The sequence below is a fragment of the Defluviimonas sp. D31 genome (assembly GCF_033436765.1).
Lineage (GTDB): Bacteria > Pseudomonadota > Alphaproteobacteria > Rhodobacterales > Rhodobacteraceae > Albidovulum.
On record NZ_JAWQFN010000013.1, the window covers coordinates 1 to 57,671 of the forward strand.

The 57,671-nt window shown below is 63.3% G+C and carries 50 protein-coding genes and 4 pseudogenes (1 of these 54 running past the window's edge); 26 read left to right on the forward strand and 28 right to left on the reverse strand.

The window, feature by feature from the left end; all coding sequences use genetic code 11:
• The 3 genes and pseudogenes from R5H32_RS17780 to R5H32_RS17790 all read right to left on the reverse strand — a co-directional run.
• Positions 1-261 (reverse strand): annotated as a pseudogene (locus tag R5H32_RS17780) (adenylyltransferase); the annotation flags it as partial.
• Positions 258-1,013 carry a sulfotransferase family protein gene (locus R5H32_RS17785; RefSeq protein WP_318340037.1) on the reverse strand — a complete coding sequence of 252 codons (756 nt, stop codon included), beginning with the start codon at positions 1,011-1,013 and terminating at the stop codon, positions 258-260. The pseudogene R5H32_RS17780 and the gene R5H32_RS17785, both read right to left, overlap by 4 nt.
• A 4-nt stretch (positions 1,014-1,017) precedes the next feature.
• Positions 1,018-1,854, reverse strand: a complete 837-nt coding sequence (locus R5H32_RS17790; RefSeq protein ID WP_318340038.1) for a hypothetical protein — start codon at positions 1,852-1,854, stop codon at positions 1,018-1,020.
• Between the two features lie 144 nt (positions 1,855-1,998).
• Here R5H32_RS17790 and R5H32_RS17795 point away from each other — a divergent pair, with 144 nt between their 5' ends.
• Positions 1,999-2,877, forward strand: coding sequence for a LysR family transcriptional regulator (locus tag R5H32_RS17795; RefSeq protein WP_318340039.1), 879 nt, complete (start codon positions 1,999-2,001; stop codon positions 2,875-2,877).
• A gap of 134 nt (positions 2,878-3,011) precedes the next feature.
• Here R5H32_RS17795 and R5H32_RS17800 read toward each other — a convergent pair whose 3' ends face one another.
• Entirely contained in the window at positions 3,012-3,212 is a 201-nt protein-coding gene (locus tag R5H32_RS17800) for a hypothetical protein (protein ID WP_318340040.1), read from the reverse strand.
• 112 nt (positions 3,213-3,324) lie between these two features.
• Between R5H32_RS17800 and R5H32_RS17805 the strand changes: the two genes are divergently transcribed.
• Positions 3,325-5,133, forward strand: a complete 1,809-nt coding sequence (locus R5H32_RS17805) for a glycerophosphodiester phosphodiesterase family protein (protein ID WP_318340041.1) — start codon at positions 3,325-3,327, stop codon at positions 5,131-5,133.
• Between the two features lie 180 nt (positions 5,134-5,313).
• Here R5H32_RS17805 and R5H32_RS17810 read toward each other — a convergent pair.
• Positions 5,314-5,692 (reverse strand): annotated as a pseudogene (locus tag R5H32_RS17810) (hypothetical protein); the annotation flags it as partial.
• A 138-nt stretch (positions 5,693-5,830) separates the two neighbouring features.
• The gene (locus R5H32_RS17815) at positions 5,831-6,190 is read right to left on the reverse strand and encodes a hypothetical protein (protein WP_318340042.1); all 360 of its coding nucleotides are present in this window, start codon (positions 6,188-6,190) and stop codon (positions 5,831-5,833) included.
• 314 nt (positions 6,191-6,504) lie between these two features.
• Between R5H32_RS17815 and R5H32_RS17820 the strand changes: the two genes are divergently transcribed.
• From R5H32_RS17820 to R5H32_RS17845, 6 genes and pseudogenes are all read left to right on the forward strand, one after another.
• Entirely contained in the window at positions 6,505-7,218 is a 714-nt protein-coding gene (locus R5H32_RS17820; RefSeq protein ID WP_318340043.1) for a Crp/Fnr family transcriptional regulator, read from the forward strand.
• A gap of 46 nt (positions 7,219-7,264) precedes the next feature.
• A complete protein-coding gene (locus R5H32_RS17825) occupies positions 7,265-9,442 on the forward strand; it encodes an SLC26A/SulP transporter family protein (RefSeq protein ID WP_318340044.1) in 2,178 nt (725 codons plus the stop codon).
• A 223-nt stretch (positions 9,443-9,665) separates the two neighbouring features.
• On the forward strand, positions 9,666-11,936 hold the full coding sequence (locus tag R5H32_RS17830) for a pyridoxal phosphate-dependent decarboxylase family protein (RefSeq protein WP_318340045.1): 2,271 nt from the start codon (positions 9,666-9,668) through the stop codon (positions 11,934-11,936).
• Between the two features lie 53 nt (positions 11,937-11,989).
• Positions 11,990-12,982 (forward strand): hypothetical protein, encoded by a 993-nt coding sequence (locus R5H32_RS17835; protein ID WP_318340046.1) that lies wholly within the window; start codon positions 11,990-11,992, stop codon positions 12,980-12,982.
• Between the two features lie 30 nt (positions 12,983-13,012).
• The gene (locus tag R5H32_RS17840) at positions 13,013-13,852 is read left to right on the forward strand and encodes an adenylate/guanylate cyclase domain-containing protein (protein ID WP_318340047.1); all 840 of its coding nucleotides are present in this window, start codon (positions 13,013-13,015) and stop codon (positions 13,850-13,852) included.
• A 113-nt stretch (positions 13,853-13,965) separates the two neighbouring features.
• Positions 13,966-14,130: pseudogene (locus R5H32_RS17845) on the forward strand (IS6 family transposase); the annotation flags it as partial.
• 345 nt (positions 14,131-14,475) lie between these two features.
• Here the strand turns inward: R5H32_RS17845 and R5H32_RS17850 are convergent.
• The 5 genes from R5H32_RS17850 to R5H32_RS17870 all read right to left on the reverse strand — a co-directional run bounded on the left by R5H32_RS17850 (position 14,476) and on the right by R5H32_RS17870 (position 20,219).
• Complete coding sequence (locus R5H32_RS17850; RefSeq protein WP_318340048.1) at positions 14,476-15,609, reverse strand: aromatic ring-hydroxylating dioxygenase subunit alpha; 1,134 nt, start codon at positions 15,607-15,609, stop codon at positions 14,476-14,478.
• A 77-nt stretch (positions 15,610-15,686) separates the two neighbouring features.
• A complete protein-coding gene (locus R5H32_RS17855; protein WP_318340049.1) occupies positions 15,687-16,724 on the reverse strand; it encodes a succinylglutamate desuccinylase/aspartoacylase family protein in 1,038 nt (345 codons plus the stop codon).
• 30 nt (positions 16,725-16,754) lie between these two features.
• Positions 16,755-18,404, reverse strand: coding sequence for an ABC transporter ATP-binding protein (locus R5H32_RS17860; protein ID WP_318340050.1), 1,650 nt, complete (start codon positions 18,402-18,404; stop codon positions 16,755-16,757).
• A gap of 1 nt (position 18,405) precedes the next feature.
• Positions 18,406-19,269, reverse strand: coding sequence for an ABC transporter permease (locus R5H32_RS17865; RefSeq protein ID WP_318340051.1), 864 nt, complete (start codon positions 19,267-19,269; stop codon positions 18,406-18,408).
• Positions 19,266-20,219 carry an ABC transporter permease gene (locus R5H32_RS17870; protein ID WP_318340052.1) on the reverse strand — a complete coding sequence of 318 codons (954 nt, stop codon included), beginning with the start codon at positions 20,217-20,219 and terminating at the stop codon, positions 19,266-19,268. The genes R5H32_RS17865 and R5H32_RS17870 overlap by 4 nt, the downstream gene beginning before the upstream one ends.
• Before the next feature lie 100 nt (positions 20,220-20,319).
• Here R5H32_RS17870 and R5H32_RS17875 point away from each other — a divergent pair, with 100 nt between their 5' ends.
• From R5H32_RS17875 to R5H32_RS17885, 3 genes and pseudogenes are all read left to right on the forward strand, one after another.
• Complete coding sequence (locus R5H32_RS17875) at positions 20,320-22,170, forward strand: ABC transporter substrate-binding protein (RefSeq protein ID WP_318340053.1); 1,851 nt, start codon at positions 20,320-20,322, stop codon at positions 22,168-22,170.
• Between the two features lie 71 nt (positions 22,171-22,241).
• Positions 22,242-23,654, forward strand: a pseudogene (locus tag R5H32_RS17880) (trimethylamine methyltransferase family protein).
• Between the two features lies 1 nt (position 23,655).
• Entirely contained in the window at positions 23,656-24,318 is a 663-nt protein-coding gene (locus R5H32_RS17885) for a glutathione S-transferase family protein (RefSeq protein ID WP_318340054.1), read from the forward strand.
• Here the strand turns inward: R5H32_RS17885 and R5H32_RS17890 are convergent.
• The 3 genes from R5H32_RS17890 to R5H32_RS17900 form a co-directional block, all read right to left on the reverse strand.
• Entirely contained in the window at positions 24,297-24,422 is a 126-nt protein-coding gene (locus R5H32_RS17890) for a hypothetical protein (RefSeq protein ID WP_318340055.1), read from the reverse strand. The two genes, R5H32_RS17885 and R5H32_RS17890, sit on opposite strands and share 22 nt — an antisense overlap.
• Positions 24,423-24,575: 153 nt before the next feature.
• Positions 24,576-25,217 carry a hypothetical protein gene (locus R5H32_RS17895; protein ID WP_318340056.1) on the reverse strand — a complete coding sequence of 214 codons (642 nt, stop codon included), beginning with the start codon at positions 25,215-25,217 and terminating at the stop codon, positions 24,576-24,578.
• Positions 25,218-25,221: 4 nt separating this feature from the next.
• Entirely contained in the window at positions 25,222-26,304 is a 1,083-nt protein-coding gene (locus R5H32_RS17900; RefSeq protein WP_318340057.1) for a hypothetical protein, read from the reverse strand.
• A 243-nt stretch (positions 26,305-26,547) separates the two neighbouring features.
• Here R5H32_RS17900 and R5H32_RS17905 point away from each other — a divergent pair, with 243 nt between their 5' ends.
• Genes R5H32_RS17905 through R5H32_RS17925 form a run of 5 tightly spaced genes read left to right on the forward strand, consistent with a single transcriptional unit; the run spans position 26,548 to position 32,449 of the window.
• On the forward strand, positions 26,548-27,699 hold the full coding sequence (locus R5H32_RS17905; RefSeq protein ID WP_318340058.1) for an FAD-dependent oxidoreductase: 1,152 nt from the start codon (positions 26,548-26,550) through the stop codon (positions 27,697-27,699).
• 14 nt (positions 27,700-27,713) lie between these two features.
• Positions 27,714-27,986: a sarcosine oxidase subunit delta gene (locus tag R5H32_RS17910; protein ID WP_318340059.1), complete on the forward strand. Its 273-nt coding sequence runs from the start codon at positions 27,714-27,716 to the stop codon at positions 27,984-27,986.
• Positions 27,983-30,862, forward strand: a complete 2,880-nt coding sequence (locus R5H32_RS17915) for a 2Fe-2S iron-sulfur cluster-binding protein (RefSeq protein WP_318340060.1) — start codon at positions 27,983-27,985, stop codon at positions 30,860-30,862. The genes R5H32_RS17910 and R5H32_RS17915 overlap by 4 nt, the downstream gene beginning before the upstream one ends.
• Positions 30,855-31,406: a hypothetical protein gene (locus tag R5H32_RS17920; RefSeq protein WP_318340061.1), complete on the forward strand. Its 552-nt coding sequence runs from the start codon at positions 30,855-30,857 to the stop codon at positions 31,404-31,406. The genes R5H32_RS17915 and R5H32_RS17920 overlap by 8 nt, the downstream gene beginning before the upstream one ends.
• 2 nt (positions 31,407-31,408) lie before the next feature.
• A complete protein-coding gene (locus R5H32_RS17925; RefSeq protein ID WP_318340062.1) occupies positions 31,409-32,449 on the forward strand; it encodes an aromatic ring-hydroxylating dioxygenase subunit alpha in 1,041 nt (346 codons plus the stop codon).
• Positions 32,450-32,562: 113 nt separating this feature from the next.
• Here R5H32_RS17925 and R5H32_RS17930 read toward each other — a convergent pair whose 3' ends face one another.
• From R5H32_RS17930 to R5H32_RS17950, 5 genes are all read right to left on the reverse strand, one after another.
• On the reverse strand, positions 32,563-34,086 hold the full coding sequence (locus R5H32_RS17930) for a trimethylamine methyltransferase family protein (protein ID WP_318340063.1): 1,524 nt from the start codon (positions 34,084-34,086) through the stop codon (positions 32,563-32,565).
• Positions 34,087-34,219: 133 nt separating this feature from the next.
• A complete protein-coding gene (locus R5H32_RS17935) occupies positions 34,220-34,849 on the reverse strand; it encodes an aspartate/glutamate racemase family protein (protein WP_318340064.1) in 630 nt (209 codons plus the stop codon).
• A 138-nt stretch (positions 34,850-34,987) separates the two neighbouring features.
• Positions 34,988-37,396, reverse strand: coding sequence for an FAD-dependent oxidoreductase (locus tag R5H32_RS17940; protein ID WP_318340065.1), 2,409 nt, complete (start codon positions 37,394-37,396; stop codon positions 34,988-34,990).
• A gap of 185 nt (positions 37,397-37,581) precedes the next feature.
• The gene (locus R5H32_RS17945) at positions 37,582-38,355 is read right to left on the reverse strand and encodes a GntR family transcriptional regulator (protein ID WP_318340066.1); all 774 of its coding nucleotides are present in this window, start codon (positions 38,353-38,355) and stop codon (positions 37,582-37,584) included.
• A 282-nt stretch (positions 38,356-38,637) separates the two neighbouring features.
• The gene (locus tag R5H32_RS17950; protein ID WP_318340067.1) at positions 38,638-40,164 is read right to left on the reverse strand and encodes a winged helix-turn-helix domain-containing tetratricopeptide repeat protein; all 1,527 of its coding nucleotides are present in this window, start codon (positions 40,162-40,164) and stop codon (positions 38,638-38,640) included.
• Between the two features lie 136 nt (positions 40,165-40,300).
• Between R5H32_RS17950 and R5H32_RS17955 the strand changes: the two genes are divergently transcribed.
• The 6 genes from R5H32_RS17955 (at position 40,301) to R5H32_RS17975 (ending at position 42,430) form a co-directional block, all read left to right on the forward strand.
• Positions 40,301-40,519, forward strand: a complete 219-nt coding sequence (locus tag R5H32_RS17955; RefSeq protein ID WP_318340068.1) for a hypothetical protein — start codon at positions 40,301-40,303, stop codon at positions 40,517-40,519.
• Positions 40,520-40,592: 73 nt separating this feature from the next.
• On the forward strand, positions 40,593-40,985 hold the full coding sequence (locus R5H32_RS17960; RefSeq protein WP_318340069.1) for a hypothetical protein: 393 nt from the start codon (positions 40,593-40,595) through the stop codon (positions 40,983-40,985).
• Positions 40,986-40,997: 12 nt separating this feature from the next.
• On the forward strand, positions 40,998-41,129 hold the full coding sequence (locus tag R5H32_RS20995) for a GNAT family N-acetyltransferase (protein ID WP_412099042.1): 132 nt from the start codon (positions 40,998-41,000) through the stop codon (positions 41,127-41,129).
• A 140-nt stretch (positions 41,130-41,269) separates the two neighbouring features.
• Positions 41,270-41,764 carry a peptide-methionine (S)-S-oxide reductase gene (locus tag R5H32_RS17965; protein ID WP_318340070.1) on the forward strand — a complete coding sequence of 165 codons (495 nt, stop codon included), beginning with the start codon at positions 41,270-41,272 and terminating at the stop codon, positions 41,762-41,764.
• A gap of 267 nt (positions 41,765-42,031) precedes the next feature.
• Positions 42,032-42,181, forward strand: a complete 150-nt coding sequence (locus R5H32_RS21000) for a hypothetical protein (RefSeq protein WP_412099041.1) — start codon at positions 42,032-42,034, stop codon at positions 42,179-42,181.
• 21 nt (positions 42,182-42,202) lie between these two features.
• On the forward strand, positions 42,203-42,430 hold the full coding sequence (locus R5H32_RS17975) for a hypothetical protein (protein WP_318340072.1): 228 nt from the start codon (positions 42,203-42,205) through the stop codon (positions 42,428-42,430).
• A 52-nt stretch (positions 42,431-42,482) separates the two neighbouring features.
• On the opposite strand, the gene R5H32_RS17980 is transcribed toward R5H32_RS17975, so the two are convergent.
• From R5H32_RS17980 to R5H32_RS18020, 9 genes are all read right to left on the reverse strand, one after another.
• The gene (locus tag R5H32_RS17980; protein WP_318340073.1) at positions 42,483-43,310 is read right to left on the reverse strand and encodes an alpha/beta hydrolase; all 828 of its coding nucleotides are present in this window, start codon (positions 43,308-43,310) and stop codon (positions 42,483-42,485) included.
• Between the two features lie 377 nt (positions 43,311-43,687).
• On the reverse strand, positions 43,688-44,698 hold the full coding sequence (locus R5H32_RS17985; RefSeq protein ID WP_318340074.1) for a CaiB/BaiF CoA-transferase family protein: 1,011 nt from the start codon (positions 44,696-44,698) through the stop codon (positions 43,688-43,690).
• On the reverse strand, positions 44,698-45,813 hold the full coding sequence (locus R5H32_RS17990; protein WP_318340075.1) for a mandelate racemase/muconate lactonizing enzyme family protein: 1,116 nt from the start codon (positions 45,811-45,813) through the stop codon (positions 44,698-44,700). Before R5H32_RS17990 ends, R5H32_RS17985 begins: the two co-directional genes overlap by 1 nt.
• 2 nt (positions 45,814-45,815) lie before the next feature.
• Positions 45,816-46,340: a thioesterase family protein gene (locus R5H32_RS17995; RefSeq protein ID WP_318340076.1), complete on the reverse strand. Its 525-nt coding sequence runs from the start codon at positions 46,338-46,340 to the stop codon at positions 45,816-45,818.
• A gap of 4 nt (positions 46,341-46,344) precedes the next feature.
• Positions 46,345-47,586 carry a Coenzyme F420 hydrogenase/dehydrogenase, beta subunit C-terminal domain gene (locus R5H32_RS18000; protein ID WP_318340077.1) on the reverse strand — a complete coding sequence of 414 codons (1,242 nt, stop codon included), beginning with the start codon at positions 47,584-47,586 and terminating at the stop codon, positions 46,345-46,347.
• Positions 47,586-48,368 (reverse strand): enoyl-CoA hydratase-related protein, encoded by a 783-nt coding sequence (locus tag R5H32_RS18005; protein WP_318340078.1) that lies wholly within the window; start codon positions 48,366-48,368, stop codon positions 47,586-47,588. Before R5H32_RS18005 ends, R5H32_RS18000 begins: the two co-directional genes overlap by 1 nt.
• A 2-nt stretch (positions 48,369-48,370) precedes the next feature.
• Positions 48,371-49,534: an acyl-CoA dehydrogenase family protein gene (locus tag R5H32_RS18010; protein ID WP_318340079.1), complete on the reverse strand. Its 1,164-nt coding sequence runs from the start codon at positions 49,532-49,534 to the stop codon at positions 48,371-48,373.
• Positions 49,534-50,376 carry an enoyl-CoA hydratase/isomerase family protein gene (locus R5H32_RS18015; protein ID WP_318340080.1) on the reverse strand — a complete coding sequence of 281 codons (843 nt, stop codon included), beginning with the start codon at positions 50,374-50,376 and terminating at the stop codon, positions 49,534-49,536. Before R5H32_RS18015 ends, R5H32_RS18010 begins: the two co-directional genes overlap by 1 nt.
• A gap of 19 nt (positions 50,377-50,395) precedes the next feature.
• Positions 50,396-52,489: an acetate--CoA ligase family protein gene (locus R5H32_RS18020; RefSeq protein ID WP_318340081.1), complete on the reverse strand. Its 2,094-nt coding sequence runs from the start codon at positions 52,487-52,489 to the stop codon at positions 50,396-50,398.
• 94 nt (positions 52,490-52,583) lie between these two features.
• On the opposite strand from R5H32_RS18020, the gene R5H32_RS18025 reads away from it, so the two are divergent.
• The 4 genes from R5H32_RS18025 to R5H32_RS18040 form a co-directional block, all read left to right on the forward strand.
• Positions 52,584-53,516: a GlxA family transcriptional regulator gene (locus tag R5H32_RS18025; RefSeq protein WP_318340082.1), complete on the forward strand. Its 933-nt coding sequence runs from the start codon at positions 52,584-52,586 to the stop codon at positions 53,514-53,516.
• Positions 53,517-54,204: 688 nt separating this feature from the next.
• Complete coding sequence (locus tag R5H32_RS18030; RefSeq protein ID WP_318340083.1) at positions 54,205-55,002, forward strand: hypothetical protein; 798 nt, start codon at positions 54,205-54,207, stop codon at positions 55,000-55,002.
• Positions 55,003-55,064: 62 nt separating this feature from the next.
• Positions 55,065-56,969, forward strand: coding sequence for an MFS transporter (locus tag R5H32_RS18035; RefSeq protein WP_318340084.1), 1,905 nt, complete (start codon positions 55,065-55,067; stop codon positions 56,967-56,969).
• A gap of 59 nt (positions 56,970-57,028) precedes the next feature.
• On the forward strand, positions 57,029-57,671 hold the 5' portion of the coding sequence (locus R5H32_RS18040) for an ABC transporter substrate-binding protein (protein WP_318340085.1). It continues 347 nt past the right edge of the window; only the first 643 of its 990 coding nucleotides appear in the window; its start codon is at positions 57,029-57,031; the stop codon falls past the right edge of the window.

Sequence of the window (57,671 nt, forward strand, 5' to 3'; positions counted from 1 at the left end):
ACCGTCGGCGAGCCGCATGTCGGCGACCACGCCGTCATAGTCGGCCTCGGTCATGAAGCCCTTCAAGGGATGGAAGCCGCCGTTCATCAGAAGCTCCAGGTCGCAGATCTGGCGCTGGGACAGATCCCAGGACGGCAGCGCGCCCGCCTCGTGCTTCAGCTTCTGGGCGGAGTCGTACGAAACATAAAGCTCCGGGATCGGAGCGTGCCGGGCAACGAACCCTGCCGGCTTCCTTTGCGCAACCTCCTGCCTGTCCTTCATTCTGCGAACGCTCCGAGCCGGATCCGATGTTCATGAAGCCGATCGTAATGCGGTTTCATACGGCGATGCACCTGCTTCACGCGGGACGGCGTGTTCTCGAGCGTGACGTACTTGCGCTTCTGCGGCTTGAGCCCGGTCGAGTTCTTGAGGTTCTCGTGGAACGACCCGCCGTCCCACCAGCTGTACTGACCGGTGTCGGCGCCGGGCGCCCAGGTCAGCGCCTCTGGGATGAAGGGGATGCCGACCGCCGCGCAGAAGGCCTCGGTCATCTCGTACGGGTTTTCCAGCAGGTCGTCGCTGTCCACGACCGGCGGCGGCGTGCCGTTCAGCGCGGTGAGAAGATCGAAGAGCGCGCGCTGCTCGGGAAAGCCGACCTCGCCTTCGTCGAAGTCCGGCCACTTGTCGTACATCGACGTGATGGTCTTGGCCGGGTCGCGGATAAGGAAGGCATGAGTGAAGTTCGACAGGAACTCTGCATCCCACATGTGGTTGATGTAATGCGGAAAGTCCTTGATGAAGACGGGCCTTTCCTTCGCGGCCGCCTTCAGGGTGTCCCAGACGCTTTCGAGCGTCAGGCCCGGTGTCGTCCGGTCGCCTTCCTTCCAGCGCTGCCAGAGCGGCGCTTCGCCCTGGTACCAGGCCTCGCCGAACGGCTCGTGGAAGCAGGCGAGGTCGCCGCGCTGGCGCATCATCCATTCGAAGGCGGTGGAGGTGGACCTCGGCACGGCCCAGAGAGCTACGATCTTGTGCATGAGGTCATCCTTTCAGCGAGGAGAGAAGCTTGCCCTGCCGCGTCGTGGGCGCGAGGCCGAGGGTCTTGAAGATCCGCCAGTAGAGGGCCGTGTCGTGGCCGATGACGGGCTTGCCGAGCATCTCCTCCAACTCGACCTCGAGATGCACCGGGCGTTGCGCGAGGCCGTCGCCCGCGCGCCGGAAGTTGCACATGCCGTTGATCAGATAGGCATCCGCATCGGGTGCCTTGTCGGCGACGTATTCGAAGCTCTTGCGCGCCAGATCACCGTCGAAACACCAGATGCAGTCGTTCACCTCCTCCTGCGTCTCGAACCAGCCCTGGTCGACGAAGTTGCCAGCCCAGATCACGTCGAAACCGGCCTCCTTCCAGAACGCCACCGTGCCCTGCCACCAGCCCGGCCAATGATAGGCGCCGTTGAGCGCGACCTTCTCGACATTCAACGCGCGGAGCGCCTCGACCATCGCGTAGCCCGCCATGTGGAAGGGGGTCTGGTACTTCTCGCTGAGCATCTCGCAATGCTGGCGGACACCCTCGACGCCCAGCCCCGAGGCATGCACCCAGTTCGAGCCAACCTGGCCGCAGACATCGGCGCCATTGTTGGCCATGCAGTGGACGAAGTCCTCAAGCATGTCGAACTTCTGCTTACGCTGGTCGAGCTGGTGCCGATATTCGGGCACATGCAGCATCCAGCCATGGACACCCACGGTCTCGGGCGCCATGCGGAGGAAATCGGACGGCGCCGCATCCCAGTCCTGGGGCGGACAGGTGAAGCCCACCTGGTGGGGAAAGAGCTTGTTCTTCGGATCGGCCCAGTGGGCGGGTTTGACATAGTCCGGCATCGCGCGTCCTGCCTCTCGGTTGGAATGCGCCAAGGTTCGCCTCGGACCCGTCCGATTTCCATTGCTTTGTATGCGCCAATCCATATCAATTACGATATGGGACAACGGCGATACCGGATACCTTCAACGAGCGCTCTCGTCGCTTTGGAAAGCGTCGCCCGCCTTGGCGGAATCGGTCGCGCGGCGGAGGAGCTCAACACTTCGCAATCCGCTATCAGCCGGCACATCAAGCATATCGAGGATGAGTTCGGCACGCGTTTGACGGAAAAATCAGGCCGGGGAATCGTTCTCACTTCGGCTGGCGAGGCGTACTTGCGCGCGGTGACCGCGGCTCTTGAAGGACTGAACGCTGCGGGGAACGTACTTCGCGCGATGGATGAAGACGTGACGATCGCCTGTACGCACGAGGTGTCGCACCTTCTGCTCATGCCGCATTTCGCACGTCTCAGGGAGGCGCTGGGTCCGGGCGCGCGTATCCGCATCCTGACCTGCGAGTATGAGACGGTGCCGATGATGGTGAATGCCGGCGCGGACTTGATATTTGAATATGTCGAGGACATTCCGGAGAAGGGCTGTCTCGAGATTTTCCAAGAAGAGATCATTCCGGTCGCGTCGCCGTCCTTGGTCGAAACGCATGCCGTGGCGTTGGCGGGATCCGGAATTTCTTTGAGCGGAATTCCCCGCCTCGCGTTGACGAAGGCCAATTTCGGCTGGGCGACCTGGGAAGACTGGTTTTCCGCCGTCGGTGCGCCTGCGCCGGCGTCGGGTGTCGAGACATACGACAACTACGTCTATTTGCTTGAGGCTGCGGCGGCCGGCGCTGGCGTGGCCTTGGGCTGGCGGGGATTTGTCGACCGGTATCTGAAATCCGGCGCCCTGATAACTGTGACGGACCAGTGGATCACCCGACCGCCGATGCTTGTGGCGCGGCTGACCCCGAAGGGAGAAGGGAACCGGAACGCGGCAAGATTCCTGCCGCGGCTGGCAAAACTGCTGGGCAAGGGCGATCTCGATAGGCGTTGATGGAGGTACGGGCGACCGACGAACCCGGCACTGACCCGGCCGGGGGCCTGCGCCAAGGGTACGCCTGGCGCGACGGAAGGGTAGATGCCGAAATCAGAGTCGTCTTGGCTGGCCTGCGGGGCGAGGAGAGCATTTCAGCTGCCGACCGCTCCACCGAGGCGACGAGGCTGATCCCAGACATGGCGTATCACGGTCATGATCTGCGCATCGTCGAAACGGCTCTTCTTGATCGGTGTCACCTCGTCAATCTTTTCAGAAAACTCTAATTCCGCATCTCCGCAACCATGGGAAGGATTGCCAGCCGTTTCCAGTAACCAACTCAATTCCGGGCACATTCCGAATGACGAAAGGTGTTCTTGACGGCTATCATTGATGGAGATTTGAAAGAAAGGGCACGGTGTGATAGGGCGTGTGGCCGAAAGCTATCGCAAGGCACTCGGGTTTCTTGTGCCATTTCTTTTAACGCATATCGTATTGCGCCTTGTGTCGGTGGCGATTGTCCTGCCGCTCATCGGGATGCTTTTGGCGCTCATGCTGAACTTCTCGGATCAGACGGCGCTGACCGACCAGGACATTGCCAGGTTTCTCGCAACTCCAGCCGGAGCGATTGGGGCGCTCCTGATCGGAAGCGCCGTGATCGCCGCGATGACACTCGACGTTGCCGTGATGATGGCCACGATCCGAAGCGGCGAGCGCCGGCCGATGGCGGCGCTGAGCGCGGGGGTCGGTTTCGCGATCCGCTCGGCACCTGCCCTGCTGACCGTAGCCGCCGGGCTCTTGCTTCGGATCGTCGCGATGGCCATGCCGTTTCTCGCAGTATGCGGTATTCTCTACATTACTTCGCTTTCCACTTACGACATCAATTACTACCTGACCTACCGGCCGCCCGAGTTCCTGACGGCAGTAGTGCTCATTGCGGTGGTTTTGGCGGCAATGGCGTTCTTGCTGCTCGATCGCCTGACCGGATGGACGCTCGTGTTACAGAAGGTGCTTTTGGAAGGGCGCGGAACGAACGAGGCGTTCCGCGAAAGCCGCGCCCTGATGAAGGGGCGACGGGTCGAACTGGTCAAGGTACTCGCGCTTTGGCTTGCCGTGCGTTTGGCTGTGGGAACGGTGATATCGGCCGCGACGGCATTCGCCCTCGCTTACGCGCCGGCCCTCGGCCGAGAGAGCCTGGCCTCGGCGGCCACCGCCGTCCTGATAGTTCTTGCGCTTTCGCTTGCCGCGACCACCCTCCTGAACGCCTGGTCGAACGGGGCGCTGGCCCAGCTTCTGTCCGATCTCCACGACCGCGTGAGCGGAGGTAGGGCTGTTCCGCAAGATGCGAGCCGCGTCCAGAGCGGTACCGGCCGAGCGACGGCATTTGTTCTTGTCGGCGCCGCGGTGATCGGCGTCCTTTCCGTCGGAAGCATCGGCACCGTCCTGGCATTGGCCGAGCGCATCCGTGCGGATGCCGACGTCGCGGTCATTGGCCATCGAGGGGCGGCAGCTGCACGGCCGGAAAACAGCATGGCCTCGGTTCTGAAAGCGATCGAGGATGGCGCGGATTGGGTCGAGATTGACGTTCAGGAAAGCGCCGACGGCGAGGTCATCGTCGCCCATGACAGCGATTTCATGAAATCCGCGGGCAATCCGCTAAAGGTCTGGGACGCGACAACGGACGATCTCGGCCAGATCGACATTGGCAGCTGGTTTGACCCGGCCTATTCCGGCGAGCGCACCCCCCTGCTGCGCGATGTCCTTCTCGCGGCGAAGGGACGCTCGCGCGTCATCATCGAGCTCAAGTACTACGGTCACGACGTCGACCTCGAGAACCGCGTGATCGCGATCGTCGAGGAAACCGGCATGGCCGACAGTATCGCTACCATGTCGCTAAAGTACCCTGCCGTGCAAAAGATGCGCGCCCAGCGCCCGGAGTGGCGGACGGGCGTTCTCGCGGCCACCGCCGTCGGCGACCTTACCGGTCTCGAAGGCGATTTTCTGGCCGTGAGCCTGACCATGGTCTCACCAATGCTGATCAGGCGGGCTGAAAGCGCAGGCAAGGACGTATATGTGTGGACCGTCAACGATGCCGCCACGATGTCGCGCATGATCTCGATGGGTGTCGGCGGGCTCATCACGGATGAGCCGAAACTTGCGCGGCGCGTAATCGTCGAACGGAACGCGCTGCCAACCATTTCAAGGCTGGCGCTGTGGATCAGCGACAGCTTCGGCGTGACTTTCGACCGCCTCTCCGGCGAGGTCGTGGAGCAGTGAGACCTGCTGCCGCGGTCATCACGTTCTTGCTTGCTCTGCCGTTTGTGGCGGCGACACGTTCCCGCCATCAGTTCTGCGCTGGAGTGCCCCCAACGAAGCGGCCCGCCAACTGGGAAGGATTTGTCCGACGTTGTTGCGAAAGTCGCGGTCTGGGCGTGATGCCCCCTTTGCCGGTTGAGCTCAGATGACGCGCTCGATCTCGGCTTGGCCGAGTGCGTTGAAGCGGTTCACGAGGACAATGCGGATGTGGATGTCGGCGGTCTGGCGGTCGGGGTCTCGCGATGCGATACTTTCGCTGACGGATTTGAGGCCGCGCAGGTTCAGCGCCACAGGGTCGAGCGAACCCGCGAGGGCATCTTCGCCTCGATCCGACAGCGGAGTGATAGCCAGGCCAATGCTTCCAGGTCGCCCGCCCGAAGCGTCTGGCCGCCCGGGGGATTTCGTTGCGCGCCGTTGCGGCAGGGCAGTCCTCCTTCCAAAAGCGCCCGTTCTTGCGGATGAGTACAAAAGCGGTGCCGCCACGCGCGAGGATCGCGGAGTGGCCGCGGCGGGTGTCGAAANACCTCGGGGCTCCGGTGGAAACACTTGAAGGGGTCGCGTTTCGTCATGCCCCGAGGCTGAGAGACCGTCCCGCCCGTCTCAACCGGATACCTTCTGACAGCTTCCCGTCGGCAGTCACCAGTATGCGGCCTTACCTTCAGGCTTTCTGCGCCGATGCGGGGAATTCGTTCATCCGGCTGGAAAACTCTCTGAACTTGTCTTTGACAAGGGCCGCCCGGAGGTTAACAGGCGTGAAGACATGATCTGTCAGGCTAACCTGCGGCTCGTCGATCACTTCCTCGACTCCGATATCGTCCAGCAGATGCGGGCTCAGTTCCTTGAGCCGGCGGCAGTGCGCCAAGAATTCCCGCTCGCACATCTTGTCGGCCCAGACTTTCCTCACGCTCGCGGGGACGAGCGCCGCTGTCGCTTCGCTTATGCGCTTCAGGGCAGGCTTGCGTGACATTGCGGCCATCCTTTTCGCCTCGGCGCGAAACAGCCTGTCCTCCAATTCCATTTCCGTCTCAGGGCCACGATCCGGTTGGTGAAGAATCTGGCAAACTGCAGTTGCATAACCCATCGCAAACATTGTGGCCTCCATCCTTTCCCGTGCCGCCCAACCAGCGGGTGGCCTGAAAGAAAGGATGCCGGATTCGCGAGAGCCAGGCTGTTACCCTGGGAACAGGCGCAAACAGATGGTTGGGAGAACGCGGACATTCTGATGCCGGGAGGCGAACGTAGGCGCTTTGGAAAATTTTCTTGCTCTTGGAGGCGTCGGCCGGTCCTATAAAGCGCGGAAAGCGGGAGCGGCGAATTGGTTGGGGTGCTCACATGCGCGACCGGGTTCGAATAGCCAGTCATGACTCGGAGATCCTGCGCTCCGTTCACATCTTCTGCGACCTCGATGAACCGGTGCTTGCCGAAATCGCGCAGCACATCCACAGGCGCAGTTGGGTCGCGGGTCAAGCGCTCTTTTCCAAGGGCGACGAAGGCTCGTATATGCTGATCGTTGCAGACGGACGAATAAGAATCTCCATGGTTTCGGCGGCTGGCCGCGAATTGCTGGTCCGCATTGCCTCTCGGGGCGACATGGTGGGCGAAATCGCCTGCTTCGATGGCGGCGTCCGCACCGCGGATGCCGCCGCCGTCGGCGCCGTGCAGGCATTGGTGCTGAGCCGGCGAGACTATTGCGACATCGCTTCGCGGTTCCCGGCGCTGAACACTGCCGTGGTCCAGTATCTCTGCAACATTGTTCGCGACACTGACGACCGCCTTGAGGGGTTGGCGCTTCACAACCTGAAGGCGCGGCTGGCGCGGTTCATTCTGTTCGCCGTCCGGGAGTTGAACGGATCCGACGCAGACGCGGCGTCGCATCTCTCCATCGACCTGACACAGGGAGAACTCAGCCAGTTTCTGGGCGCCAGCAGGCCCAAGATCAACAGGGTCTTGAACGACTTTCACGAAAACCGCTTTCTCGTGCGAGAGGAGCGGACATGGCGCTGCGACCTGGACGCGTTGCGCAGTATTGCGGAGAGCGACGCGTGACGTACGTTTTGCCGCGACTTGGCCTGGTCTGTCCAAGGTCGGACGCATGAAGGGACTTGCGATTGCCCGGCCCGCATTGCTCGGCCTGGCGCTGGGTGTCGATGCGCTCGGGCATTGTGTCGCAATCGGGGCCTTCGTTTTCGCCGGTCCGCTGGCTTCTGGCGTCGGGATCGGGACAACGCTGTTTCTGGTCTCGACTCTGGTGGCGACCATGGCGATCGCGCGCTGGGGAGGGGTTCGGGGCGCGCTGGGGATCGCTCAGGATTCCTCGATCGCGATCCTGGCCGCGGTCACAGCTGCGGCCGCGACGGCGATTGCCGGCGCGGGGAACAATCCAATGCCTACGGCGCTTGTCCTGATCGGGCTTTCCACCCTTCTCTCAGGCACGGTGCTTTTCGGCATGGGTAGGTTCGGCGCCGGTAGAATTGTTCGAATGTTGCCCTACCCCGTCGCGCTGGGGTTTCTTGCCAGTTCAGGTTGGCTCCTCACACGTGCCGCCCTGATGATGGTAGCAAATGCAGACGATCTCCAGGACCTGCCGCAGGCCATGTGGACGAACCTTCTGATCACCCTGCCAGCGGTCGCCCTCGGGGTTTCGCTGATGCTTTCCCTGCGGCTCTGGGCCGGCGCAGCGACGATAATGATTGTGCTGGTAGTGTTCGTTGCGGGTTTCTACCTGACAATTGCGTTTCTTGGCATGGATGTCGCCGCTGCCCGTCAGATGGGTCTGCTGCCCTCGGTCACATCCTCTGTCGACCGGGCCGGGCTGGATCTTGCATTATTGGCGCAGATCGATTGGGGCCAGGTTCTTGACGCCGTGCCCAGCCTTGCCGTCGTCGTCGCGATAAATGTGATCGCATTCCTTTTAAACACGTCCGGAACCGAATTTGCGACAAGAAGCAATGTAGACATGAACCAGGAGCTACGGGTGGGCGGCCTGACCAATGCCACACTGGGCCTTGTTGGCGGCGTGACCAGTTTCGTTTCGACAGGGGCCACGATTTTCGCCGAAAAGCTCGGTGCCAGCGGTCGGGCCATGACGCTGGCCTATTGCGCGGTGGTGCTTGCTGGAGGGATCTTCTCCGCGCAGGTAGTCGCTTCGGTGCCCGTCTTTGTCTCCGGCGGGCTGCTGCTTTTCATCGGGCTGTCGATGCTTCAGGACTGGATGATCGCCCCCCGCAAGCATCTTGCATTGCAGGACTGGCTAACCGTCGTCGCGATTGTCGCCGTGACAGCGACGACGAGTCTCTTTCTGGGGGTTCTCGCAGGCTTACTGTTCACCCTGATCAGTTTCGTGATGAGCTACATTCGGGTCCCGGTCATTCGCCGCAACATCGCTTCGCAGCCGCGCCGCAGCAACGTCGACCGCTCGCCTGACAGAGAGGCCTGTTTGCGAGGCGTCTGGAACAGGGTACGCTTGGCTCGCCTTCAGGGTTTTCTTTTCTTTGGCTCGGTCGATCGATTGCTGGAAGAGGTCTACGCCCGCCGGGCCGGTGCCCCCACGCCAGACACCGAAAATCGACCGGATTGGCTGATACTCGACTTTTCTGCGGTGACTGGAATGGATTCCTCTGCCTGCGCCGGGCTTGGCAAGTTGGGGTATCTCGCACCTTCGCGCCAGTTGCGTGTGCATCTCTGCGGGCTTTCGAGAGAGGTCGAAACGGCACTCGAACTGTGGCGGACCGACTTCGATGCGGAATTCGGTTTCAGCCGTTCCGACACGCTAGAATCCGCTCTGGAAGAGGTCGAGGAAGCGCTGCTCGCCGAATGTCCGGGTTCCGACGACTACGGCGGGGGGCTCGAGAAACTCCTGCGGGCGACCGGGAACGGGCATCCGCGCCTTCCCGAGCTTGCGGGACTTTTCGAGACCCGGATTCTGACTGATGGCGAGGTGCTTTTCGGGCAGGGCAGCGACGGGCGCGACATCTTCGTGGTCGAGGAGGGGCGCCTTGGTGTCTATCTGGACCGCGGCGACGCGGAACCAATGCGTGTCAGGGCTCTGACCGAGGGGGCAATGGTAGGGGAAATCGCACGTTATCTGCGCACCACGCGCGGCGCCAGCGTCGTGGCCGACGGCCCCGCAATTGTGAAATGCCTGCCAGCGGCGGCCCTCGATCGGCTGGAGCGCGACGACCGCGATCTGGCAGCGACCCTGCACGCAACGGTCGCGCGGGAATTGGCCGAAAAGGTCACCAGAACGAACATGCTCTTGCTGGACGACTAGCTTCGGGCGTTGACGAAAGCCCCCTGCGCCGCGCCGGATCGCAACAGGACTGAGTCGATGGCGAAGTCAGGCAAGTTAAACGCACTGTTCCACCGCAAATTCAATGCCAACCTTTCGGGCCGACATTCCCTAAGGGAAAGTCTGTCAAAGTTTGTTTTTTCTTGACAGTATTATAACTTAACCCGCCAATGGGACTGTTTCCAGTTTTGAGAGCACCGTTGCGATGGCGAAGCACCACGGCAGGCACGGGCGATTTCATGCTTCCCTCGCGGATGCATTTTATCACAATAACTCGCGACTTTCCCTTGACCGTCGCGGCGACGGGACGCCCGAAACATGGTTTCTGGGGCCGAAGGGCGAGAACCTAAACTTTCTGAAGGCGCTGGTTGCAAGAGCGATCGATGCGAACGTCGAGGCGCGGCGAGCCTACATGCCCTCGGATCCCGGCATTTTCGGAGACGGCCTGCACAAGAACCTGGCTGAATCCAAAACATTCATTTCCGACGCGGTCGACGACATGTTGCATTACCTGCAGGGGTCGATCCCGCTGTCGAGTTTTCGCAACCTTTCGCACATGTATTGGGACCAGTCCCTTCCCGGATTGGTCGGCTATATAGCGGCCCTGCTTTACAACCAGAACAACGTCGCCGCCGAGGCCTCACCCGCCACGACGCTATTCGAGATGGAGGTCGGTGACGACCTGTGCCGGATGCTCGGCTTCGAATTGCCCGATGCCGACGCGACCGAAAACGGCGCGATTAGGCCCTGGGGGCACATCACTTGCGACGGTTCGGTGGCGAACTCCGAAAGCGTCTGGGCATCGCGCAACACCAAGTACCTGGGTGTTGCGCTCGCCCGGGCCATCGAGGAGGACCCCAAACTCTCGGCTGCCAGGCAGACGACCGTCAGGCTGCTCTCGGGAGAGCGCGTGCGTCTTCTCGAACTCTCGCCGTGGCAACTGCTGAACCTCCCGATCGACGAGGTTCTCGGCCTGGCGCCACGTATCGCGCGCACTTCGGGCCTGCCCGGCACAGCCATCGAGGCCGCCTTGGCACGTAGCTCCATCCAGTCGCTCGGGCTGATGGAGTTCCACCGCCGGCACCTGCCCGACGTCTTACCCCCCGTGTTGATCGCGCCCGCGACGGCGCATTATTCCTGGGCCAAGGCAATGGCACTCGTGGGGCTTGGTTCGGCGTCCCTGGTTTCAATACCGGTCGATCTCGACGGACGCATGGACACGGTGGAACTGCGCAAGGCGATCGACCAATGCCTGACCGAGCGGCGACCCGTGATGCAGTTGACCGCGGTCATGGGGTCTACCGAGGAAAGCGCCGTCGATCCGTTGGCGGAAATCCTGTCCATTCGCGCCGAAAGCCGGGAATTGGGCATGGAATTCTCGGTGCATGCTGACGCGGCCTGGGGCGGATATTTCGCCTCTCTCTTGCGCAAGTCCAGACACCACGGAACCGGGCATAAGGAACTGCAGGCCGTCACAGAGACTGAGGAAAACCCGCATCATGCGCTTTTGTTGAAGGACGGCAAGAGAGCCCCGGGAATGATGTTCAACGCCTATGTGATGCGACAATTCCTCGCCCTCAGACACGTCGACACGATCACCACAGACCCCCACAAGTCAGGTTTCGTGCCGTATCCGGCCGGGTCGCTCTGCTACCGCAACGGCGCGATGCGCGACACGATCTCGTTCAAGGCGCCGGTGGTCTATCATGGCGGTATTGATCCCGCTGTCGGATTCTACGGCATCGAAGGATCGAAACCCGGCGCAGCCGCCGCGGCCGTGTATCTGTCACACCGCGTCATCCGGACGGACAGAACCGGTTACGGCAGACTTCTGGGCCGGTGCATCTTCAACAGCAAGCGCCTCTACGCGGCGCTTGTCGGCTTGAGTGGGTCGAATTTCACCGTAACACCGTTCCAACAAGTTCCAGCCGAGCGGGACGCCACGGCGACCACACGCGATATAGCGGACCAGAAGGACCTGATCGCCCGGCGGATCGTGCCTTTGGCCGACGCCGACCTGGTGGATGCACTCATAGACGACCCGGCCTTGTTCAAGCTCTTCAGGGACATCGGCCCCGATCTGACCATCGTGACCTACGCATTCAACTTCGTCACTGCCGGTGGTCTAAACCGCGATATCGCTTTGATGAACGAGATGAACGATCGCATCTTCAATAAGCTCAGCATGCATTCGTTCAATGGAGGCAAGGTTCCCACCGCGCCGATGTTCGTCACGTCTTCAAGCTTTGATCCGAAGGCCTACGGTCAGCCCTTCGTCGACACGTTCGCGCGGCGCGCTGGCGTAGATCCGCAGGATGGCGTTCCGGTCAGTTTCCTGATCTCCACCACGCAGAACCCATGGCTCAGCGAGGGCGGCGCAGGCGATTTCGTTGACCGCATCGTCAAAGTGCTCGCGGCGACCGCGTCCGAGACCGCGAACGAGGTGATGGCGCACCATGACCTACCCCCCGCTTGAAGCAGGACCGGAACAATCAGGACTTCGACCGATGCGAGGAAGGGAACAAGCCTATGCCAAAAAAGACCGCAAACACCGCTGAAGACCCGACCGACCGTCCCGCCCAGACCGCCCACGGCCCTGGCTGCATGTGCCCGCACTGCCGTTCTAAAGGCGCACACGACATGGACCCTGTCCGGATGCGCAGTCCCCGTATCGACAACATGCCGCACCAACATGCATTGACGCTCGTGGGTCACGAGACGGTCTTCGCCGTCCACATGACCCAGTTCCACATGGAGGAGCATAAGTACCAGCTTGTCTTCGAGGCCTCGCTTCCCGATTGGGTCGCAAAGAAGCTGGACACCGCGCGACGGCAGAACCCCAAGGACTGGTTCATCCTTTCGAACGCCGAAACCGACGAATTCACTATCCCCGATCTTGCGGCGGGCCGTAAGCGCACCTATCGGGCGAAGATATTCCAGGGGCTTCCGCCCTTCACGGACGAGGACGAAAAGGACCCTCATTTCTATCCTTGGAGTCCCGACCGTGTCCTGCCGCTCATCGACGACTTCGAGGTGAAGGTAGAACGCATCGTCACTTTCCGACCCTTCGCACATAACCTGCAATTGCCTGAATGCGCGACCTATCTATTGTTCGGCAAGGGCAGCGAAGCGCATCTCACGAATTTGCAGACCGGCCGTCTCCAGAGCGATGCGTTCGACACCTGCGCGTTTGGTCCCGACTATGACCATGTGATGAGCTTGGCTCAAAGGCCCGAAGGTCTCGCGGATGCGCAACTTGAAGCTGGTGTCGTGGTGACGCTTCCCGCCGTCCGGTTAAAGGACGCGCACACCGGCACGCAAAACATTCCGGGCAAATGGCCATTCAAGCCCGGTGACGAAATGAGGCTGCTTTACCGGGGAATGCTTCCTGAAATCGCTGCCATCGCGGGCGAGACATTCCTCTTTGGAACTGCTGTCTGCTGCAGCCCGGAAACCCTGCGCAATGACCAGGTCTGCCTCGATGTCAGTCCAACTCCTCCGTCGATGCTCAGGGAAAAGTAGTCCGGCGCCAGCAAACAGAGGAAATTCGAAATGTCCGCACTGAAGCACAGCGAAGGCAACTCCGAACTTTGGCACCAGATCTTTGCAGTCGGGCATCCGGTCCTGGCGAAGAAACAGGCGCGCTACGGAAGGCTGCCCGGCCAGCCGCGGTGTAAACTTTGCGACGCGCCCATGGGCGGGTTGGGTGGATGGCTGGTCAGGCTGACCGGCCTTCATCAGTCCGAACGCAACAAGAATTTCTGCAACGCCTGCGACTCGTTCATGAAGGCGTTTCCCGGAGGGGCGGAGGTCGACATGTCGATGATGATGGTCGACGTCCGGAACTCGGTCGAGCTTTCGTCGCGCCTGTCTCCGTCCGAGTTCGCCAGGACCGTCCTTGCCATGCGGTCGGCGGTGTCAGATGCGCTGGCCCGCACCGACGGGTTCGTGCTGGAGTATCAGGGAGATTCAGTCTTTGCAGTCTGGCCGCCGGGGTTTGTCGGCAGCGACCATGCCCGAAAGGCCCTGGCGGCGACTGATCTGGTGCTCGCCAGGCTGCAGCAGTTGCCGAAGGCGGCGCCGGTGGGGATCGGCGTCCACACCGGCAGGGCCTATATCGGCACGGCCTCGACGAACGACGGCGACATGCTCAGCATCAGCGCATTCGGTCTGGACGTGAATCTTCTGGCGCGCGTCACGCATGCCGCCCAGCAGGGAGAGGCCTTGGCCACGCCGGAAGTTTTCAGGTACGCCGGGCGCGTACCGGGATCGCTTTCGACCAGGACGCTGGAACTCAAGGGCATCACCGATCGAACGCCAGTCATCACTATCGGCCCATTGACCGCAAAACCATCCCAGGAGGCCAAGGCGACTGAGACAGACGCTGGCTAATTGCCTAGGTGCGAACCGTGTGCGAGGTCAGCGCCAACCGGACAGATAGAACTGTAGCGCTAGTCATAGGGATTCCGGTCGCGACGGGAGCGGCGGCCTCGTAGCGTCGGACCATGCCCAAACCTGACCTGCTCAAGTGCTTTCACAGCAGCCGTGAAATCATCCGTCTGGCGGTGAGGCCGTACATACGATTTCTGCTCTCGCTGCGAAACGTCGAGGACCTGCAGCCCGAACACGGCATCGACATCAGCCACGAAACTGTCCGGTTCTGGAATGCGCCCGGCCATGTGGACCGCGAGCTCGACGCGGATGTCCTCGGCCAGGCCCTTGATGAGCGGGGCGTAGAGCAGCTTCCCGCCGCCTTGCGGCGTGATCACGGTCTGCGCGACGCGTCCGTAGCCGTGCGCGGTGGCGACGATGTCATGGCCGCATTCATAGAGTGCCACGCGGCGGTCGAGCGCGGCACCGGCGTCCTGATCCTGCGCCAGCCCGAGCGGGAGATCCTCCGGATCGAGGCCCGCCCCCCCGGCGCGCACGGTGGCCCGCGCCGGGCGCGAGCAACGCGTCGATCGCTTCCGGCGCGTGCCGGTAGCGGTGGTTCCGGTCCGAGAAAGGCTTGCGGTTCAGGCGAAGCGGCGCGCCATGTATAGCAGAAAGTCCCAGATCGTCCCCTCCAGATCGTCGGGCGCGAGTGGCCCGCTCTGGAAGTAGCGCGTATTTTGTGCCTTCTGGAGCGTTTCCAGTTTCGCTCGGTCTTCGGCGTTGAAGTCCTTGCAAAGCTGGACGTATTTGACCACTTCCGCGTCCTCGGGATCGGTCTTGAACCCGGCGACGCCCCAGCGGATCGCCACTTTGCCGACGCCGGCGGGGCGCAGGCAGAGGTAGAGCGTGTAGTTGGCCGCGACGGCGACAACGAAGCTCGGAAAGATGTTGAACAGCACCGTGTTACGCTGCTCGTCCTCGGTCATATCCTCGTGGAACGGTCCACGCGGCGGGAAATCGGGGTCGTAATAGGACCGATAGGCCGTCCAGCGCTCCTCGCCGGGCACCTTCCTGCAAAGCTGCGTCGGGGTCATGGGCTGCAGCGTCTTCGGATGGGTCGCGAAGAGGTGGTAGCCCTCCATGAAGTTCTCGGTAAGGTTCTTCCAGTTCGTCTCCCACACGTCCTCGTCAGTGAACAGAAGGTTGCGACCGTCGTTGTGGTAATTGTGCAGGATCTTGTCGAGTGTGGAGAGCTGCGGGGCGAGCGGCGCAGCTTGACCGTCGAGATTGACGAAGATGAAGTTGTTCCAGACCTCCGAGCGAAGCCGCGGCAGGCCGCATTTCTTCTTGTCGAAGCCCTTGACCTTGCTCATCAGGGGTGCGGTCTTCAGCGCGCCGTCAAGGTCGTAGGTCCAGGCATGGTAGCCACAGACGAAGCTTCGCCGGTTGCCCTTGCCCTCGGCGACAAGGTTGCCGCGGTGGCGGCAGACGTTGGAGAGGACATGCACCGCGCCGTCGGCGGCATGCGACACGATGAGCTGTTCGTCGACGAGCTCGGTCGTGAAGTAGTCGCCCGGCTCGGGGATTTCGCCGACATGGCCGAGGCAGATCCATTCCTTGCGAAAGAGCTCCTCCTTCTCCAGCTCGTGGAAGTCGGCCGAGGTGTAGAAGACGGGCGGCATGGTCCGGGCCAGGGCGGAGTCCAGGGTGGCGATTTCGCCAAGCTCCTTGCGGATGGTGTCGACGACCGGCGCGGTGGCTGTCTGCATGTTCATCCCCGAATGGACAATCTGTGATCACAGTTTTGCTAGCATGAGTCCATCGCCAGTGCCAGCAGAATTTCATCCAGGCGTCAGGACGCGCGCATCCGATCAGTCAAGATATCGGCACGCGGGATCTCGCGGCTGACGAGGCAGAGGTGATCACCGGGCCGGACCATCGGATTGCGGCGGATGACGGATACCACGCCGCCCTGAGCGGCGCTGATCTTACCCCGGATCTCGCCAAAATTATGCGTATCGAAGAGCGTCGCGAGTGCGTCCCCCTTTGCCACGTCCTGACCGAGCCGGACCCGGATCTCGGCCAGCCCGTGATGCGCGGCCGTGGCGAATCCAGCATCCGGGCCGGCCTCTATGAAACGGGTTTCGTGCGGGTCGGGCAGATCGGGCTGCGCGACGCAACCGAGGTGGCGCAATACGCGCAAGGCACCGTTCCAGCCAATAGTGAACGATTCATCCGAAAGAGTGCCCATCCCGCCCAACTCGCACGCGAGAAACCGCTTGCCACGGAGGTGCGCGGCCGTGTCGAAGTCCCCGCCGGTTCCGTCGATCGGGCAAATCATGGTGAACGGCGCGCCGAACGCATCGGCAAGCGCAAGATTGGCCTCGTTCAGATTGGCATCCGGTCCAATACAGAGGAACCCACAATCGACATAGCGCGTGGCCGCACCGCCGGAATGGAAATCGAGCACGACATCGGCGCGCGGGAGGAGATGCGCGGTGACGAAGGCCGCGATGGCGCCGGTCGGTCCCTTGCCCGGATCGCCCGGGAAGGATCGATTCATGTTGCCACCGTCGAGCGGCGAGACCCGTCTGCGCGCCGAAACCGCAGGCGCGTTGAGGGCGGGCAAGAGGATCAGCCGCCCCTGCACCTGGCCGGGCGTCAGGCCTCTCATCAGTCGATGCAGGATCGCCTGCCCCTCATATTCATCGCCGTGGTTTCCGGCGGTCATGAGAACCGTGGGCCCGCTCCCTCCCGCGATCACGCCAACCGGAACCCGCACGGCCGAGAAGGCGAGATCGCCGTCCGAATGAGGAAGGTCAATAAAGCCCGCGCGTTTGCCCGCACCGTCGAAGTCGAAGCTGGTTCTGACGGGGCCGATGGAAAGCATGGGGGCACCCTTTCTCAACACCCGACCCCGTCAATCCAGCGCCGCGACGAGCCTGCGCCGCTCCACCACAGCTTCGTCCAGCCAGTCGGTGCGCATCTCGGGCACGGAGTTGATGAGGATCTGCGTATATTCGTGACAGGGCGGGGTCAGCACCTCGTTCACAGGACCTTGTGCCACGATTCGACCGTGTCGCATCACCGCGATCCGATCGGATATCTTCGAGACCGTGGCGATGTCGTGGGTGATGAACATGTAGCTGACGCCGAGGTCTTCCTGCAGGTTTTCGAGCAGGTCGAGGATTTGCTGCGCCACGATCGTGTCGAGCGCCGAGGTGATCTCGTCGCAGATGATCAGGCGCGGCTCGGCCGCGAGTGCGCGTGCGAGGTTTACGCGCTGGCGTTGGCCGCCGGACAGCTCCGGTGGAAAGCGCCAAGCGAAGGACGTCGGCAGGTCCACCCGTTCCAGAAGCCGGGCCACCTCGCGGTTCGCTTCGGACTGGCTCAGGCCGCGATAGAACATCATCGGGCGGCTGAGGATCTTGTTCAGCCGCTGGCGCGGATTGAGCGCGACATCGGCCATCTGGAAGGCGAATTGAATCTGGCGCAGTTCCTCGCGTCGGCGCTTGCCGACGCTTGGCGCAAGCTGCTTGCCGTCAAGATAGACACCGCCCTCTTTCGCGCCCATGAGGCCCGAGATCAGCCGGCCGAGCGTCGTCTTGCCGGAGCCAGATTCGCCGATCACCCCGACGGTTTCACCAGCGTTGATGGTCAGGTCGATATTGCGCAGGGCGATGAGTTTCTGTGCGGGTCCGTAACCTGCCGTGACGTTCCTCACCTGCAGGAGCGGCGGCTCCTCGGCGTCGATCGCGGGCGGCGCATGGATTTCCTCGGGCATCAGATGCGCTGCCGCCATCAGCGCCTTGGTGTAGTCGTGCTGCGGATCGCGGATGATCTGTTCAGTGGGACCGTATTCGACCATCTTGCCGTCTTTCAGCACAAGGATATGGTCTGCGACCTGCGCGACCAACGACAAGTCGTGCGTAACATAGATCGCCGCCGTGCCGTTGTCGGCGATGAGTTTCTTGAACGAATAGAGAACCTCAATCTGGGTCGTCACGTCCAGGGCGGTCGTGGGCTCATCAAGGATCAGAAGGCGGGGGTCGCTGATCATCGCCATCGCCGCCATAAGCCGCTGCAACTGCCCGCCCGAGACCTGGTGCGGATAGCGCTTACCGATGTTCTCTGGGTCCGGCAACTCGAGGTCGCGGTACAGCCGTGCGGCCTTGGCCAGGGCCTTCTCGCGCGTCATGGCACCGGTGATGACCGGGATCTCGGTCACCTGCGCATCGATCGTCATGGCGCCGTTGAACGATGCGGCGGCCGATTGCGCAACATAGGTAATGTCCCTCCCCCGCAGGTCCTGAAGCGCGGGCAGGTCGAGGTCCAGTACATTCGTGCCACCAAGCGTAACGGTCCCGCCAGTCAGATGGCAGCCGGGCCGCGTGTAGCCCATGCAGGCCAGCGAGATCGTCGTCTTTCCCGAACCGCTTTCGCCGATCAGTGCGATAACCTCACCCGGCTGGACGTCGAAGGAAATACCGTCGACGATCTTGAATTCGCGACCTTTCTTGTCGCGGACCGAGACATCGAGCCTGCGGACTTCAAGGAGCGGCGCGACCATCTCAGATCTCCTCGGGCAGCTTCGCGCTGGAGCGTTGCAGCATCCAGTCGACGAGGACGTTCATGGAGATCGCGATCAGTGCGATGCCGATCGCCGGATAAAGCGTGGTGTATTCGCCGTAGAGGATCGCCTGCATGTTCTCTTTCACCATTACGCCGAGGTCCGATTGTGGCGGTTGGACACCGAGGCCGAGGAAGCTCAGCGCAGAGATGAAGAGGATTGCATAGGTGAAGCGGATGCCGAATTCGGCGGCAAGCGGGGTCAGCGCATTGGGGAGGACTTCGTGCCAGATGATCCAGCCCTTGCCTTCGCCGCGCACGACAGCGGCCTCGACATAGTCCATCACCATGATGTTGACCGCGAGCGCACGCGCCACCCGGTAGACCCGCGTCATGTCGATGAAGGCGATGGTTAAGACGAGGACGGCGAATGACGAACCGAGCGAGTTGATGACGATGAGCGCCAGCATCAGTGCGGGGAAGCTCAGCATCGCGTCGTTCATGCGGCTCATCCAGTCATCCACTCGGCCGCCGAAGGCTGCGGCAAGGAAGCCGAGGCCGACGCCGGCAAAGAACGACAGAAAGGTGATGATCAACGCGAGGAAGAGTGTGATCCGCACACCGTAGATCAGGCGCGACAGCACGTCGCGGCCGAGGTAGTCGCTGCCAAGCCACATCTCGGAACTCGAGCCGGAAAAGCTTTCATTGGTCAGAATCACAGCCTGATCGTAAGGCGCGATCCAGGGGGCGAAGGCGCCGACAAGAAAAACAGTGACCAGAAAGAGAAGGCAGAGCGTGACGCCGGGCGTCAGGTCCCCGACAGCCTCGCGCAGCTCGCCCCGCCATGTCCGCGCCATGTCGGTCATTTCTTGTACCTCACGCGCGGATTGGCGAGAATCGACAGGATGTCGGCGGTGATGTTCAGGAGAACATAGAATGAGCAGAAGATCATCGCGCAGGTCTGGACGATGGGCACATCCCGGTTGGTGACGCCTTCCACCATGTAGCGTCCGAGGCCGGGGAAGTTGAAAAGGGTCTCGATCACCACGACGCCGCTGACTAGGTAGGCAAGGTTCAGCGCCACCACGTTGATGATCGGGCCAAGTGCATTGGGAAGGGCGTGGCGCAGAAGCAAGCGGCGACGGGGCACGCCCTTCAGGATCGCCATTTCGATCGCCGGGCTCGACAGCACGTTCAGTACGGCCGAACGGGTCATCCGCACCATGTGGGCAAGGATGGTGAACGTGAGGCCAGTCACAGGAAGGATCAGAACGCGTATCCAGTCCAGCAAGCCATAACCCGGCCGGATCGAGGCGATGGCAGGCAGCCAGCCCAACTTGACCGCGAAGATAGTGACAAGCACGACTGCCACGAGGAAATCCGGAAAGGATATGAGCGCGAGCGATGTCGCCGTGATGATCCGGTCGACCAAACCGCCCGGCCGCACTGCTGCCCAGAGACCGAACAGGACCGATAGCGGCACCGCGATCAGCGCGGTGCAGAAGGCGAGAATGACTGTGTTTAGAAGCCGCCTCGACACCTCGGTACCGATATCGGCACCATTGGCCAGTGACGTGCCGAAATCACCGGTCAGGAAATTGGTTAGCCACACGACATAGCGCACATGCAGCGGTTCGTTCAGGCCCAGCCTCTCGCGGATATGCGCTACGGATTCGGGGGTTGCAGCCTGACCGAGTATGGCGTGGGCAACGTCGCCCGGCAGAATCTCGGTGCCGACGAAGACCAGAACAGAAACGAACAGCATTGTCAGCAATCCAAGGATGAGCCTCTTGGCGAGGATCTCCGTCAAGCTCATGCCAGGTTCCTTCGCGCGTGTTCGCGGCCGCTGATGTTTCCGCCTCAACTGTGATCACAGAAACATTAAAAAGCAAGGCATACTTTCACGACACAGGGCGGTGAGGAAAGCTGTCCGGAGATGGAAAATACTCGTCGCTGAATCATATTCACGTCTGGCTACGCCCGTCCGCCAGATCGAGGCCGACAACGCGGATGGCGCGCGCTCCATACTGCGCGGGATCTGCCGATGTCACTTGATTTTGGCCTCATTCTGTGATCACAGTTTCGAGATAAGGAACAGGAAAAGCTGTGCGATAGCGACAAAACTGGAACGCGCCCGGCCGGTGCTTTCCGACCAACAGCGGAGAAACGCCATGTCTGATGACAAGTTCAACGAGTACCTCTTGCGCCAGTATGTCGCGAACAGGATCTCGCGGCGCCGGTTCATGGGCACACTGGCCGCGGCGGGTGCATCGGCCACAGTCATCGACGGGCTGCTGGCCCGGCGCGCCAATGCGCAGACGCCGAAGAAGGGCGGGCGCCTCGTCGTCGGCATCGAAGCCGCGCAGGCTCAGGACAGCCTCGATCCGCTGTCATATTACAGCACCGCGAACTTCCTGATGGCGTTCTCGACCAACGAAAACCTCGTCACGCGTGACGCCGACCTGCAACCGGCCCCGTGGCTTGCTACGTCGTGGGAAGCGAATGAGGACGCCTCCTCCTGGGTCTTCAATCTGCGGGAGGGCGTGACGTTCCATGACGGCGCGCCGATGGAGGCCGAAGACGTCATCTATTCGATGCAACGCCACTACCGCGAAGGGTCCGAGGCGCCGTCGAAATCCTATATGAGCCAGATCAAGGATATCGAAAAACTGGATACCCATCAGGTGCGGTTCAACCTTCAGGCGCCCAATGCCGATTTTCCGATGATCCTGTCCGACACCCGGGTGCATGTGACAAAGCGCGATCTCGAGGACTTTACCGGCACGCCTCCGGGTACCGGTCCTTTCAAGGTCGTCGAGTTCACGCCGGGCAGCCGTTACGTCTTTGCGGCGAACGAAAACTACTGGGGCGACGGACCCTACGTGGACGATCTGGAATTCATCGGCATCCCGGACAATACCGCCCGGATCAACGCGCTGATCGCGGGCGATATCAACGTTCTGTTGCAGCTGGATCAGAAAGCGACGCGGCTGATCGAGAATTCGGGTGTCGGTTATGTCGTAAATGCGCCCTCCGGCGCCTTTATCAACCTTGCGCTGATGCTGGACCGCGCGCCGACGAACGACCCCGATTTCCGTATGGCGATGAAATATGCAATCGACCGGCCGGGCATCGTCGACAACATCTTCAAGGGGCTTGGAACGATCGGCAACGACCATCCGATCGCGCCGATCGACCCCTATTACAATGCCAACATCCCGCAGCGCGAGTACGATCCGGACAAGGCCAATTTCCACATAAAGAAGGCGGGGTTGGAAAACACATCGATCGACTTCTACGGCTCGGACGTGGCCGGGACCGGGGCGCTGGCAGCCGCCCAGCATGTGCAGCAAAGCGCCAAGGCGGCGGGCATCAACCTGAATGTAATCAACCCGCCTGCTGACAGTTTCTGGTCCGCCGTATGGATCCAGCAGCCGATGATCACCTCGGGTTGGGACGCGCGCCCGGTTCCCGACTTGATCTTCTCCATCGCCTTTTCCAACACCTCCGATTGGAACGAGACGTTGTGGAACAACGAGCGGTTCGAGAAACTCCTGGTCGAGGCGCGGTCCGTCACCGACTTCGCAAAGCGCAAGGAGATGTATGACGAGATGCAGCTCATGCTGCACGATGAGGGCGGCCACATCACGCTCGGGTTCCGGAACTATGTCGATGCGGCGCGCAACGAGGTGCAGGGGATCGAGCCGCACGGGTCGGGGCCGCTCGGCTTCTATCAGTTCCAGCGCACGGCCTGGATCGACGCCTGACGATAATCTTTAGAAGCGGGGCCGGCGAGTTCTGCCGGCCTCGCTTTCCCCTGCTATCAGGTCAAGAAAACATGGCCCGCAGAGCTCGCGACCGGCGCCGGGAAACCGGGCTCGCCCCGGTGGACCGCCCCCCGCGCCGCAATATCCTTTCCACCATCGACGCCGAGGGCGCCGAAGCGATTTTCGAGGGCGTGCTTGAGGTCCTGGCACGGGTAGGAATGCTCGTCGATGACACCGAGGCCCGCACGCTGCTTGCGGCGGCTGGCTGCCACGAGGACGAAGGGCGCGTCCACTACCCGGCCGACACTGTTCGCCGTGCGCTCGAGTCGATACCAAAGGCGATTTGTTTTTACGATCAAAACGGCGAACGGGCGTTTTCCACCGACGACGCGGTGTCGCGGTTTGGAACCGCGGTGAACTGTGTCCAGATGCTCGATCCGCGGACCGGCGAGTACCGGCCCTGCCTGCTTTCCGACATTTCGGATAATGGCCGGGTGCAGGAGGCGCTGCCCCATATCGATATGGCCGCCGCGCTCGGTTACCCGAGCGATGTCGACCCCGAGACCGAGGCTGTCGAAAGCGCACGGGCGCTCATGGACACGACCCGCAAGCCCGTCTTCTTCACCGGACACGACGAACACGGCGTTCGCTTGATCTGGGACGAGATGGCGGCGCGTGTTGGCGGTATGGGCAACCTCGCCGACCGTCCGTTCGGTCTCGACCTGATCGGGCCGATCTCGCCCCTGAAGCTCGGCGGCGAGACCTGCCAGCGGCTGCTGACGGCCGCGCGACTGAACCTGCCCGTCGTCTGCTACCCGGCAATCTTTCCCGGCATGGCCTGCCCATTGACGCTGGCCGGCGCGATCACCCAGGCGACCGCGGAATCGATTGCCGGCATTGTCCTGAGCCAGCTTGCCGCCCCCGGCGCGCCGGTGATGTCCGGTTCCTCGGTCATGCCGATGGACATGCGCCGGGCAGACATGGCCATCGGCTCGCCCGAATACACGCTCGCGGGGCTCGGCGCGGCGGATGTGTTTCGCCATCTCGGCATCCCGTGCTAGGTCGGCTCCGGCTGCACCGACGCGCACGAGATCGGTCCGCAGGCCTTCGCCGAGGTGAGCGCCAGCCTGCACGGAACCTGCGTCGCCGGCACCGCGCTGACCCACAATCTCGGCGTGTTGTCGAGCGGCCGCACGGGATCGCTCGAGATGCTCGTGGCCTGTGACGAGATCGCGGCGATGGCCAGCCGGTTCGGCGCCGGGATCGAGGTCGACACCGAGACCATCGCGGTCGAAGTCATCGCCCGCGCGGCGTATGACAACAGTTATCTGACCGATCCTCACACGCTCGCCCGCTACGAAACAGAGATGTGGATTCCCCGGATATTCAGGCGCGAGGGAATCGAGACCTGGGCCGAGGCGGGGCGGCCGGAGCTCTGCGCGCAGCTCAAAGAAAAGACATTGGACCTGCTGGAGAGTTCCTGACGTGCCAGACTACACGCTTTACTGTGCCCCCGACACCTATGCGATGGGCGCCCATGCGGTGCTTGAGGAGGCCGGCGCCGACTATGCCGTGCACTGGGTGCACCTGTTCTCGGACAATCCCGACCCGGACTTCCTGGCCGCGAGTCCGCATTGCCGGACGCCCGCCCTGAAGGGCCCGGACGGAACGGTCTTCGAGACCGGTGCCGTGGCGCTTTACGTCGCCGAAGGTCACCCCAAAGCCGGGCTCGTCATCCCGCCGGGCGATCCAAGGCGCGGCACCTTCCTGCAATGGTTCCACTACTTGGCATCGACGCTGCAGCCGGACGTCATCATCCAGTACCACCCGGAATTCTACCATTCCGAGCCGGACCGGCAGGCCGCGTTAAAGGCGGCGTCGATGCAGCGCCTGAAGGGGGTCTACCAGACCCTCGAAAGGGCGCTGGAGGGGGGCCCGTTCTTCTTCGGGTCACAGCCCACGGTGCCGGACTATATCCTCGCGCTGCAGACGGTCTGGGACGTGATCTTCCCGGAGGGTGACATCACCGCCTATCCCAACATCTCCCGCCACCGCGCTGCAATCTGCGCCCGTCCGGCCGTGCAGCGGATACGCGCCGCGCACGAGGCCGAATATACGCGCAGGCGTCAGGCGCCGGCGTCGAAGTAGCCCGGGCGCACGGCCGCGCCGATAAGGTTGACCATCAGCCGGTCGAGCGCAAGGACGGCGGTCCGCCGCACCGCGGTCGTCGCGTTCGATTGGGTGTTGGTCACCTCCTCTATCCGGCTGGGTTCAACGAAGGTACGCCGAGGATCGTGACATCCTCGCTGAGTGTCTCCGGTTCGGTCGCGATCGGAAACTCCAAGAAAGCTCTGGGCCGACTTGCGGGGCGAGTCAGTCAGGTGCTCGGGCAGTGATCCGTCATTCTATTCGGAGACGTCCGTCGCTCCGCCGACCTCGGTTCCTTTCGCGGGGGACATGGCGAGACCGATCGTGTCGCCCAGCTGAATGCCAAGGCCATTGGTGATCCGCGCCCAATAAGCGAAAGAGGCCGCGATCTGCGCGATGTAGGAGATCGCCTTGTCGCCGAATCCCGCTTGCCGCAGCGCCTCGATATCCGCCTTGCACATGGCGCCCGGTTCGCAGGTCAGCTTGCGCGTGTAGACCAGCGCCGCACGGGTGCCGGCGGCTGTCGCGGGCCCGTCCCAGCTGTCGTCCCCAAGCGCCGCGACAAGCCGGGCAGCAGCTTCGCCGTCGGGGTGGTGGTGGCGCACGTTGTCTCCGTGGTTGGCTGCTGCGTAGGTCGAGCCACACAGTACCGCGACATAGGTCGCCACCAGTTCCGCGAGCCAGGGTTCGAGCGGGTTGTCGGGGTTGTGCAGCACCGCGAGATAGTGCGCGTCGGCCGCCCGGATCGCCGCAGGGGTCTGCGACATGGCGAGGTAGAGGTTCTCGACCGTGCCGTCCTTGCCCTTGACCGCGTCGTAGGCGGCAGCGAGGTCGCCTGTCGCCGCGTCCTGGCCGATCACGTCGACCCAGGCAATCGCCTCCTTGCCACCCATAGTCATAGCGTCACAGGCCAATATCGTTCAGCACCGAGGAATTCAGGAACTCCCGCTGCTCCGCGTTCATCATCGCCTGGATCTCCGGCCTGTCGAGGAAAATGAACCGGCCCCTGTCCCACAGCACTTCGCCATCGAATGCGATGGTAAGGTCCATGAGGTGGAAGGCCGCGTCACCGGGGTCCCTGCCGGCCGCGTGCATATGCGTGTAGCGCGGCGAACCATAGGCAACCGTGCCCCAGAGTTCGAGATCGGCATAGGGATCACCCTTGAAATAGGTGCCGGGATTGATGCCGGTGTGCCAGGAATTGATGCGGTAGGGATCGCCCCCGGTCAGCGCGGCGGCGCGTTCGAGCTGGGTTTTCAGCCGGGCCACGAGATCATCCGGCCCGTGGAAGGCCACCATGCGGGACGCCTCGACCCGCGCCATGATCGGCTCGTCAAGGATCAGAACGCTGTCCTCGTAGGCGCGCGTCGAGGAGGAGGTGACGAAATGCCGGATCGCGAGCGTGCCCGTCATTTCGTGGCAGATCACCGGCGGGAAGATCATAACCGGGAAGAGTTCGAGCGCGAATTCGGCCACGGCGTCGCCTCGCGCAGGCTTGATCCGGCTGATCAGATCGGTGCCGCAGTCGCCGGCGATCCGGCACTCCCGCGCGGCGAGGATGCGTTCCAGAAGTGCGTCGTGCATCCGCTTCATCACAACGAAGTCGGCCGTCGCGAAGGGGGCCGCGAGGTAGCCGGGGTCGAGCGTGTAGGTCATGACCGCCTTCGCCCTGCCCTCCGGCAGCGAAAAGCGCACCTGATCGCCGAGGCGCGAGAAGAAGATGGTCCGGTCGGCCCGCTCCATCGCGGCGCGCACCTCATCGGGAAACTGCGTTGCGTCGGCGACCGGCGCCGCCATGATCACCTCGGCCGCCATGCCCATACGTCCGGCGATCTCGGCCACCGCGCCGCACAGGGCGGGATCGAAATAGAGATCGTCGCCGGTCTCTCCGACCAGAACCACCCGGTCTCCCTCGCGGATCCGGGCGCAACCCTGCAGCAGGTTCCGGACCCCGCGTTCGAGTTCATCCCGTGCGACAGTCGTCATGAGCTCCATCCGCGACGCAATCCTTCACGCCAGAAAATGCACACTCTGTGATCTCAGATCAATTGCATTCTCGTCCTTGCCAAAGAATCCCAAAGAATATAACTGTGATCACAGTTTGGCGTATTCGGATCGGACTCGGCCATGGCCTATTCGGGACTTTCCGTCCTTGCACATGCGGCCTTGGGAAACAGGCGCTGGCCAGCGATCATTGCAGAGCCGAAACCCAGGTCATCCTACGACATCTTGATCGTCGGCGGCGGCGGGCACGGGCTCGCTACAGCGCACTATCTGGCCGCCAATCATGGCATCACCGACGTGGCGGTGGTCGAGGCAGGCTGGATCGGAGGCGGCAATACCGCCCGAAACACGACGATCATCCGGTCGGACTACCTCCTGAACGCGAGCTTTGAGCTGAAGAACTTCGCGCTCGGCATTTGGGCGGAGCTGACACGGGAGTTGAACTTCAACCTGATGTACGAACCGCGCGGCTATGTCGACCTAGCCCATTCCGATGGCGAGCTAGAGCATTTCACCCTGCGCGCCAACGCGATGCGCCTGCGTGGGGCAGAAGCCTCGATCCTGAGCGGCGCGGCGCTGAAGACGCGCGTGCCGGAACTCGATCTGACCGGCGAAAAGCGGTTCCCGGTAGTTGGCGCGCTGGTTCAGGAGGCCGGCGGCGTCGTGCGCCATGACGCGGTGGCTTGGGGCTTCGCGCGGCGGGCGGGCGGGGCCGGCGTCCACATCTTCCAGAACTGTCCCGCCACCGGGATCGAGATAGAAAACGGTCGCATCGCGGCGGTGCGGACACCGCTTGGCCGCATCGCGTGCGGGCAGGCTCTGATCAGCGTCGCGGGCGCAAGCAGCGCCGTCGCGGCTCTCGCCGGAATCGAGCTGCCGATCCAGTCGATCAACGTGCAGGCCTGTGTCACCGAGCCGGTGAAGCCCGCACTCGATGCGGTCGTGAATTACAATTCCGGGCTCAGCTATGTCAGCCAGACCGCCAAGGGCGAATTCGTGCTGGGCGGCGCGACCGACGGTTATAATTCCTACGCACGCCGCGGCAGTTTCGAGCGCATCGAGGACACGCTGGCCCGCGCGGTGCAGATCCTGCCCTTCCTGTCGCGGCTCAGGCTGATGCGGCACTGGTCGGGCACCGCCGACATCTCGATGGACGGCAACGCGCTTGTCGGCCGCACGCCGGTCGAGGGGCTGATGATCAATGCCGGTTGGGGCTATGCAGGTTTCAAGGCGACGCCAGCCGTCGGCTGGTGCATGGCCGAACTTCTCGCCACTGGCAGGTTGCCGGACCTCCTCGTCCCATTCGCGCTCGACCGCTTTGAAACCGGGGCTGAGCAGCCCGATGCCGGTCTCGGTCCCTATCCCTGGCTGCATTAGAAAGGGCCCCGAAGATGCTCCTGATCCCCTGCCCCCATTGCGGCCCTCGTGACGAAGGCGAGTTCGATTATGGCGGTCCGCTCCGGACCCTGCCGCCGTTGGATGGCGTGTCCGATGCCGCAGCCTGGCACCGTGCGCTGCATCTTGGAAACAACCCGCGAGGCCCGCTTCTCGAACTCTGGTATCACGCGAGCGGGTGCGAGACCTGGATCACGGTGACGCGCGACACGATCACGCATGAGATCGGCGGCTCTTCCCTGCCGGGAGGGAAAGGCGGGCCGGGATGAGCCGATTGCCACGCGGCGGACTGATCGACCGCGATCGCACGCTTCCCTTCACGTTCGACGGCGTGCCCCTGAACGGTCATCCCGGCGACACGCTGGCTTCGGCTTTGCTGGCGAATGGCCGCCATCTTGTCGCGCGGTCGCTCAAGTATCACCGTCCCCGCGGCATCCTATCGGCCGGGCTCGAGGAACCCTGCGCACTGGTCACGGTCACCGACGCGTCCGGCTCGACGTCGAACCTCAAGGCGACCGAGGTAGTGCTGTCCGATGGCCTCAGTGTCACCAGCCAGAACGCCTGGCCGCGGGTCGACCGTGACTTCGGCGCGCTCCTCCAACTCTGCGGCAAGGCGCTGAGCGCCGGTTTCTATTACAAGACCTTCATGTGGCCGAAGGGAGCTTGGGCCGGGACCTATTCGCGCGTCCTCCGCCGTGCCGCCGGACACGGCAGGGCCGATCCCTCGCCCGACCCGGCGATCTACGACAAGCGACGGAAAAGCTGCGACATACTCGTGATCGGCGGCGGGGCAGCGGGCCTCTCGGCGGCGCTGACGTCGGCCCATTCCGGTTCGACCGTCGTACTGGTCGAGCAGGACCGGTTGATCGGCGGCGCACTCCTGTCCAGCCGCGAAACCGTGGAAGGGCTCTCGGCGCGCGACTGGGCGGAGGATGCCGCAGTCGCGCTCGGCCAGTTGTCGAACGTCACGGTTCTGTCGCGCACACTGGCCTTCGGGCACTACGATCACGGTCTGGTGCAAGCCGTGGAAACGCCGCCCGCGGGCGGCAGTACCCGCGCGATCCTGTGGAAGATCCGCGCCCACAGGATCATCCTTGCCGCCGGCGCCATCGAACGGCCGGTGGTCTTCCCCGGCAATGACCGGCCCGGCGTGATGCTTGCGGGCGCGGTGCGCAGCTATGTCCGCCGCTTCGCCATTGCCCCTGGGCGCCGGGCCGCCGTTGCGGTGACCGACGCGGACGAACGCGCCGACACGACGGCCGCGCTGGCCGAGGCCGGGATCGAGGTCGTAGCCGAACTGGAGCCGGGCGCCGAGATCCTCGGCACGTCCGGACGCCTGCACCTGCGCGGTCTTCGGTGGCGTGACGGAGGCGGCAAGCGCCGAAACGTGGCCTGCGACCTCCTCTGCGTTTCGGCGGGATGGATGCCCACGGCGCATCTCGCGGCGCAATTGGGCGCGCGCCTGACCTTTGATCAAGTCACGCAAAGCTTGCGACCGGCCGCCGACGACGGCGTGATGCGACCGGTCGGCGCGGCGCGCGGTGTGCTTGGCACGGCGGCTTGCCTCGCCGACGGCAAGGCTGCCGCGCACGAGGTCATGGCCGAGTTGGAGATGCACAAGCACCTGGGCCTGCCCCGTCCCGACCCGACGCCCGCACCGGCGAAAGGCTTCACGGCCCGGCGGGGCAGGGCCTTCGTCGACCTTCAGAACGACGTCACCCGCGCCGATCTCGCGCTCGCCCAGCGGGAGGGCTACCGCGATGTCGAACTCACAAAACGCTACACGACGCTCGGCATGGGCACCGATCAGGGCAAGACGAGTTGGACGAACGGCCTTATCGAGATTTCCGCCCTTGCCGGAAGCACCCCGGCCATAATCGGCCATACCACCTACCGCCCGCCGTTCTCTCCGGTCACCATTGGTGCGCTCGTTGGCACGGAAGTCGGTGCCGCGATGCTGCCAACACGGCGCACTCCGTTCCATGCGGGCTTCGAGCGGCTCGACTGTGTATTCCAGACCTCCGGCTCGTGGCTCTATCCGCGTTACTTCCCGCAACAGGGCGAGAGCATGGCCGACGCCGTTGAGCGGGAGTGCCGGGCGGTTCGCAGCTCGCTCGGCTGCGTCGACATGTCGACCCTCGGCAAGTTCGACATTCAGGGTCCGGACGCGAGGAGTTTCCTATCGCGGCTTTATTGCAACAACGTCGCCACCTTGAAGCCGGGGCGCCTGCGCTACGGGCTGATGCTGCGTGAGGATGGCTACGTCCTCGACGACGGCACCGTTGCGCAACTGGGCGACAACCATTTCTTCGTTACCGCGACAACGGCGCATTCGGCTTCGGTCTGGCGGCACATTCAGAAATGCGCGCAGATCGACTGGCCGGAAATGAACGTGACGCTCACGAATGTTGGTGAGCATTGGGCCTCGCTCGCCATCGCCGGACCGAAGGCGCGCGAGCTCCTGCGGGCACTTGATCCCGACTTCGAAACGGGACCACAAGCCTTCCCCTTCGCCGCGGTGCGCGAAGGCATACTTGGTGGCAACCTGCCCGTGCGTGTCATTTCTGTCAGCTTCTCCGGCGAACTGAGCTTCGAGATCAACACGCCAGCGGGTTTCGCTGAGGACCTGCTGGACAGGGTCATGGAAAGGGGCGCCGAATGGGGCATCACGCCCTACGGGCTGGAAACACTCGACGTCCTCAGGATCGAGAAGGGTCACCTGTCAGTTGGAACCGAGATCGACGGCCTCCGGGTTCCCGGCGATCTGGGAATTGGGCGAATGGTTTCGACAAGTAAGGACTTCGTCGGCCGCGCGCTTCTGTTCCGCCCGGCACTTCAGGCCGAGGGCCGCGAACAGCTCATCGGCCTCGTTCCCGAGGACGGCAATACCGCGATCCCGCCCGCAGCCCATCTGAGCACCGCCGAATTGGACGAGAACGGCCGTGCCCCAATCTGCGGACAGCTGACTGCCGCGGTGCGGAGCCCGACGCTCGGCCACTCCATCGCGCTCGCATTCCTCGAAGGCGGCGCGGCGCGCATGGGCGAGTCGCTCTGGGCACACTCCCCCGTCGCAGGGCGGTCCGTGAGGGTCCGCGTCTCGCCGACCTGCGCCTACGACCCGAAAGGAGAGCGGCTGAATGGCTGAGCAGCCCATGCCCCGTCCTGCCAGCGACGCGAAGGGCCACCTTCCCGGGCGCCTCGGCCTCAGGCTCGACGAGGCGTTCCTGCCGCTGGTCCAACTCAACGGAACTCCGTTGGCGCTCGATGCAATCCTGCCGTTGGGCACGGTGCGGACGACGGCTGAGACGCTGATGCTGCGCTTCGCCCCCACCCTCGCCCTCGTGTCCGGCACCGTCCCGGACGGCGCGTTCAACATGGTCGATATCGGACATGGGTTCACCCGGTTCTTGCTGCGCGGCGTCGAGGCGCTGCACTTCCTTGGCCACTACACCAAGGCCGACCTCCATGCGGCGCCGGTCCGCAAGGCGCAGGCGATCCGTACCAGGCTCAATCATTACGACGTGGCACTCTGGTGGCGGACAACGCGGGATGTAAGCATCCTCGTCGATCGCTCGCTGGCGCAGTCCTTCGCCGACCACCTGCGCACTCTCGCGCTGCGCCATGACTTCGCCGATCCATCGAAAACCCCGCGTCCGGTGGCACCGGATGCCCCCGACAGAAGAGGCTGAACATGTATCTTCGCAACACCTGGTACGTCGCCGCCTGGGACCACGAGGTCACCCGTGAACCCAGGCAGATCATGGTTCTTGGCGAGAAGATCGTTGTGTTCCGCACCGAAGCCGGCGATCCCGTTGCATTGATCGACGCGTGTCCACACCGAAAGCTTCCGCTCTCCAAGGGGCGCATCAAGGGCGATCACATCGAATGCGGCTATCACGGGCTGACATTCGACTGCCGCGGCACCTGCGTCCGCGTGCCGGGGCAGGATCGCATCCCGCCAAGCGCCAATATCCACGCCTACCCGGTCGAAAGCCGCTATGGCCTCGTCTGGATCTGGATGGGCGATCCCGCGCTCGCCGACCCCGACAAGATCTTCGTGGTCGAGCACTACGACGATCCCGACTGGGGCATCAACCGGGGCGACGCGATGCCGTTTCCCTGCAACTATCTCTACATCACCGACAACCTCCTCGACCCGAGCCATGTCGCCTGGGTGCATCAAAGCTCGTTCGGCAATGCCGCCTGCGAGGAAGAGCCCCTGACCGTCGCCGGGACCGAGACCGGCGTCATCGTCTCGCGCTGGATGTACGATGTTGAAGTTGCCCCGTTCTACAAGAAGCTCGTGCCGTTCGAGGGCAAAGCCGACCGCGAACAGCACTACGAGGTCCGCTATCCCTCGCTCGCCTATATCAAGGCGATCTTCACCCCCGCGGGCACCGGGGGAGACACCTCGAACCTGCCAGAAGGGAAATACTTCCAGATGGACAGCTACAACTTCATGACACCGGTCGATGAAAAGACCACGCGCTACTACTGGTTCCAGATCCGCAACGTGCATCCCAAGGACGAAGCGACCTCGAAATACATGAGCGACTCGGTCGAGTTTGCGTTCAATGAAGATCGAGATGTGCTGATCGAGGTGCAGAAGGGGATGGAGGAGAAGACCACCCGCAACATAGACATCGCCATCGACGCGGGGCCCCTTCTGTTCCGCAGGCGGCTGCAGAAGCTGATCGACGCCGAGCAGAAGGCGGTCGAGGCGGCAGAGTGACACCATGTCTTCAGGGCATGCGGCTTGGGCTTGAACGGGGGCTCTTACCCCGAGGGGGGAGGTTCCAGGTCATGCCCGGGACAGGGGGGCTTCCATGAACGGCCGGGCGAGGGTCAGACGCCGGTGCGGGAAATCTCTTCCTTGCGGCGGGCGACATAGGCTTCCAGTTCCTCCTCGACAGCCGGGTCGATTGGGGGCTTCTGGTACTCTGCCAGCAGTTTCTTCCAGATCGCATTGGCACGCTGCGTAGCCGTTTTCGCGCCGTCGTCGCGCCAGGTCTCGAAGTTTCGCCAGTCCGACAGGATCGGATTGTAGAACGCGGTCTCATATCGCGCGAGCGTGTGGGCGGTGCCGAAGAAATGCCCCGCCGGCCCGACCTCTTGTATGGCATCGAAGCCGACGGCGTCGTCGGACAGGTCGAGCGGGTCGAGGAAAGCCGCCTGCATCTGCAGAAGCTCGGCATCGAGGATGAGCTTCTCGAAGGAACACGTCAGCCCGCCTTCCAGCCAGCCGCCCGCATGCATCATCACGTTTATATGGCCCTGGATGCAGGCGCCGATCGACATGTCGCTCTCGTAGGCGGCCTGAAGATCTACGCAGGCCGAGGCTGTGGTGTTCGACGACCGGACCGGGATGCCGTAGCGCCGCGCCATCTGGCCCGAGACGATGACCGATTTTGCGTATTCGGGCGTGCCGAAGGCGGGCGAGCCGGTCCTCATGTCGACGTTCGAGGTGAAGTGGCCGTAGAAGACCGGCGCACCGCGTTCCGTCGCCTGACCAAGGACGATCCCCGCCAGCGCCTCGGCGTTCTGTTGTACCAGAGCGCCGCCGATGGTCGCTGGCGCCATTGCGCCCGCGAGCGTGAAGGGCGTGATGTGGACAGGCTGGCCGGCGCGAGCGAACTCGATAACCGCCTCGGCCTGGCCGTCGTCGAAGAGAAGCGGCGAGTTCGTGTTGACGCCGCCTAGAATGCCGGGACGCGCCCTGAGCCCCTCAGCGTCGGTTCCAAGCGCTATCCGCGCCATTTCGATGCAGTCGCGGGCGCGCGCGGCGGTGTTCATCCAGCAGGGCTGCCAGCCCTTGTCGCAAAGCGTCACCTGCGCCAGCATCATGTCGAGATGGCGGGTTTCGGGCGGCAACTCCAGCGGTTCGCAGCCCGCGCCGCCCTCGTGGTGGAAGATGTTGAGCGAGGCGGATAGCTTCACGAAGTCTCGCACGTCCTCCAGCGTTCCCGCCCGGCGACCGCGGTCGAGATCGGAGACGAAGGACGGTCCGCAAACAGTGGCGAAGGTCAGGGAGTTGCCGCCCACGGTCACGGTCTTTTCAGGATTCCGCGCATGGATGGTGAATTCGGCCGGCAGGCCCGTGAGCATCTCCTCGACCAGCGCCGGGTCGAGCCGGACGCGGTGATTGTCAGGATCGACTTCGGCGCCGATCTGCTTGAAGAGATCGCGCGCAACGGCGCTCTCGACCTTGAGTCCTATATCGCGGAGGATCTTCAGGCTCATATGGTGGATGGTTTCGACCTGGTCGGCCGAAATCAATTCGACTGGGCGAAGCGGATTGTGAACCTCGCCGAACGGGCGCTGGCTTAGGCCGGTCGAACGGGGCGAACGGGAAGTACGGCGGCGGGACATGGGCAGTCTCCTGGAGAGTGGGGTTCAGGCGTCAGAAAGCCTGCCGGGCCCCGGCCCATGTCTCTGAGTGTATGACGGCGACCCACCGCCGCGCAGTCTGACCCTTGGCAATGCGCATTCGCCTGCTCCCACCTCAGATATAGCCGGAATGCTGTTTCGGGACGACGGCCCTGTGCATCCATTCCACAAAGGCGACGAAGTCGAAGACCGGCAACTTCGTTGCTTCTCGTAACTCTGCGGCAAAGGCCGGCAGGGTCGTGCATTCCAGAAGGATCGCACCGATATTCGGATCCCGCGCGCGCCCCTCGGCGATGGCGGCGAGCACATCGTCGCGCAGTTCCTCATATTCGAAACTCTGTTTGTTGCCGCCCATGCACATGGCGTTGAAGCACGCGGAGTTGTCCAGCCCGACCATGGTGACGCGATCATTCAGGTCCGCGCCCACCGCCTGAAAGAAGTCGTTGCTCAGAAGCCGCGCGGCGGCTGTGACCACCAGAACGGATTCGTGGGACCGCAGAAGCTGATGGATGATCGGAATCATCATCAAGGGCGAGGTCATGATCGGAATCCCGACATGTTCCGCCACCACCGGCTGGATCAGCGAAAAAAACCCGCAGCACATGGCGATGGCGCGCACGCCGTCCTTTTCCATCTGCGCGGCGGCGTCGATGCATAGCTGGACCTCGGCGGAATAGGTTCCGTCGGACTTGAGAAGCGGCGGATACGGATTGTCCTCCAGCCCCTTCACCTCGCGGATCAGCACCGGGAAGGGATAGGTCGTGGCGTTGCCCACATCGCCAGGCATCATCGGGTAGAACTTGTTGTCGAATTTCAAGATTCCGACACTGTATCCCTGATACGGGTGGCCGCCGACAATCCTCATTTTCATTCATCCTCGTCGCTATGATCTCATCACCACGCCGTCCGGATCGTAGAGCGGCCGCGCCTGCAATTCGGCGGCGCGCAGCTCGCCGAAGACCTCGACCGCGTAGCTGCCGCCCTCGCGAAAGGCATCGGGGCGGACATAGCCGAGCGCGATGTGCTTGCCGACCACGGGGCCGAAACCGCCGGAAGAGACATAGCCAACAGGTTCGCCATCGAGGAAGATCGCCTCATCGCCCCAGATCGCGAACTCGCCGGCATCGACGGTCAGCACCAGCGGCCGCTCCCGCGCCAAGCCGTAAGAAGCCGCAGCGTCACGCCCGACAAAATCGCCCTTGTCGAGCTTCACATGAGGCATCATCCCGCATTCATGGGCGTAGTAGTCGGGCGCCAGTTCCGTGCCCCAGGCTGGGTAGCCTTTCTCAAGCCGCAGCATCATCAGGCTGCGGAGCCCGACGAGCGACAGGCCGTGCCGCGCGCCTTCCTGCCGGATCGCGTCAAAAAGCCGGGGCTGGTCAGCCTTGGCCAGGTACGTCTCGTAGCCGGTCTCGCCGGTATAGGAGACACGGAGCGTCGTGACATCGTGCACGCCAGCGAGTGTCATCGTGCCCGCATCCATGAAGCGGAAATGCGTTGTGTCCATGTCGCGCTCTGCCAGCGCCGAAATCAGCGCCTGCGCCTTCGGACCGGCGATACTGAGCCCGGCCAGATCGTCCGACAGGTTTTTCAGCGTCACGCCCTCGGCAGGCAGGTACTTGCGGAAATGGCGCAGATAGGCGAGCTGCATCGCATAGGTGCCGACCACCAGATATCGGTCGCCAAGGTTGGAGATCGTGAAATCCCCAATCACCCGCCCGCTCTCCGAGAGCATTGGCGAGAGGCAAAGCCGCCCCGGCTTCGGTAACCTGTTCGCCATGATCCGGTCGAGCCAGGCGCCGGCATTCGCCCCCGAAACCTCGAACTTCGCCATGTCGGAAAACTCGTAAAGCCCGACCGCCTCGCGCACCCGGCGCCCCTCCTCGGCCACCTGCCCCCACCAGTTTGGCTGGCGGTAGGTCAGGCTGTCCTTCGCCTCCATCCCTTTCGGCGCGTACCATGTCACATGCTCGCGCCCGAAGCCGGTACCGAAGACCGCGCCCTCGGCGGCGAGCCGGTCATGGACCGGCGACATGGCGAGCGGCCGCGCTGCGGGGAAGCTCTGGTAGGGAAAGACCTTTTCCGAGCGGTTCTCGTAGAAATACCGGGTCATTTCCTCGGTGTATTTCCTGGTCGCCCAAGCACCGAACCGCGCCACGTCCCAGTTGAAAATGTCAAGCGACGGCTCGCCACCGATGATCCACTCGGCCAGAACCCGGCCGATCCCGCCGCCCTGGTTGAAGCCCGCCATCACCCCATTGGCACAGAAATAGTTTCGCAGGGCCGGATGCGGGCCGATGAGCGGCCCTAGATCGGGCGAGAAGATCATCGGCCCGTTGATCACCCGCTTGACGCCGGCCTCGGCGAGGCAGGGCATGATCTCCACCGATTTCTCGAAGTTCCATTCCATGCAGCTCAGATCGTCGGGCAGCAACTCGTGACCGAAATCAGGCGGCGTGCCGTCCTTGGCCCAGTGCCGCATCTTGTGCTCGTAGGCGCCGAGGAGAAGCCCTACCCCCTCCTGCCGCGCGTAGCAGCCGGTCTCGTTGTCGTTGATCTGCGGCAGCTCGAAGCCGAGATCCTCGATCATCGGGATAGGTTCGGTCACCAGGTAATGGTGCTCGACCGGCATCAACGGCAGCTCGATCCCGGCCAGACGCGCCACCTCGCGGCCCCAGAGCCCGGCGGCATTGACGACATATTCGGCATGGATCGCGCCCTTGTCGGTGACCACGTCCCACGTGCCATCGGCGCGCTGGCTCGTCGCGGTCACCGGCGTGAAGCGGTGGATCGCCGCGCCAAGCTTGCGGGCGGCTGCCGCGAAGGCGTTGGTCGCCGAGGCCGGGTCGACATGGCCGCCCTCCTCCTCCCAGAAGGCGCCGACCATGTGCCGCGTGTCGAGCACGGGCGCCTTCGCCTTTGCCTCTTCGAGCGAGATGAAATGCCCCTCGATACCGAGCCGGCGGCAGGCGCTCTGCATCCGGGCGTTCGAGTCGATCTCGTCTTGCGTGCGGCAGATGTTGATCCCGCCGGTGAAGTGGAAGCCGCAGCTCTGGCCGCTTTCCTTTTCGAGTTCGCGATAGATCCGGAACGTGTAGCGGTGCATCTCGGCCGCCGAATTCGGGCGCACGACGGTGAAGAGTCCTCCCGCCGCGTGCCAGCTCGATCCCGAGGTCAGTTCCTGTCGTTCTAGCAGCACCACATCGGTCCAGCCGTTCCTTGCCAGATGATAAAGGACGGAGCAGCCGACGACGCCACCTCCAATTACAACGACTCTGGCAGAGGTCTTCATGTGCGAATCTTCCGAGCCTGTTCACCTAAATCTGTGATCACAGTTTATTCGTGCAGGCAAGAAAAATCGGGTGCCTGATACGTTGCTCCAACGAAGAAGACAGAAGCTGCGCACCCGGAAGGATGAAAAAACGGACCGAAAGAACCCGCCGCAAATGAACTGCAGAGAGCCGCCACGAGCCCGCGCTACATCCGTCGGAAGAACGCGGTGCCCCAATTGACATCTTCCTCGATCAGCTTTCGAACGCGTGCCCGGTCGCGCGCCTCGATCGCCAGCAGGATATCGTGGTGCTCGTTCGCCCAGTCTTCCTTGTCCGCCAACTCACGGATCGCCTTTCCGAGCCATGGCCCGCTGCGGGCGTAAAGCGTTTCCGCAAGCTCGCTGAGATCGGGATTGCCGGAACTGCGGTAGATCATCGAATGGAACTTGAAGTTGTTCAGCAGAAAGCTGCGGGCGTCACCCTTTTCCCATGCCGTATCCATCGCGTTCGAGTATTCGCGCAGACACTTGAGATCGCCTGGTGAGAGATGATCAATAGCCAACTCCGCCGCGGCGCCCTCAAGCGTTGCGCGCACGAAGAACAGATTGGACGCCGCCTCGGGCAGGATGGGCGGCACGCGATAGGCGCGCTTTGCCGATCCGGCCAGCGCCTTCTCGAATTCGAGGCGCTTGAGAGCTTCGCGCACCGGCATGGCAGATACATTGAAGCCCTCCGCGAGTGTACGTATCGACAACGTATCATCGGGAGCCAGATCGCCGACGATCAACCGAAGCCGAAGATCCGTATAGATCTTCTGGCTGAGGTTTTCTCTGCTGTTGCCATCGGAGTCCACGAGAAGGCCGCAATCCTTGATGCCGCGTTTGGGGTTACCGTAGCGCAGGGGGCCAGAACCGCAAGGGGATCCAGCTTGTCGCTGCAGCGGCACATTCGGGTCAGCACCTGTGAAACCCGAGAACAAATGGACGGCGAAAACGGTTCGGTCCTCTGACGGTTGCGAAATCTAGGATTCCGGGAGACATCCTCGATAATCTCCGTTTCGGAGATGCAGGATGTATTTGATGACCAGCGATCAGCGAGAGATCAGTCGCAAGCCGCGTATCCTATGATTACTTGGCGGACTGGGTTTCCGACACGCGCGTGGGTGACGTCCCGGGTCGTCACCTCGCACGATGCAGATTGCCGAGAACATCGAGATTGAAAGACGCCTGCCTGCTTGCGTCGACGCCGGCGACAGACAAGTTCACCAGCAATTGTCGACGCGCCTCAGAACTGAGCGGAAATGGCTGCAGACTGCCGGGTTCTCGAAGTAATCCATCTCATGATCGACGATCTCATCGATGCTTTCCTCCGGCCAGTTCGACTTGAGCTTTGCCAGCGTGTCTTTGGCAAGCGCGGTCTCGCCCAACTCGGCATAGCAGACAGTGAGATAGGCGAGCGACCACGGCGTGAGGTTGTCCAATTTCTCGTAGCAGGCAACCGCTTCGCGGTACCTTCCGGCCGACGTCAATTCGAGGCCACGAAAATCCCCGTACCATTCCACGGCGAACGGATCGCGGCGTTGGGCATCGTCCAGTTTTCCAAGCGCCTCATCCGGCCTGCCCGTGAAATTGAGAAGGAGCGCATGGACAGTAAGAATGAACGGGTCGTTCGGGTTCAGTGAAACCGCGCGGTCCAGGCTGGCTTCGGCCTGCCTGAAGCGATGAAGGTACACGAGCGCAAAGCCCGCGGCGAGGTGACCGTAGGCCTCGTCCGGGTCGAGCTGCAGGGCGGTCCTTGCGATCTTCAGCCCCGAGTGCAAGTCATCCTGGTTCGTGGTCCAGAAGAACTTGAGCGTTTCGACAAAGCCGAGCATGGCGTGGGCCGCGGCGAACTTCGGATCGAGCTCGATCGCCTGGCGCAGAACAGGCTCGGCCTTGCCGACCGAGTCATAGTCATAGTTGGCCGAGAGTTTCAGTGCCCGAAGGTAACACTCGTAGGCAGACATGTTGTCGGTCGGACGCGCCCTGGCGCGCGACTCGATCGCGGTCCGGGCCTGCCGGGCCAGGCGCGTCGCGATCATCTGGGTGATTTCGTCCTGGATGGCGAAGATGTCGGTCAGCTCGCGGTCGTAATGCTCGCCCCAGATGTGGGTCGACAGCGCGGCATCAATCAGTTGTACCGATACCCGCACCCGGTTGCCGATCTTTCGCACGCTGCCTTCGACGACATATTGAACGCCAAGCGTCTTCGCCACGTCGGTAACGTCGCGCACCGCCCCCCGGAACTGGAAGGAGGAGTTCCGCGCGATGACGAGGAATTCCTTGAACTTGCCGAGTTCGGAGATGATGTCTTCGGTGATCCCGTCGCTGAAATAGGACTGCTCCGGATCACCGCTCATGTTGTCGAAGGGCAGCACGGCGATCGAGGGCTTCGGCTGCGACGCCAGTTCTCCTTCGGCAGAGCCGTCGAGGCGCGGGTCGCCGGCGGTTTCAGCCGTCACGGGTCGTGGCCCTGCGTATTTGTAGCCCCGGCCATGCACCGTCGCGATCATGCCGTCGTCGAGTGCCTTTCGGAGTGCCGATATGTGAACCTGAAGCGTGTTCTCCTCGACCATCAGGCTTGGCCATACGGCATCGAGCAGCGCGGACTTGCCGACCACCTCGTCGGGCTTGTCGAGCAGCAGGGCGAGGATGTCGAACGCGCGCGCCGAAAGCTCGACCGGCCCTTCCGGACCGAGGAGCCGCCGTTCCGCCAGCTTCAGTCGATACGGCCCGAACTGCAGGTCCATCGCGCATGTCCCCTTTGCTCCGCAGGATAGCCGAAACCCTGCCGAAAGCGAACTTCAGGAACGATCAGGACTCTTCAGGCCGCCGCCAAGGATCTGCGCCGCATCTCCTGTCATTCTGAGGGCATAGGAGGACGCCATGACCGACATCATCACCACCGCCCCGATCACCACACGCCGCATCAGCATGCCGCATCTGCGGATCCCGCATCTCGGCTTCGCCGCGGCCCTGGAAACCCTCTTCGCAGGCCTGAGCGACGCTTACGGCTCGGTCTATGCGGCGCCGTTCAGCGGTCACCGGCTCAGGCCGCCGGTCGTCAGCGACGAGGATCTGGAAGGCCGCGACCCGTCCTGGTGACAGGGTCCTCCAAATGCCCTTCCGCCCGCCGCTGCGCCGCCCAATCTCTCGGCGACTTTCACAGGAGGACGCCATGAACCACATGTCCGCACCTGCTACCCAGCATCGAGACCAGGCGCTCCGGATCCGCTCCGTTCCGAGAGCGGAGCGGGCCCGGTTCGAGGCGGCGATGGCAATGGCTTTCAGCACCGATCCCGCGGCGCGCTGGGCCTGGCCCGACCCGCTTCAGTTCCCGACGATCTTCCGGCCGCTGGTCACGCTGTTCGGCGGTAAGTCCTTCGACCATGGTTCCGCCCTCGTCGTCGGGGACTACTTCGGCGTCGCGCAATGGTTGCCGCCCGGGGTTCTTCCCGAGGACGGACCGATCGGCGGACTCTTCGAGCGGAACATGTCCGGGCCGAAGCTCGGCGAGTTGCTGTTTCTGTTCGAACAAATGGCCGGATTTCATCCGCGGGAGCCGCACTGATACATCCCGCTGATCGGGGTCGATCCGGCGTTTCAGGGGCGGGGGCATGGATCTGGCTTGATGCGGCACGGGCTCGCGGCCTGCGATCGCGATCGCCAGCCGGTCTATCTGGAAGCGACCAGCCTCAACAACCGGACCTTCTGAGAGCGCCACGGTTTCCGGGTGCTGGGCGAGATCCGATCGGGCGATTCACCGCCGATGTTCCCGATGCTGCGCGAGCCCCGGTAACGCGCCCTCGCGCAAGTCTCTCGTATTTTGGATGATTTCGAAGGGAGGAGCTCGATATGAGCAAAAACACCGAACGCGCCGTTCTCGCGGGGGGCTGCTACTGGATCATGCAGCAGCTGCTTCGCCACCGCGAAGGGGTCATCTCAACGCGCGTGGGCTGGATGGGCGGGGAAGGTGACACCCCCACCGAGAACAACAACGGCTGTCACGCGGAGGTGGTCGAGGTCATCTTTGATCAGGATCGGCTGTCCTACCGTGAGTTGCTCGAATATTTCTTCATGGTCCACCGGCCCGACCTCGGCGCGGACGTCGTAGCGACCATCTACCGCTCGGAGATCTTCCACACGAGCGGGTCACAGCGGGTGATCGCCGAGGAAACCATCCGCGACGTCGATGCATCTGGCCATTGGCCCGGCAAGGTGGTGACCCGGGTGAGCCAAGCGGGTCGTTTCCTGGTGGACCCACCCAAGGACCAGGACTACCTCCAGCGTTACCCGGACGGCTGCCCCGCACCTTTCCCTCGGCAGGGCAAACAGGCTCGGGCTTCTTGAGCTATTGGACGCCGAATACGCTTCCTGTGCCCACACGATGCCACCGCCCGCTCCAAGCAGTGAAACGTTTGCTCCGGCACAGCAAAGTCAGTGTGTCGGTCTGACCAATGGGTTCGACCGAGCAATCTCGGCATCCTGAACAAACCCTGCCCGGATCTCGGGCTTGCGTCATCGCAGAAGAACAAGTCGATCACAGAACGGACTCTGACGACCGCCGAGGAAACGATCTCGGCAGTTATGGCGCATTACAATGCTGTCGCCGCGGAGATGACCAAGACACCCTGGATCGAACCGATTTACGCGGTGGATCCGAACAGCGACGCGACGCTCTGGGAGCCTTGGGTCGACGGGGTCATCCGCGCGATGCGGTTGCGCCCCGAGGCGTGGGGAAAAGTGCTAGATCGGGCCGATGAATAGACACAGTCGTCGCTGATCTTCATGCTTGGCCTGCAGGGCATTTATGAGGGCACCAGCGAGTTCACCGAGGACGAGACCTGCGAGATCGAAATCGAAGCACCGGATCTGATCCCGAATTGCGTGGCCGCAATCCTGCTGACCTCGCGCCCCGGGCTCGTCATGAAGGCCGAAAACCTGTCCCGCGCGCCCATTCCGAGCAGACACCCGGGCATAAACGGCCCCTGTCCATGCGGTTCAGGTCAAAAATAAAAGCAGTGCTGCGGGAGAAACTAGCCGGCCCGGCCGGACAGGTAGCCGACGTTCAATCGCCGAGCGCGTCGGCGACGAATGCGTCGAGGCCCTTGAGATAGCGCCCTTCGCTGACGAGAAAGCCGTCGTTGTGCCCTCCCCGGATTTCTAGAAACGCCTTGGGCAGGCGAGCGGCAGCGTGGAGCTTCACGCCCTGCTCGAAGGGAATGATCTCGTCATCGCGGCTGTGAATGACCAGCACGGGGCACGCCGAGGACTGAAGGAATTCGTCGGTGGGGAACCTGATGCGCGCCAGCCACCGCACCGGAAGCCAGGGATAGATTGCGGCGCCCAGGTCGGGGACCGAAACGAAACCGCTTTCGAGGATCAACGCCCCGGGCTTTTGCCGGCCCGCCACATAGGCCGCGACCGCCGCACCCAGCGACCGGCCGAACAGCACGATCCGGTGGGGCGGAATTCCCATCTCCTCGGTGAGATGGCGCCAGACCGCGTCGGCATCGCGGTAGATCCCGGCTTCTGAGATCTCGCCCTCGCTTTGTCCGTAGCCACGGTAGTCGAAGATCACGGTCGCGAGGCCGAGTTCGTTGAACTGTCTCAGGGACTCGAGGCGGTGCGAGATATTTCCGGCATTGCCATGAAAGAACAGGACCGTGCCACGCGGCTCGGCAGCCGGCACATACCACGCGACGAGGCTGATCCCGTCTTCGGTCAGAATGTCGAGATGCCGGAAGGCCAACCCGATACTGTCCGGGCCCGGGCCGACAGAACGCGACGGCACGTTGGGAAAATAGACAAGCCGAGATTGGAAGACGAATGCGGCAAGAAGCAACGCGACGTAGCACGCAACGAGCAGCATCGCGATCGAGACGACCGTGCTCAAGGATCTCCGCCTGTCCGACACAGGTTCATATCACCTTTTGGATACTACCCGAGAAAGCTGCCCGATTCATGCCATTGGCGAAAGCGCCACAGATGACGGGCTGACGTCGTCGGGGGACCGCCAACAGGCAAGGACGGCCCGTTCCTGCCGTTCGGCACAAGCCCTCGCGCTGCGGTGCCGCTTACCCAAACCTGCCGTTCGCTCCCAAGCGCAGCTATCTCGGGTGTCGGGTGGCCGCAGAGCGCAACTTGGTTGGCATTCGCTGCATCTGCTCCAGTGGCTGCCTTCGGCGCTTCGCGACATCGGCCCTTCGTAGCGGATAGGGGAAACCGGCACGCGAACGCTGTACGCGAACCTTGCGGAGGGGTTGCCGGGAATCAACGCCCATCCCCGATTGTGGCTTCGATGCCCGGACAGCCAGTCGGATGAGCCTCCGCGAGCGAGAGGACCGGGGTTGCACAGGCGTCGGTTGTTTCGAAGAGTGCCACCCAATAGCTCAGTTCCCGTTCTGAAAAGCGCGATTGAAGACCGAAGCGCGCTTCGGGCCATTGTTCCTTTCTTTGCATAAGGTCGGCCAGTTCGGGCCAATCGAGCCCTTCCGCAAGAACGGCGATGAATTTCGGCTCGAGCGCGCCCAATGCGATCCAACCGCCATCGGCAGTCCGGTAGGTGTCATAGGTCGGCATGGCGCCGTTCAACGTACCCCGCCAGCTTTCCTCCGTGTGTCCTGCAAGCAGCGTCGCCGCCGAGATGTCGGCCATTAGGTAACGGATTCCATCGGTCATGGAGAGGTCGATCCACCGGCCCTCTCCCGTCCGTTCCCGGGCGAAGAGCGCCGCGAGAATCGCCGCGACAGCCATCGTGCCGCCGGCGGCGTAGTCTCCGATCAGGTTCTGCGGCACGACGGGTTTGCCCTCGCCGTCGCGGATCAGCGACAGCGCGCCCGAGAGCGCGAGGTAGTTGATGTCGTGCCCTGCGCGCGCGGCGTTCGGGGCGCGACGCCCGTACCCCGCGATCTCGCACAGAACGAGGCGCGGATTGGCCGCCTGAAGCACCTCCCAGCCGAGGCCGAGCGCGTCGAGCTTGCCGGGGCGCATCTCGCTGATCAGCACGTCCGCCGCTTTCACGAGGTCGAGAAGGGCAACCCGGCCCGGATCCGACTTCAGGTCGAGCGCACGGCTTGTCTTTCCGCGCGCCAGCGCGTCATGCGGACCTCCGCGCGCGGCAAGCATCGGGTCATCTTCCGCACCGGCATAGGCGGGATTGCCCGCCGGGTTCGTGACGCAGGTCACCTCCGCGCCGAGATCGGCGAGCATCTTCGAGGCGAAAGGTCCCGGCGCGTTGACCGAGAGGTCGATGACCCGGATGCCCTTGAGCGCGTCACGCATCACAGGGCCATTTCCGCGACCGGCGCACCGAGGATCTCCTCATTGACTTCGACGCCGAGACCCGGTCCGCAATCGTCGGGCAGGCGCGCCTCGCCGTCGATCACGGGCAGCGGGTTCCGCACCATCGGCAGGTCGGCGCCGACGAAGTCGTAGAGGCCGAAATTGAGGGTCCGCGGCAGCGTGTGCGCCATGTGGGTGACGCAGGCGAGCAGGATGCCGGTGCCGTAATAGTCCTCGATCCGGACCGGTACGCCCGTCACCTTCGCCAGCCCCATCACCTGGCGCGTCGCCTCGATCCCGCCGACGCAGGATGTCTTGAGCGATGCCACATCCATCACCTGGTCCTGCACCGCCTGGAGGAACCTTTGCGGGCCGTCGAGAACCTCGTCGAGCATGATCCGGCAGCCGGTGCGCTGCGCCACCGTGCGGCATTCCTCGTAGCTCTCGCAGGGGTTCTCGATCATCGGGTTGAGGTCGCGCACCGCCGAGATCACCCGGATCGCGTCGTCGACCAGCCAGGCGCGGTTCGGGTCGTACCAGATCCGTTCATGCGGCAGCGCCATCTCCTCGACCATGCGGATCGTGGGGATGTCCTCATGCGGCTCGCCCGCGCCGACCTTGATCTGGAAGCGCGAATAGCCCTTGGCGCGTTCGGTCTCGAAGGCGGCGAGCGTCTCCTCCCGGCTGCCGATGCGGATGACCGAAAGCACCGGAAGGCTCTCGGCGACGCGCCCGCCCCAGAGGTCGACCAAAGGCAGGCCATGCGCCTTGGCGCAGAGGTCCCAGACCGCCATTTCAAGCGCCGTCTTGGCGTTGCCGTGGCCGCGCAAGGCTGCCGCGATGCCGGCAAGGATCGCCGCCACCTGGCGCGGATCGCGGCCGAGAACCACCGGCGCGACGTGGCGGATGCCCTCGCGGGCGCCCGCCGACAGTTCCGGCAGATAGTAGGGCGGGGCCGAGCAGACCTCGCCCCAGCCGACGAGGCCGGTGTCGGTCTCGATCTTCACGACGAGAACGTCGAGAGCCGGGTCGATCGACTGGCTCGCGACATAGCGGGTGAGTTCCATGCCGACGTCGATCGGCACCGAGAAGAGCGTGATCCTGTCGATGCGCATGGCTACCTCCGCTTAAGCGCGATACCCTGCCCGGCCTGATCGGGCGTTTCCAGCCCGGCATGGGCGCGCTGGATCATCTCAAGCCGTTCACCGACGAACGGTCGCCACCGTTCCGGCCTTCTTTCCGTAAGGTTGAATCCGAGGCACTTCACCTCGTTCGTCGCGGCGAGGACGTTGCCCTCGGTCTTGAAGACCCTGTGAAACAGCACATACCGCTTGTCGTCGAAGCCGAGGAACTGCGTCTCGACATGGATCGGCGTCCCGAGCGCCAGTTCGTCGATGTAATGGACATGGTTCTCGACGATGACGTATTCGTGGCCCGCCCGCGCCTCCATCGTGCCCTCGGGGTGGTTGATCCAGTTCCAGAAGGCCCAGTTGGCGTGATCGCAGATCGTCAGGTAGTGGGCGATGTTCACATGCTCGAACGAGTCGATCCATTCGGGCCGGACCTTGCCGCGAAACAGGACCAGCGGCGCGGCGATCTCGCCGGTCCAGGGCAACGGCGGATCATAGACTTCCTTGGCCAAGGCATCATCCTTTCAGTGTCGGGAGTGTTTCGGAAAACCGGCCGGCAACAACGCGTGCGCGGCTGGCGTCCTGTTGATCGGCATCGCGGCCATCGAGTTCGTCGATCCGCAAGCCCTCGTGAGCGTAGATCGGAGAACCCGCCTCCAGCATGCCGCGCAACCGGGCGGCGAGCGCGCGTTTCTTGCGGACCTGGTGGGGCTGCAGATCATCGAACTCCCGCGGCGCAATCGCCTCGCCACGGACAAGCAACCCGGCAGAGACGGCCTCTTCGAAGAGCGCATCGCCACATGCCGTTCTGGTGATGATCCCGTTGAAACCGGCATCCTCGCCGACCGGGCTCGCGCCCGGCCAGGTATCGGCTGCGGCGATGTCGGCCGCCTCGCCATTCGCGTCGGGACAAATCTTGCAGCGGCTCTGGATGCGCCAGCCCGCCTCGTCTGCCCAGAGATCGCCGTAGGTGCATTGCCAGGCACGCCCGTCCTTCACCTCGACGCGCGTTGCGCCCGGATTGCCATAGCCCCGATACCGGAACAGCGTGACGTCGCTTTCAGCCACGCAGTAGTCATCGAGCAGGGCTTGCGATTTTCCGAGATCGGACGCTCCGCCACAAACCATGACCAACATGCAGACGAGATTGCGCGCGAGATCGGCATCCCTCTTGGCGCGGCTCCGCACGGCACCTGCATCACAGGGCTTGGCGATCACCGCAAACGGCTCGTTCCGATCGACCGCGACCTGCAGACCGGCGAGCGTATCCGAAGGGCCATACCGCGACCCGGCGCGCGCGATCACCTGGTCAACGGTATCGCTGATGCACCAGCGGGTGCGCATCGGTGCCTCCGGGTCGGCTTCACAATGCAGGATGAAATTCGCGCGGCCACTTCTCAGCAGATGCACGCCGAGGGCGGTCAGCAATCCGCCCGAGGCGGCGCGGAAGCGGATATCCGCGTCAGCGGCCCAGGTTCGCTCCATCCGATGATACCGTCCCCAGATCATGTCATCGCAGGGGGTGTCTTCCGAATGGGCGCTCGCGACGGCCCCCGGACAGGCCGCGAGGATCTCGAGGTCGGCTTCCGGATCGCTGCTGCGGGCGGCGGGCCGAAGCCGCCCTTCCGGCGTATAGGTCATTGCCCAGCGCTCGGGCGCCAGAGCCTCGCACAGGCCGCACCCGATGCACAGGCCGCTTTCGACGACCTGAGCAATCGTTGTCGGATGGCGCGAATGCACTCCCCCAGTCTGCATCATCAGCGTCCCTTCCAGTTTGGGGCGCGTTTTCCGGCGAGCGCCGCCATGCCCTCGGCGGCATCCTCGGAGGCGTAGACGCGCCGGTAGGTGGGCAGATCGGCCTCGCGCATGATCCGGTAGGCGTCGCGCTCGCTCGCGCCTTCCGTGGCGCGGTCGATTTCCTTGATCGCCTGCAGTGACAGCGGCGCGCAGGCGGCCACGCGTTCGGCCAGGTCGCGCGCGGCGTCCATCAGGGCGGCTCCCGGCACGACCTCGTTGACGAGGCCCCAGTTGGCAAGCTCCGCCGCGCTCGCGCGCCGTCCGGTCATCATCATCTCCATCGCGATCGCACGTGGCAAACGGCGCGGTAGCCGGATCACCCCGCCCGCATCGGCGATGAGCCCGATCGTGGCCTCGGTCAGTGCGAATTCAGCGTGCTCGGCCGCCACGATCATGTCGGCCGCCAGCGCCAGTTCGAACCCGCCGCCCAGCGCCATGCCGTTCACCGCGGCGATGACCGGTTTCTTGAGATTCCAGTATTCGGTGAGGCCGGCGAAGCCGCCGATCCCCTGGTCGGCATCGGGCGGCTCGCCCTCGGCGGCGGCCTTCAGATCCCAGCCGGCCGAGAAGAACCGCTCGCCGCCGCCGGTTACGATGGCGACCGAAAGGCCGTCGTCCTCGGCAAGTTGCCGGAACGCATCGCCCATCGCCTTCGAGGTGGCGGCGTTGATCGCGTTGGCCCTGTGCCGGTCGAGGGTGATTTCGAGGATGCGCCCTTGGCGCGCGATCTTCACGTCTGTCATGGTCATGCTCCCAGGGGCCGGAGGAGTTGCCGGCTGATGATATGGCGCTGGATTTCGGACGTGCCCTCCCAGATCCGTTCCACTCTTGCGTCGCGGTAGATGCGTTCCAACGGCAGGTCCGACATCACCCCCATGCCGCCACAGGTCTGGATCGCCTGATCCGCGACGCGGCCCAGCATCTCGGAGCACCAGACCTTGGCCATGGCACAGTCCTCGGCGACGGTCGGAGCATTCCGGTCGACCTTCCAGGCGGTGTTCATCAGGAGAAGGTCGCCCAGCCGGATGTCGGTCGCCATGTCCGCGAGCGGAAACGATATCCCCTGGAACTTGCCGATCACCTCGCCGAACTGCTTTCGCGTCGCGGCATAGTCGAGCGCCACCTCGAAGGCGCGTTCGGCGCGAGCCTGACACACGGCGGCGACGGTCAGCCGCCCCGGCCCGAGCCAGTCGCTCACCACCTTGAAGCCCTCGCCCTCGCCGCCCACCATCTGCCAGTCACCGACCCGGACATCGTCGAACCGTAGAATGTTGTTGTAATAGCCGCGATGTCCCATGTGGTCGTAGCCCTTCGCCACCTCCACGCCGGCCGCGTCGAGATCGACGAGGAAGCAGGAGATGCGCTTGCGCGGGCCCTTCGGTGTCTCGTCCTCGCCGGTCGCGGCAAAGAGGATTACGAAATCCGAGATCTCTGCGTTCGAGATGAAGTGCTTGGTGCCGTTGATCACCCAGTCGCCGCCGTCGCGGACGGCGCGGGTCTTCATCCCCTTGAGGTCCGACCCCGCCTCGGGCTCGGTCATCGCCACGCATTCGCGCTTTTCCCCGCGCATCACGGGTTGAAGGAAATGCGCGATCTGCTCGCCCTCGCAGGCGGCGAGGATGTTGTTCGGGCGCCGCACGCATTCCGCCAAAGCCAGCGAGGCGCGGCTCAAACCCTTCTCGACCAGCGTGAACGACACGCAGTCGAGCCCCGCGCCGCCGACGCTTTCGGGCATGTTGCAGGCGTGGAGCCCGAGCTCCATGCCCTTGCGGCGGATCTCAAGTTCAAGGTCGCGCGGCAGTTCGTTGGTCTTTTCGAGGATCTCTTCGTGCGGGATCAGCTCGTGCTCGCAGAATTCCCGCACCGTGTCCGACAGCAGCCGCTGCTCCTCTGTCAGCGCGAAGTCCATCAGTCGAGCCCCTCGTAGCGGGCATTGGCGTGATCGAGCGCGGCGCGGAGCCCCTTCTCCGACGTCATCTTCGAGAACTCGGCATATTCCGGCACCGGCTGCGCGCCCATGATCGCCACCTGTTCGAGGTAATAGTCGGTCGCGGTCCGCAAGCCCTGCATCTCGTAGACCCGGTTGAGATACATCTTGTGCATCCGCTGCATCTCCCGCGGCAGCCGCGCCATCAGCGTGGCCTTCTTCCGAGTCGCCTCGGCCAGCGCCTCGGGCGCCACGACCTCGGTGACGAGGCCCATTTCCTTCGCCTCGGCGGCGGACAACTCGCGCCCCGTCAGCAGGAGGTCCTTCGCGGTCTTCATGTTGACGAGCCAGGGCAGGAACATGCAGTGCCCCGAGACGCCGTAGCGGACCTCGTTGTAGCCGAGCCGCGTGTCCTCGGTGACGATGGTCACGTCGCAGAAGAGCGACAGTTCGAACCCCTTGCCGATGGCATATCTGTGGACGCTGGCGATGACCGGCTTGGTGACGCGCCAAGACGTGGTGAACTCGTCGAACTGGTGCATGTAGTGCGCCCGGTACTCATAGATCGAGCTTCGGTCCTCGGCAGCGTCCTCGTCGAGGTCATGACCGGCGCAGAAGCCGCGCCCGGCGCCGCGGATCACGATGACGTTCACTTCCTCGTCCCGGTCGGCGCGCAGGAGGCCGGCCTGAAGCTCGGCGATCAGCCGCAGGTTCATTGCGTTCAGCTTTTCCGGCCGGTTCAGCGTCAGCCAGCAGACGTGTTCGTCGTCCACCTCGTAGATCAGGTGCTGGTAGTCTGTGGTCTCGGGCGTGATGCCATGCATTTTCGTTCTCCTTCCCGCGTCAGGCGACGCGTTCCTTCCGTTCCGCCAGTTTCAGGACCGCATCCACGGCGAGCGCGCCCTTGCGCCCGACGAGGATCGGGTTGACCTCGATCTCCTCCGCGCCCTCGGCCAGGGCGAATGCCGCCAGCGCCTCGAGCGCGTCGAGAGCCGCCTCCCGGTCGCCCGCCGGCCGCCCGCGCCAGCCCTTCAGGCGCTGGGCAACCTTCAGCCGGTCGAGCGCGCGGGCGATCTCGGCCCGCTCGAAGGGGGCTGCCAAAAGCGTGCTGTCGTTCCAAAGCTCTGCCTCGATGCCGCCGCCCGCGATCATCATCACCGGGCCGACCGACGGGTCATGCGTGACCGAGGCCATCACCTCGGCCACGACATCCAGTGCCATCGCCTCGACCAGCACAGCGTTCAAGGGAATGTCCGGGACGTGCCGCGCCATCTCGGCCCGCATCCCTTTGACGGCCTCGCGAACCGCCCCGGCAGAGGCGAGACCGATGCGGACCGCCCCCGCCTCGGTCTTGTGCAGGAGCCGCGCATCGAGCGCCTTCAGGGCGACCGGAAAGCCGATCTCCGCCGCCGCCTCCGCGGCCCTTTCGGGCTGGGTCACGCGCGACGCCGGAACCGCGACCCCGGCTGCAGAGAGCATCGCCTTGGCGGCCGCCTCGTCATGGCGCGCGCCGGGTTCTGGCGCGGCCATTGGCACCTCGGCCAGCTGCTCCGGCCCCGCCGCCAGCAGGGTCTCGCGCCGCTCACGCCACCAGACGGCGTGACCGAGCGCCCGGATGCATTCGTCGAGCCCCTGCATCGCGGCAAGGCCAAGGCTTTGGGTATGGTCACGCGCATCGGCCGGGAAGCAATCCACCATCGGCGCGATCTGCAAGGCCGCCACGTCGCGCCCCCGACAGGCCGCGCCAAGCGCCTCGACCTGCGCAGCATATTCGCTGACATCCCACATGCCGTCGCGCGGATAGTTCTGCACCATCAGCGCGAGGTCGTAACCCTCCTCGAGCAGCGAGGAATAGATCGCGGTCTGCCGCTCCGTATCGTTCCAGGCGGCCATGGTCACGTCCTGCGGATTGCAGGGCGTGGCGATCGACGGCAGAAGGTCGCGGAGCCGTTCGGCCCGCTCTCCGGTCGGCTGCGGCAGGTCGAAGCCTCCGGCGCTCAGATGGTCGGCGAGCATCACCCCCAGCACGCCCGAGACCGAGGCGACGAGCGCCCGCCGCCCCTTCGGGATCTGGCCGGAGTCGATCAGCTTCAGCGTCTCGAAGAATTCCGATTCCGAGGCGGTCGAGATGATGCCCAGCCGATCGAACAGCGCTTCCCAGGCCGCGCCCGCGCCGGTCATCGAGGCGGTATGCGAGGCGGCCGCCCGCGAGCCCGCCTCGGTCAGGCCGAACTTGATCGCGACGATGGGCTTGCCAAGTTTCAGAGCCTTCACCGCCGCCCGGCGCAGCCCCGCGATGTCGCGCAGACCCTCGAACGAAAGCCCCACGGCGGTCACGCGCGGGTCGTCGAGCAGGTAGTCGGCGCAGGCCTCCAGCCCAGTCACCGCCTGGTTGCCGCCGCCGACCATATGGGTGATCGCGAGGCCGCGGTCGGAAAAGACGGCGTCGCAGAGAAGTCCGCCGCCCTGGCTGACGATGGCGACCCCCTTCTCGATGGAATGGACCCCGAACTGGTCCATCATCGCCGCCATCGGGTCGACGAAGTTCACAAGACCCACCGAGTTCGGACCCAGCACCGCCATATCCCCGGCCGCCGCCACGAGTCGCGCCTGAAGGTCGCCGCCCTCGGTCCCCGTCTCGGCGAAGCCGGCCGCGTTGCAGACCGCGGCGCGGCAGCCGATCCTCCGCAAGCCCTCTATGGCCTCGACCGCCGCGTCCCGGCGGATCGCGACGAAGGCGAGGTCCGGCACCTCCGGCAATTCCTCGATGCTGGGCACGCATGGATATCCCTGCAAGGTCTCGTATTTCGGATTGACGACCCAGGTCGGTCCTTCAAATCCAAGATCACGGTGGTATTTCAGCGCCGGATTGAGGTTGCTGCCGCCAATGAAGGCGACCGATTTCGGTCGGAAGAGCGGCTCGAGCCGGTGTGCCATGGACGATCCCGATCAGATTCTGCTTGATCCGAGCGTAGCGGTTGGCAGAAATCCGGGGATGACTTCAACGAACGAAAAACTGACCTGATCGAACATGAAGACGATCACGATTGTCATCGGCGAGGGTTTCCCACTCCTGTCGCTGTCGCTCATTACCGAGCCGCTGCGCGTGGCGAACCGCGAAAGCCCCAAGCCGATCTTCCGCTGGCGAGTCCTCAGCGTGGACGGGCAGACGCCGCGCTCCTCTTCAGGGCGTGCGTTCGAGATCGACGGGCCACTCGACGAGGCGCCAACCGATGCCGTGATCCTGCTCGCCTCCTATGCGCCAGACCGGATGAAGTCCGATGCCTTCCTCGGCTGGCTCCGGCGCCGCGCCCGCGCCGGCTGCCTCATGGGCTGCGTCGACACCGGGGCGCTTCTCTTCGCGGAGGCCGGACTTCTGAACCGGCGCCCGGCTGCGGTGCATCACGAAGCCATCGTCGGCTTCCGTGAGAGCCGCGGCGAGGCGTATTTTGTCGACCGCCTGTTCGATCTGGACGGCGACCGCTGTTCCAGCGCGGGCGGGGTGGTCACCATCGACATGACTCTGGCATTGATCGCGCATTACGAAGGCCCGCGCCTCGCGCGGCGGGTGGCCGAGATTCTGAACTATCGGCCACTGGAATCCAGCCGTGCCGACGGGTCATTCGGTTTCGACTGGTCCGTGCCCCGGCTTGACCGGACGCTCGCCAAGGCGATCGAGATGATGCTGGCAAACATGGAGAACCCGCTGCGCATAGGCGAAATCTCCGATCGCCTGGAGTGGCCTGAATGGAAGCTTCGGCGGCTCTTCCTTCGCCATCTCGGCCTTTCGCCGCAGGCCTATTATCTCGAACTCCGGCTCGACCGGGCACGCAACCTGCTGCGCAACTCGCACGAAAGGATCGGCAGCATCGCCCTGATGTGCGGGTTCCCAGCTCCTGAGAGCCTTAGCCGCGCCTATCGGCAAAGATTTGGCGTCGCGCCAAGCGAGGACAGGGAGTTGTAGCGGTCGCAGAGGCGCGCGGCGTTGGACCGGAAGGGCTCAATTACCTTTAGAACGCGGTCCGCGTAAACTCTGAACCAATGGTCGCAATACTGCTGCAGAAAACCGATGTACGATTGGCAGCTTTGGGCGGTCAATTCACGCAGCAAAGTCGGTTTCGCGCACATTGCTGCCGTCCGAACACAATGCAGCATTCGTCTATTTGGGCTCGAGCCGACCTGCGGCGGCGCAGCGCTTCGGCCGTCGGCTTCGCTGTTCCGGGTTTCTGTCTCATCTCCACTCCTTGGCGGTTACGATTAGCCTGAAACCCTCCGTCACAAAATCAACCCAGACGTCCCAGGGGTGCTGACGGGGGACAATCGTGACAATTGCCCCTACGCAAAGAAGATCGGCTCAACCGCGTTTGGCAACGTGAAACCAGGAGTGCAACGACGGATCGAACGTCGGCATGAACCGAATGCGGCATCGCTAGGCGGCGCCGTGAGCCCTCTCTCCGATCATTGCGGCCAAGTCGCCTGCCGGCCCTGAACGGACTTTGCCCGCAGGTACCGCCGATGTCCGACCTGCAATTTGAGATCAGGGTTGAGCGCCGCGAGCGGTATGGCAATTCCTGTTAACAAGGTTTGACTGGAAAACAGACATTTGCCACGCTGACCGCAGCGGAACAGTGGTGAACTGAGGGGGAGTCGCTATGGTTCTGATCGTGCGGCTGCTTGCGACCATTGCGGCGGTGAACCTTTTTACGCTCGCTGTCTTCGTCGGTCTCGCGACGCTCCAGTACAACTCGATCCTGTCGGGTCTGATCCGTGAACGGCTTGTGGTTCTGGGCGAAACCGTGCGCGTACCCTTTCAAGCGGTCGCGGATCTCGGCGTTTCGATCGGAACGGTGCGCAATGCCGACGCTGTACTCGAACGCGCGCGCATGAGCGATGAGTCGATCGGTTTCATCCACGTCATATCCCCGAGCGGCGAGATCGTACGTTCGACTTCGCAGGCACCGGAGACGCGTGTCGAAGCGAGCATTCTCGAGGCGAGCCGAGCAGCGGCCACCGGCGCGACCTGGATCAAAGAGACCCATGACAGCTTTCTGGCCGGGACGAATATCGTCGGGGCAACCGGATCGGACGCCGGTATCATCTTGATCGAATACTCCAAACGGGACGCCAATGTTCAGATCGAGGCCATGGAGGCTCGGCTTTTGCTGCTGGCCGGAAGCGTCCTTGGCGCAACCATTCTGACCAGCCTTATAATCTTGCGGATTGCTCTGTCCGAACACCTGCGCATCTTCGACGGAATCCTGTCGACTTTTGATGGTTTCGAGAGAAAGTTCTGGCGTGGTGATCATTCCGAAGGAGAGGCCGCGACCGCTGTCAGCGGGCTGGGCATCAATACATCCGACTTCGTTGCATTGCTCGAGAGTTCCGAGAACCGCTACCAGCAAGCCAAGAAAACTCCGCCGATCAACGCAAAAACCGTTGATGAGACATGAAATCGATTAGCCAACCGGGGCGCCTTGCCGCGCGACGGGTCATACTGTGGGTCGGGCTTGTGATGGCGCTTTCGCTGCTCGTCATGATGTTCGGCACGTTGCGCGCATTCGATACCGCCATTCAGCCCGAGATGGACAAGCGCGCACGACTGATCGGCTCCACCGTCCGCGACGGGTTCGAACGTGCGCTGGAACTGGGCCTTCCGCTTAGCGCCATAGCAGGGTCCGATCGTTTCCTGCAGAAAGTGCTCACCGATTTCGACGAAGTTCGAGCTATATCGATTGTTGCCACAGACGGGACCGTCATTTCCCGCGCTGACCGTCAACGCGACACAAGAAAGTCTGTCGTGTCTCGGGTTGCAAGCGTGGGCGCCGAACAGCGTCCGCAGTTCCGCCTGCCAATTCTCAATCGCAACACGCTGGTCGGAGAACTCCGGATCGAAGTGGACCCGGCATACGTCAGAACGAGGCTGCAGGATGTATTGCTGGACGTCTTCGTCGTGGGTCTGATCTCGGTTCTTCTGGCCTTCGAACTGGTGATTTTTGTAACTGCTGCGGCCTTGGGAAAACCTCTTGACCGAATACTCACCCTGCTCCGTATGCAGGCTAAAGGGGTCTTCAGCCATGTGATCATGGCCGCGGATGCGGGAAACCTGCGACGGATCGCAAGGCGAATTTCCGACCGCGCGATGGACCTGTCAGAGCGGGCGGTGACGGCGTCCAAGCTGACGCCGATGCCACAAGCCTACTTCGTCGACGTCCGGCTGCCGCTGTTCGTATTTTCGACGGCCACGGAAATTGGCGGCGCCTTTCTTCCGCTGTACGCGCGAGATTCCGGCGGACCTGAATGGATGACAGGCGACTTCGCTGCCATCGCCCCCCTGATTGCGTACCTCGCCGCCATCGCGCTCGTCGCGCCCTTCGGCGGGGTGATCACGCGCCTCGTAAGTCCCAGGTTACTGTTTCTGTCCTGCATCCCGCTTACCGCGGCGGCGATGGTTGGCGTCGGACTTGGCCAGTCCGCACTCTGGATCGCGGTCTGGTTCGGAGCGATGGCACTGGTCTACGCCGCCGCCACGATCGCTTGCCAGGAATACGCGATCCGGACGGCACCCAAGGGGGAACACGCGCAAGCCATCGGCAGTTATCTCTTCGTCATTCTCGGCGGCGCCTTCAGCGGCACGGCGCTCGGTGGCGTGCTTGCGGATCGCATCGGCGCCAACGGGACCTTCTTCTTCGGCGCCGCTCTCGTCGTGATCTCCGGTTTGCTCGGTGCCCTGACGATATCGGGAAACGTTTCGACGCGCGACGTGGCCCAGACGCCGGAGCAGGAGCAACGACAAACCGGGGGACTCGCCGTGTTTCGGGACGTCCGGTTCATTTCCTTGGTTTTCGGTGTTGGCGCTACGATGAACATCGGCATGTCTGTCTTCATCTGGTATCTTACGCCAGTGATACTCGAAGCCGAGAACGCGCGGATTGCCGATATCGGCAGAACAATGATGTTGTACTATCTTGTTCCGGTTCTCGTTGGTCCGACCGTGGCCCGCCTCGCCGACGGCCGGATCGGCTACGCACCGATGTTGATCGGTGGAGCCGTCTTGGCCGGCTGCGCGCTGTCGTCACTCGCCTTCTGGTCCGGTTTCTGGCCAATGGTCTTCGTCGTCGCGACATTCGGGCTTGCGTACGCGATGTGCGATGCGACGCAATATGCACAAGCAATCCGATTGGCGGAAGCCACAGGAGCGCCGGGCGCCCGCGATGCCGGCCTTGGGGCGCTTCGTCTGATCGAGAGACTTGCCGCGATCTCAGGACTCGTTGCAAGCGCCTACCTGGCGGAGCACTTCGACTATGTAAGCCTCGCAGTCGCAGTTGGCCTCCTCATGTTCGTGGGGGCTTTCATGATGATACTGGCAGAAACCGGCAACGCTTTACTTCAAAAACGCGTGGTGGAAGACTTGAGTTAGGTGCGTGGAAGCTTTGGCAATGACTGCGGCGTGGCCGAAATCATGGTGAACTCATGCGAATGAAATTTCTTCTTCTGTGCGTGGCAGTTCTCTTCGGCACTATAGCGGAGGCCGAAACGAAGAAGATCTACGCAGTAACTTGGGAAGGCGAATGCGAGCATTCCTGCCAAGGATTCATAGAAACCATTGAGAACAGTGGTTTCGACGCTGAGGTAATTGTGCGGTATTCGAATCAGGACAAGTCCAAGTTGCGCGGCTTTGTCGAGGAGTCGAGGGAGCTTGGCGCGGATCTCGTTGCCACCTACGGAACCAGCGTTACGCTGGGCATTCTCGGCCGGCGGGGTGACGATGGCGATCCGCGCTTCGTGGGAGAGGACGTGCCCGCTGTCTTCTGGTATGTCGCCGATCCTTTTGGCACCGGTATCGCGGAAAGCTTCGATGGAAGCGGGCGCCAGCATGTCACAGGCACGTTCAACCGTGTCCCCGAAGAAGTGAACATCCGCACGATCCGAAGCATCGTGCCGAACTTTGACCATCTCGGCATCCTGTTCAACGGGAACGAACGAAACTCCGTCATCAAGGTCGAAGAGCACAGGGCGCTTTCCAAGGAAATGGGCTACGCATTTACAGCCATCGAACTGGACCCGGACAATTCCGAAGCGCCGGATCCTTCCCTAATCCCCTTACGGATGAAGGAGCTTT

Excerpts from the sequence above, each read along its gene's own strand:
- R5H32_RS17790 (WP_318340038.1), bottom strand. The coding sequence starts at position 1,854 with ATGCCGGACTATGTCAAACCCGCCCACTGGGCCGATCCGAAGAACAAG.
- R5H32_RS17985 (WP_318340074.1), bottom strand. The coding sequence starts at position 44,698 with ATGCGTGACGCGCTCAAGGGCATCCGGGTCATCGACCTCTCGGTCAAC.
- R5H32_RS17855 (WP_318340049.1), bottom strand. The coding sequence starts at position 16,724 with ATGCTTTCCATCGGCCCCGTCAGAACCAGCTTCGACTTCGACGGTGCG.
- R5H32_RS17930 (WP_318340063.1), bottom strand. The coding sequence starts at position 34,086 with ATGTCCCGCCGCCGTACTTCCCGTTCGCCCCGTTCGACCGGCCTAAGC.
- R5H32_RS17785 (WP_318340037.1), bottom strand. The coding sequence starts at position 1,013 with ATGCACAAGATCGTAGCTCTCTGGGCCGTGCCGAGGTCCACCTCCACC.
- R5H32_RS17955 (WP_318340068.1), top strand. The coding sequence starts at position 40,301 with ATGACCGACATCATCACCACCGCCCCGATCACCACACGCCGCATCAGC.
- R5H32_RS17950 (WP_318340067.1), bottom strand. The coding sequence starts at position 40,164 with ATGGACCTGCAGTTCGGGCCGTATCGACTGAAGCTGGCGGAACGGCGG.
- R5H32_RS17920 (WP_318340061.1), top strand. The coding sequence starts at position 30,855 with ATGGCTGAGCAGCCCATGCCCCGTCCTGCCAGCGACGCGAAGGGCCAC.
- R5H32_RS17850 (WP_318340048.1), bottom strand. The coding sequence starts at position 15,609 with ATGAACATGCAGACAGCCACCGCGCCGGTCGTCGACACCATCCGCAAG.
- R5H32_RS17900 (WP_318340057.1), bottom strand. The coding sequence starts at position 26,304 with ATGACGACTGTCGCACGGGATGAACTCGAACGCGGGGTCCGGAACCTG.
- R5H32_RS17830 (WP_318340045.1), top strand. The coding sequence starts at position 9,666 with ATGGCGAAGCACCACGGCAGGCACGGGCGATTTCATGCTTCCCTCGCG.
- R5H32_RS17915 (WP_318340060.1), top strand. The coding sequence starts at position 27,983 with ATGAGCCGATTGCCACGCGGCGGACTGATCGACCGCGATCGCACGCTT.
- R5H32_RS17975 (WP_318340072.1), top strand. The coding sequence starts at position 42,203 with ATGCTTGGCCTGCAGGGCATTTATGAGGGCACCAGCGAGTTCACCGAG.
- R5H32_RS18025 (WP_318340082.1), top strand. The coding sequence starts at position 52,584 with ATGAAGACGATCACGATTGTCATCGGCGAGGGTTTCCCACTCCTGTCG.
- R5H32_RS17990 (WP_318340075.1), bottom strand. The coding sequence starts at position 45,813 with ATGCGCATCGACAGGATCACGCTCTTCTCGGTGCCGATCGACGTCGGC.
- R5H32_RS17965 (WP_318340070.1), top strand. The coding sequence starts at position 41,270 with ATGAGCAAAAACACCGAACGCGCCGTTCTCGCGGGGGGCTGCTACTGG.
- R5H32_RS17940 (WP_318340065.1), bottom strand. The coding sequence starts at position 37,396 with ATGAAGACCTCTGCCAGAGTCGTTGTAATTGGAGGTGGCGTCGTCGGC.
- R5H32_RS18010 (WP_318340079.1), bottom strand. The coding sequence starts at position 49,534 with ATGGACTTCGCGCTGACAGAGGAGCAGCGGCTGCTGTCGGACACGGTG.
- R5H32_RS18030 (WP_318340083.1), top strand. The coding sequence starts at position 54,205 with ATGGTTCTGATCGTGCGGCTGCTTGCGACCATTGCGGCGGTGAACCTT.
- R5H32_RS17800 (WP_318340040.1), bottom strand. The coding sequence starts at position 3,212 with ATGTGCCCGGAATTGAGTTGGTTACTGGAAACGGCTGGCAATCCTTCC.
- R5H32_RS18020 (WP_318340081.1), bottom strand. The coding sequence starts at position 52,489 with ATGGCACACCGGCTCGAGCCGCTCTTCCGACCGAAATCGGTCGCCTTC.
- R5H32_RS17835 (WP_318340046.1), top strand. The coding sequence starts at position 11,990 with ATGCCAAAAAAGACCGCAAACACCGCTGAAGACCCGACCGACCGTCCC.
- R5H32_RS18005 (WP_318340078.1), bottom strand. The coding sequence starts at position 48,368 with ATGACAGACGTGAAGATCGCGCGCCAAGGGCGCATCCTCGAAATCACC.
- R5H32_RS17895 (WP_318340056.1), bottom strand. The coding sequence starts at position 25,217 with ATGACTATGGGTGGCAAGGAGGCGATTGCCTGGGTCGACGTGATCGGC.
- R5H32_RS18015 (WP_318340080.1), bottom strand. The coding sequence starts at position 50,376 with ATGCATGGCATCACGCCCGAGACCACAGACTACCAGCACCTGATCTAC.
- R5H32_RS17860 (WP_318340050.1), bottom strand. The coding sequence starts at position 18,404 with ATGGTCGCGCCGCTCCTTGAAGTCCGCAGGCTCGATGTCTCGGTCCGC.
- R5H32_RS17925 (WP_318340062.1), top strand. The coding sequence starts at position 31,409 with ATGTATCTTCGCAACACCTGGTACGTCGCCGCCTGGGACCACGAGGTC.
- R5H32_RS18000 (WP_318340077.1), bottom strand. The coding sequence starts at position 47,586 with ATGATGCAGACTGGGGGAGTGCATTCGCGCCATCCGACAACGATTGCT.
- R5H32_RS17910 (WP_318340059.1), top strand. The coding sequence starts at position 27,714 with ATGCTCCTGATCCCCTGCCCCCATTGCGGCCCTCGTGACGAAGGCGAG.
- R5H32_RS17820 (WP_318340043.1), top strand. The coding sequence starts at position 6,505 with ATGCGCGACCGGGTTCGAATAGCCAGTCATGACTCGGAGATCCTGCGC.
- R5H32_RS18035 (WP_318340084.1), top strand. The coding sequence starts at position 55,065 with ATGGCGCTTTCGCTGCTCGTCATGATGTTCGGCACGTTGCGCGCATTC.
- R5H32_RS17840 (WP_318340047.1), top strand. The coding sequence starts at position 13,013 with ATGTCCGCACTGAAGCACAGCGAAGGCAACTCCGAACTTTGGCACCAG.
- R5H32_RS17865 (WP_318340051.1), bottom strand. The coding sequence starts at position 19,269 with ATGACCGACATGGCGCGGACATGGCGGGGCGAGCTGCGCGAGGCTGTC.
- R5H32_RS17870 (WP_318340052.1), bottom strand. The coding sequence starts at position 20,219 with ATGAGCTTGACGGAGATCCTCGCCAAGAGGCTCATCCTTGGATTGCTG.
- R5H32_RS17815 (WP_318340042.1), bottom strand. The coding sequence starts at position 6,190 with ATGGAATTGGAGGACAGGCTGTTTCGCGCCGAGGCGAAAAGGATGGCC.
- R5H32_RS17960 (WP_318340069.1), top strand. The coding sequence starts at position 40,593 with ATGAACCACATGTCCGCACCTGCTACCCAGCATCGAGACCAGGCGCTC.
- R5H32_RS17825 (WP_318340044.1), top strand. The coding sequence starts at position 7,265 with ATGAAGGGACTTGCGATTGCCCGGCCCGCATTGCTCGGCCTGGCGCTG.
- R5H32_RS21000 (WP_412099041.1), top strand. The coding sequence starts at position 42,032 with ATGACCAAGACACCCTGGATCGAACCGATTTACGCGGTGGATCCGAAC.